The organism is Micromonospora antibiotica (genome assembly GCF_017599305.1).
Classification (GTDB): domain Bacteria; phylum Actinomycetota; class Actinomycetes; order Mycobacteriales; family Micromonosporaceae; genus Micromonospora; species Micromonospora antibiotica.
Genome location: NZ_JAGFWR010000003.1, coordinates 114,359 through 169,135, shown reverse-complemented (window position 1 = coordinate 169,135; position 54,777 = coordinate 114,359). Strand labels below are relative to the sequence as shown.

Sequence of the window (54,777 nt, the reverse complement as noted above, 5' to 3'; positions counted from 1 at the left end):
CAGCGCCCGGGCGGGATGCCCCATCAGGTGGGCGAGCAGGTCGAACTCGCGCAGGGTCAACGCCAGGTCGCGACCGTGCAACCGGGCCACCCGGGGACCGGTCAGCACGCTCAACCCGCCGTCGGTGAGCACCTGCGCCGTCGCCGTGACCGGCTCACCGCCGGCCCGGCGCAGCACCGAACGGACCCGCAGCACCAGCTCCCGGGGGGAGAACGGCTTGCTCAGGTAGTCGTCCGCACCCAGTTGCAGGCCGAGGATCCGGTCCGCCTCGTCACCCCGGGCCGTCAACATCACGATGGGTACGCCGTCCGGGCGCTGCCGCAACCGACGGCACACCTCCAACCCGTCCAGCACCGGCAACATCACGTCCAGGACGACCAGCTGCGGAGGCGAGGCAGCCACCGCGGCGAGCGCGGCGGCCCCGTCCCCCACGTGGTCCACCTGGTAGCCGGCGTGCTCCAGATAGCGGCACACCACGTCGCTGACCGTCCGGTCGTCGTCGACCACCAGCACCCGTTGCGCCACCGGCACCTCCCTCTCGTGCCGGCCAGCGTAACGGCGCGACGGGCCGCCGAACCTTGCCAGCTGATTACGGTGCGCCGCTCAGGCCGCCCGGCGGTCCCGGGCCTGCGCGCCGTACGGCTGCACCACGGCCCGGCCTGGCTCGTCCAGCTCGTCGAGACGCAGCCGCCACCGGGACCGGCCGGCACGTCGTCCCTGCGGTGGGTCGCTCGGACGCGGACCGAGCCGGTACAACAGCACCGTGATCAGGTAACCGCCGACCAGGAACCCGTGGCTGACCAGCCGGGGCACCGCCACCTGCGCGGTGACCAGGTCGTTGACCGACAACAGGACCAGGGTCGCGACGAAGGCGCTCAGCATCGGCAGCAACCCGGCCGGCGGGGTACGGCGCAGCGCGACGAACAGGAAGCCGGCGCCCACCGCGACGTTCCACGCCGCCGACTCGTGCCACAGGTGCTGCCCGGTCGGGTGCAGGTGCTCGGCGTTGACGCCCTGGCCCACCTGGGCCAGCCCGAGGGCGAGCTGGACCGCGCCGAGCAGCCCCAGGGCGACCCGCAGGCCGGCGGTCCACCTGCCACGCCACCGCTCGAACCGTCGTCGCCGCGGTGGCGGCACGGCGGCGAGGATCGACTCGGTCAGGTCGGGCACCGCCGCCACCACCCGGGTACGCGCCCGCCGGGTCACCATGGCGGCGACCTCGTGCCAGGCGCGGCAGTCCGGGCAACCGTCGAGGTGCGCCTGGACCGCGCCCCGCTCCTCGGCGGTCTCCTCCCCGTCGAGCTGGGCCGACAGGATCTCCCGCCAGGACGCGCACCGGTCGCTCATCCCGCCACTCCTCGTCCGTACCGTCGGCCGCTACCACGCAGCGTAGTGAACCGGACGGTCCCTCGTCCGCATGGTACGGACCGGACCCGTCCGCCGGTTCACCCGTCGGCGCAGCGCTCCGAGAGGGCGTAGCGGACCAGCACCACGTCGCCGATCTGGCGTACCTCGGCGACCCGGGCCCGGCGACCCGGGTGCCACGGGAACGCGCCGTCGCCGACGAACCGGGGGGCCCGTCGGTCACCGACGAAGAACGGGGCGACCACCAGGTGCAGCTCGTCGGCGAGCCCGGCGGTGAGGAACTGGGCGTGCACCGTCGCGCCGCCCTCCACCATCAGCCGCTCCACCCCCCGGCCGGCCAGGTCCGCCAGGGCACGGGCCGGGTCCAGCGGGTCACCCGCGTCGACCACGGTGGCCGCCCCGGCGAGCAGCTCGGTGGTCTTGTCCACCGCCGGCCCCGCGCAGTAGACGATCTTCTCGGCGTCACCGACGGTGAAGAACCGGGCCGCCGGGTCCAGCAACCCCCGGGCGGTCATGGTCACCTTCACCGGTGACGGCGACAGGCCGGCGGCCTGCCGGGCGGCCCGCAGCCGCGCCGAGCGGACCACCAGCCGGGGGTCGTCCGCCCGGATCGTGCCCGCGCCGACCAGGATGGCGTCGCAACCGGCCCGGACGGCGTCGATGCGGTCCATGTCCTCCGTGTTGGACAGCAGCAGCCGCTGCTCGGTGGCGTCGTCGATGTAACCGTCGATCGACGTGGCGCAGCTGAGCAGCACGTACGGCCGCCCGGTCGACGCCGGCACGGCGGTGGTCGCCGTCCCCGCCGGTACGACACCCATCAGTTCAACGACGGCAGGTCGACGGCCCGGGCCGCGGCCCGGCTCGCCTTGGCCGCCAGGTAGTCGGCGTTGGCGGGGGACAGGAACACCCCGGTCGGCACCACCTCGGCCACCGCCACGCCCAGCCGGGCCAGCTGCTCGGCCTTGTCCGGGTTGCTGCTCAGCAGCACCAGCTCCGGCACACCGAGCACCGCCAGCATCTGCGCGGCGGCCCGGTAGTCCCGTTCGTCCTCGTCGTGCCCGAGTGCCACGTTCGCCTCGTAGGTGTCCAACCCGGCGTCCTGCAGGGCGTACGCGTCCAGCTTCGGGTAGAGGCCGATGCCGCGTCCCTCCTGACGCAGGTAGAGCAGGAAACCGCCCGCCTCGGTGATCCGCTGCACCGCCTCGCGCAGCTGCGGACCGCAGTCGCAGCGCTGGCTGCCGAAGACGTCCCCGGTCAGGCACTCGCTGTGCGGGCGGACCAGCGGCGCCGCCCCACCCGTCGCGTGCCTGCGCAGCGCGCCCGACCAGTCGCCCAGCCCGAACGCCAGGTGCTCCCGGCCGTCCACCAACCCGTCGAACGAGAAGACCCGGGCCGTGGTGGCGAACCCGTCGGAGAACCGCAGGGGGACCGTGACCTGTGTCCGAACCGTCGCGGCCGGCAGTGCGTCGTACATGTGTCTCCTCTGTCAGGCGCTGCCGGCCAGCCCGGCAGCGGGTACCGGTGAGGAACCACCCTGAGTTCCCACCGTACGGTCACCCGGTCGTTCCCGCAGCGCGGACGGGCGACCCCGCAGCACCAGCACGGCGGCGCCCGGCAGGGCTGCCACCAGCACCAGCGCCCCGTACACCAGGGCGGTCGCCACCCCCTCGGCGGCACCGAGGCCGGCTGCCCCGAACGCCCAGGCGGCCATGCCCTCGCGCGGCCCGAAGCCCGCCATGTTGGCGGGCAGCCCCATCGCCAGCAGCGCGAGCAGCGTCAGCGGCACCAGCACCGACAGCGGCGCGGTGACCCCGGCCACCCGGGCCGCCAGCACGAACGTCGCCAGGTGGCAGCCGACCACCACGGTCGAGGCCAGCAGCACCCCCGGCCCGGTGCGCCGACCCAGCAGCCCGGCCCGCACGTCGGCGACCACGGCGCGCACCGCGCGGGCCCGCCGTGACGGCCCCGACCGGGGTAGCGCCCGGACGAACACCACCAGCACCAGGCCCACCGCGACCGCCACCCCCGTCACCATCGGCAGGTACGGCCGCACCGGCGACGGCAGGGCCAGCAGCAGCACCACCGCGAGCACCACCTGGACCACCTGCCCCGCGGTCCGCTCCCAGACCACCGCCCGCACGGCCCGACCCAGGTCACCGGCCTCCCGGCCGTGGCGGACCGCCCGGTGCACGTCGCCGAGCACCCCGCCGGGCAGTGTCGCGTTGAGGAACACCGCCCGGTAGCAGTCGGCCACCGCCGTGCCCAGCGGCAGCCGGATGCCGAGCGCCTCGGCCACCAGCCGCCACCGCCACGCGCAGCCGACCGTGGCCAGCGCGCCCAACGCCAGCGCGGTGAGCACCGCCGGGGCGTCGATCCGCCGCAGTCCGGCCAGCGCCGGGCCGGTGCCCAACCACCACAGTAGCGCCCCCACCAGGCCCACCCCGGCGAGGTTGCTCAGCCAGGCCCAGGCCGAGGAGCCCCGGGCCGGGGGGGAGGACGGGGTACGGGCGACAGCTGTGCCGGTGGGGTCCGGTGACACGCGGTTCCTCCTCGGGGATCTTGTCCTTTCTCACGTACCGGTTGGCGAACCGGTTCATTCCACCCCGGCGAGCAGGTCGTCGTGGCCGACGGTGACGGTGAGCCGACCGGCCAGCGCCTCGGCCCGTCGCCACCGGACGTAGTCGGCGGTCCGGTCGGCCAGCTCGGGCTGCTGCGCGAGCGCCGCGTCGAGCCAGCCGTCGAACCACTCGACGAGCAGCTCCGCCCGGTCCGGCCCGAGCCGCCACGGGCTCGGCCGCACCGTCACCGGCAGCCCGTGCCGGCCGAACTCCGCGACGGTCGCCGCCGCGGCGTCCGGCCCGAGCAGGTCCCGGCCGTCGACGGTACGCCGCTGGTGGGCGTCGAAGGCGGCCGCGATCTCGGCGTCCAGCGGGTCGGCCGGGTCGAACGCCACCCGACCGACCACGGAGAGCACGAACAGGCTCGGGCAGCCGACGCCCGCGCAGGCGGCCACCACCCGGCTGATCTCGTCGGCGCTGAACATGTCCAGCAGCGCCGACGCGGTGACCAGGTCGGCGTCGGCAAGGTCGGCGGCGGTCAACCGGGTGAGGTCGCCCTGCCGGGTGGTCACCTCGACCGGGCTGCCGTCGGCGGCGGCCGGCACCGCCGCGCCGGCCCGCTCCAGCAACCCCGGGTCCCGGTCGTGCAGCACCCAGCGCTGCGGGCCGGGCAGCAACGGGGCCAGCCAGCGCAGCATCGAACCGGTCCCGCTGCCCAGGTCGTGCACCACCCACGGGCGGTCCCCGCGCAGCGACGTGACGGAACCGACCCCGGTCACCAGCATCCCGGGTCCCCCCTCACCGGCCGGCGACAGGCCCGCCGCACCGCCGGTTGCCGCACCCGGGCCACCGGTGGTGGTCGTCGGCATGCCGGAACCACCGGCACCCGCCGTGCCGGTGCCGGTGAGCCGGGCGCGGAGCAGGTCGACCAGCTCCCCGCTGCGGGCCTCGGCGTCGGCGGGCTCCCGCAGCCGCAGCCAGTCGGCGAACGGTTCGGTGGCGTACGCGGTCATGTCCTCACTCCGTCCAGCACCTGGGAGATCACGGTCGTGGTGGCCGACCAGCCGGGCAGGTCGACCCGCCGGTCCCGGGCCGCCCGGCGGAGGCGGTCCCGCAGATCGGCCGAGTGCAGCCAGCGCCGCAGGGCGCCGGCCAGGGCCACCGGGTCGTCCGGGGGCACCAGCATCCCGGGCGGGGTGCCGTCGCCGGCCCGGCCCAGTGCCTCGGGAACCCCACCGGCGGTGGTGCCCAGCACCGGCAGCCCCCGGGCCAGGGCCTCGACCACCACCATCCCGTACGTCTCGGCCCGCGACGGCAGGACCAGCAGATCCGCCCCCGCGTACGCCGCCGCCAACGCCGGCCCGGTCAGCGGACCGTGCCAGCGCACCCGCCCGGCCAGCCCGCCCCGGTCGACCCGCTGCCGCAGCGCCGCCACGAAGGCCGGATCACGGTCCAGCGCGCCGACGCAGTCCAGGGTCCACGGCCGACCGGCCAGCCCGGTCACGGCGTCGACCAGCACGTCGTGCCCCTTGACCGGGGTGACCGCCGCGACGCAGAGCAGCGCCGTGCCGGCGGCCGTGCCGGCGGCGACGTCCGCCGGGTCGACACCGGGGACGGCCACCGTCACCCGGTCCGGGTCGATCCGGTGCCGGGCCAGCAGCAGCTCCCGGGTCCAGCCGCTGGTGGTGACGAGCGCGTCGGCGTGCGGCAGCCCGCGCGCCTCGGCGTCGTCGCCGAGCGGCATGTGCACCAGCACCACCTGACGCAGCCGGCCGACCTGCGCCGCCAGCAGCTCCGGCACGGCCGAGGCGACCAACCCGTCGTAGAGCACCGTCGTGGCCTCCGGCAGGGCCGCGAGCACCCCGGCCAGCCGGGCCCGCGCCGCCTCGTCGGGGTGCGGCCAGTCCCCGGGTACGCCGTGTTCGCGCACCGTCCAGCCGGCCGCCGCGAGCCCGGCGCAGATCCGCCGGTCGTAGGCGTTGCCGCCGCTGGGGGCGGCCGGATCGTCGATGTCGCCGGGCAGGACGACGTGCACCGCCGGCACGGGTTACAGCGACCGCTCGTAGCTGGCCCAGGCGATGTGCGACTCGTGCAGGGTGACGGTGATCCCGGCCAGCTCCCGGGCGCCCTCGCCCAGCCCACCGGCGTGCACCCGGTCGGCGAGCCGGTCGGCGATGGCCCGGCACAGCACCTCGGTGGTGGTGTTCTGCCCGGCGAACGCCGGCTCGTCGTCCAGGTTGCGGTACGTCAGGTCGGCCAGCACCGCCTTCAGCTCGTCGATCGCCCGGCCGATGTCCACCACGATGCCGTCGGCGTCCAGCTCCGGGCGGCGGAAGGTGGCGTCGACGACGAAGGTCGCCCCGTGCAGCTTCTGGGCCGGCCCGAACACCTCACCCCGGAAGCTGTGGGCGATCATGATGTGGTCCCGTACGGTCACGCTGAACACGGTGTCTCCTCGTCGTAGCTGATCAGATGGCACAGCGCGGGCAGCTCCCCCGAGGCCAGGCGGCCGAGCACCTCGGGCAGCTCCGCGAAGCGGGACCGCCCGGTCAGCAGCGCGTCGAACACCGGGTCGGCGAGCAGCTCCAGGGCGAGCGCCAGCCGGTCGGCGAAGCCGCGCCGGGACGCCCGCGCCGGGGAGACCGTGCCGACCTGGCTGCTGCGCACGGTCAACCGCCCGGCGTGGAACGCCCCACCCAGCGACAGCTCGACCGGCCGGTCGCCGTACCAGCTCAGCTCGACCACGGTGCCCTCCGGGGCGAGCAGGTCCAGGCTGCGCTGCAACCCGGCGGCGGTGGCGCTGGCGTGTACCACCAGGTCCCGCCCCCCGGTCGCCGCCGCCGGCAGGGCGAAGTCGACCCCCAGCGCCGAGGCGACCGCCGCCCGCGCCGGGTCGGCGTCGACCAGCTCCACCCGCACCCCGGGGAAACGGGCCAGCAGGGCCGCCACGCTGCACCCCACCATCCCGCCGCCGACCACGCTGACCCGGTCGCCGACCAGCGGCGCGGCGTCCCACAGGGCGTTGACCGCCGTCTCCACCGTGCCGGCCAGCACCGCGCGGGCCGCCGGCACGTCGTCCGGCACCGGGGTCACCGCCGACGCCGGCACCACGTACGCGCTCTGGTGCGGGTGCAGGCAGAACACCGTCCGCCCGCGCAGCGCCGCCGGGCCGACCTCGACCACGCCTACGCTGAGGTAGCCGTACTTGACGGGGGCGGGGAAGTCGCCCTCCTGGAACGGGGCACGCATCGCCGTGTACTGGCTCTCCGGCACGCCGCCGGTGAAGACCAGCGTCTCGGTGCCGCGGCTCACCCCGGAGTAGCGGCTGCGGACCAGCACGTCGTCGGGGCCGGGCGTGGGCAGGGTCACCGGCCGCAGCTCACCGACGCCGGGGGAGCGGAGCCAGAAGGCCCGGGCATCGCGGATCACGCGGGTTTTCTCCTCTTCTGCCGGCGGAACCGAACGAAACGGCCGCGTCCTGCGTACCCACTGCCGAGGTCGTCGATCATAAACACGGAGGCAGGGTGTCCAGGGTTCGAACCGGTCCGGTGCTCGGCCTGACCGTACAGACCGTCCTGCTGGCCGGGCTGGCCGCGACCGTCGGGCTCGACGTCGCCGGTTGGCTGGCCGGCCTCGGGTACGGCGTGGTCACCTGCGTCGCGTTGCAGCGCGGTCTGCGCCGCCGGGGTGTCGACCGGCTCGGGCCGGCCGACCGGGTGACGCTGACCCGGGGGGTGCTGGTCGGCGGGGTGACCGCCCTGGTCGTCACCGGTTTCTCCGATCCGGCCCCGCTGGCGGTGCTGGTGCCGATGACCGCGGTGGCGTTGGCGCTGGACGCGGTGGACGGCTGGGTGGCCCGGCGCACCGGCACGGTCAGCGCCCTCGGCGCACGTTTCGACATGGAGGTCGACGCGTTCCTCATCCTGGTGCTCAGCGTCCAGGTGGCGCCGGCGGTGGGGCCGTGGGTGCTTACCATCGGCGGCCTGCGGTACGCCTTCGTCGCCGCCGGCTGGTTGCTGCCCTGGATGCGCGGGGCGCTGCCGCCGCGCTTCTGGCGCAAGGTGGTCGCCGCCGCGCAGGGCGTGCTGCTGCTCGTGGTCGCCGCGGAGGTGCTGGCCCGACCGTTGACCGCCGTGCTGGCGGCGGTGGCGCTGGCGTTGCTGGTGGAGTCGTTCGGTCACGACGTGGGCTGGCTCTGGTGGCACCGGTCGACCCGGCCCGTCCTGCCCGTCCTGCCCGTCCGGACCGTCGCGCCGACGGCCGGCACGTCCATCTCCGTCCCGCGGGTGTCGCCGGTCGGGATGCTGCCGTCCGTACCATCGGTGCGGCCCCGGGTGGAGGCCGTCGCCGACCGGCCGCCGTTCGTCGTCCACCAGCCGGTCTGATCCGGACCGTCGATCCGGCCCGGCCCTGCCGCCGGGCTCCCTGCCAGGAAGGACCTTCCGGAGTGTCGTTGTTGTCACGCCTGCGTCGCCCGAGCACGGCAACCGGGCGGGCCCCCGCCCGGGCCGACCGGTCCACCCCGACCGCCGGGCCTGCCGGCGACGCGCCGACCCCGACCCCGCCGGAGGCGGACCCGACGACGCCGCAGGCCCCGGCGGCGGCCGGGCGGGCCCGGTGGCGGACCGTCGCGGTCCGGGTGACCACCGTGCTGGCCGGGATGCTGGTCCTGGCGGTGCTGACCGCACCGGACCGGCTCGACCAGGTCACCCCGGTCGCGTTCCTGCGGGTGCCGATCGAGGGGCTGCTGGCTGCCGCCCTGCTGCTGGCGCTGCCCGGTCGGCCCCGACGGCCGGTCGCCGTGTCGATCGGGGTGGTGCTGGGGCTGGTCGCCATCGTCAAGGTGCTCGACCTGGGCATGTCGGCCAGCCTGGCCCGCCCGTTCGATCTGGTCCTCGACTGGGTGCTGCTCGACGACGGGTACGCCTTCCTCACCGACTCGGTGGGCACCGGCGGCGCGGTCGCCGCCGCCGTGGGGCTGGTCGCCCTGGTGGTCGCGTTGCTGGTGCTCACCAGCTGGTCGGTGCTGCGGTTGACCCGGGTGGCGGCCGGGCACCACCGGGTCGCCACCCGGGTCGTCGCCGGCCTCACCGCGCTGTGGGTGGCCGCCGCGACGCTCGGTGTGCCGGTCGCCGACTCCGGCACGGCGACCCTGGTCGGGCAGCACGTCGGTCAGGTCGGCGCGGGACTGCGGGACCGTCGGGAGTTCACCGACCAGGTGAACCGGGACGCGTTCCGCGACACGCCCGGCGACCAGCTGCTCACCGCGCTGCGCGGCAAGGACGTGGTGCTGGCGTTCGTCGAGAGCTACGGCCGGGACGCGGTCGAGGACCCCGAGTTCGCCGGGCAGGTCGGTGCGGTGCTCGACGGTGGCACCCGGCGACTGGCCGCCGCCGGGTTCACCGCCCGCAGCGGCTTCCTGACCTCACCCACCGCCGGTGGCGGGAGCTGGCTGGCCCACGACACCCTGCTGTCCGGGCTGTGGATCAACAACCAGCAACGGCACGACAGCCTGCTGGCCAGTGACCGGTTGACCCTCAACGGGGCGTTCCGGCGGGCCGGCTGGCAGACGGTCGGGGTGATGCCGGCGGCCACCTCGCCCTGGCCGGAGGGGGCGTTCTTCGGCTACGACCGCTACCACGACGCGGCGGGGCTGGACTACCGGGGCCCGCAGTTCAGCTACGCGCCGATGCCCGACCAGTACACCCTGTCCGCCTTCCAACGCCGGGAGCGGGCCAACCCCGACCACGCGCCGATCATGGCGCAGATTCCGCTGGTCTCCAGCCACTCCCCGTGGGTGGCGATCCCCCGGATGCTGGACTGGGACCACGTCGGGGACGGTTCGATCTACCGCCGGCCGACGTCGGTGGCGTTCAACCCGAAGAACGTGGTGGGGCGGAGCACCACCGAGGTGCGTACCGGTTACCGCCGGGCGATCGAGTATTCGCTGAACAGCCTGATCTCCTACGTCCAGACGTACGGCGACGACGACCTGGTGCTGGTCTTCCTCGGCGACCACCAACCGTCCCCGCTGGTCACCGGCCCGAACGCCAGCCGGGACGTGCCGATCACGGTGGTCACCCGCGACCCGGCGGTGCTGGCCCGGGTGGGTGGCTGGGGCTGGCAGGAGGGGCTGCGTCCCGGCCCGGACGCGCCGGTGTGGCCGATGGACACCTTCCGGGACCGGTTCCTCACCACGTTCGGGCCGCAACCGCCGGCCCACGTCGCCGCGCCCCGCTGACCCCGGCGGTGGCCGAGCGCGACGCCTGTCGGCGGCCCTACGCTGCGCCGGTCGGCGGCACTGCCCTGCGCCGGTCGGCGGCACTGCCCTGCGCCGCCGCCCCGGCACCCGGCTGATCCCCGGCGGCACCGACGCCGGGGATCAGCGCTTCGCCGACAGCCGCAGCGCGTTGCAGACGTCGGCCACGCCGGGCACCCGCCAGGCGACCTCACCGGCGAGCTGCCGGGCCTCGACGTCGGGCACCACGCCACCGAGGATCACCACCCGGTTCTGCACGGTGACGGTGATCCGCCGGGCCCGCAGACCCACCCCGCCCACGATCCGGTACGCCACCTCGGCGGCCAGCCGGACGTCGTCACCCGGTGGACCGGGCGGGTCGGGCTCCGGACGGAACCAGCTGTCGTCGGGCAGCGGCCACGGCATCACCACGCCGCGCTCCTCTCCCGGGGCCGGTCGGCCGTGCCGGCCCGGGACCAGTCCACCGCCTCCTGCCGGGTGTCGAAGACCGGGAAGACCCGGTCGAGCCGCATGGTGTGCAACACGGTACGCACGAACCGGGACGGTCCGGCGAGGCTGAGCCGCCGGCCGCGTTGCCGGGCGTCCTGCCGGGCCCGGACCAGCACCCCCAGGGCGGTGGAGTCGATCAGGTGCACCCGGACCAGGTCGACCACCACGTGCCGGTCGGCGTCGACCGCCTCCGACAACGCGCCGTGCAGGTCGTCGCCGGTGGCGATGTCCAGGTCCCCGGCGGCGGTGACGATCGCCACCTGGTCGGTGTGCTCGACGCCGAGCACACCGGGGGGGTCGGAGCGGCGGGGCGCGCGGGCCGGCACCGGGGCCGGTTCGGGGACCAGCTCGCAGCGGGGGCAGCGGTGCGGGCCGGTGGCGAACGGCGAACCTGTCCAGCCCTGCTCGGCGACGAACGTCCAGACCACCTCGGCGTCGGGCAGGACACAGGCCGGGCCGGTGGCGACCGTCCCGCAGCTGTCACAGATCAGGGTCATCATCGGGTCGTCCGGTACGACGGTCATCGGATCTCCTCCTTGAGGATGGCCGTGGCGGCCCGGTGGTCGCGGCGGCCCGGTGGTCGTGGCCCGGCGCGCGGTGGTCGACCGGAGACCCCGCATGCGCCGGACCACGACCGGTTCCGGTGGGTCAGGGCTCGGTGCGGCCGCCTGCGGTGCCGACGACCAGCGCCACGGCGACCCCGGCCAGGCCGACCTGCACGATCAGCTGCCGCAGCGTGTAGCCGTCGCCGTCGATGCCGACCAGCCGGCTCAGGATGGTGCCGAGCAGCGCGGCGACCAGGCCGACGGCGAGCGTGAGCCAGACCGGGACCTGCTTGCGGCCGGGGATGACGAGCCGGCCCAGCGTGCCGACCACGAGCCCGACGACGACGGCGGCGACGATGCCGGGCACGCTCATCGGCTGTGCTCCCGGACCCGCAGCGGCGCGGGTCGCCGGTGGGCGGCGGACGGGACCAGCCCTTCGCCCACCGGCAGTGCCCTCGGGGTGGTGACCATGGGCAGCACCCGGGACACCCGGGCGGCACTCAGCACGCGCAACGCCCGGGGACTGGGGTCGCGCAGCGTCAGCACGCCGCCGTGGCGGGTCAGCTCCCGGTGCACGTCGAGCAGCAGCCCGACGGCGGCGGCGTCGAGGTGCCGGCATTCGGAGAGGTCCACCACCACGTGGGCCGGGCGCAACGCGACGAGCCGGTCGAAGACCTCCCGGGACGGGGCCAGCGCGGCCAGGTCCAGGTCGTCGGTGACGCACACCTCCACCAGCGGTACGGTGCACTCCGGGCGGGATGCTCCCACGATCGGCCTCCTTCCGGCTCGCTGTCCGGACCCAGCCTGGTGGGCGAGGTTGGCGGGGGCCGCGCGGACGTATGTCAGTTGCGTGACAAATTCCGCGTACGCCGAAGCCGGTTCGTCATCGTCGGCGCGCACCGGGCACGATTTCCCGATGGCGGGCGTACTGGTGATCGAGGACGACGACCGGATCCGTCTGGCGCTGCTGCTGGCCCTGGAGGACGAGGGCTATCTGGCGCGCGGGGCGGCCACGGCGGAGGAGGGGTTGCGGGCGCAGCGGCAGGAGGCGGCCGACTACGTGCTGGTGGACCTGATGCTGCCCGGCCTCGACGGTTTCGAGTGCATCCGGCAGCTGCGCCGCGACGACGACGTGCCGATCGTGGTGGTCAGCGCCCGCGACGACACCCACGACATCGTCGCCGCGTTGGAGGCGGGCGCGGACGACTACCTGGTCAAGCCGGTCGCCATCAAGGAACTCTCGGCCCGGTTGCGGGCGCTGCGCCGCCGGGGGCGTACCGCCGTCGCGCCGTCGGCGGCGGTGCCGGTGCTGGCCTTCGGCCCGTTGGAGATCAGCCCGGAGGCCGGTGAGGTACGCCGGGCGGGACAGCCGGTGCCGGTGACCCGCACCGAGTTCCGGTTGCTCTGCGAGCTGGCCGAGCACGCCGGCCGGGTGCTGTCCCGCCAGCAGCTGCTCAGCCGGGTGTGGGGCTACGAGACCGGTGACGAGCGGCTGGTCGACGTGCACGTGGGGCGGCTGCGGCAGAAGATCGAGGCCGACCCGGCCAACCCCCGGCACCTGGTGACCCTGCGGGGCCTCGGCTACAAGCTGCAACGATGAGGCGGCTCGGCCTGCGGGCCCGGGTCACCGCCGCGTTCGCGATCGGGGCGCTGCTGCTGTCGGCGCTGATGGCGTTGATCTCGTACGAGCTGGTGCGCCGTTCGCTGCTCGACGAGCGGGAGCGCACGGCGCTGCGGGCGGCGTACTTCGACGCGGCGGTGGTGCGGGCCGGCCTGGACACCGACACCCCGGACGTCTACGAGGTGCTGCGCACCCTGGACACCGGTGGCACCCGCCGGGCGCTGGTGCACCGTGACGGCCGCTGGTACGCCCGCACCGCCGACGAGGGCCCGTCGGGGGCGGTGCCGGCGGGGCTGATGGCGATGGTCGCCGACGGTGAGCCGGCGGTGCAGCGGATCCGGGTCGACGGGCAGCCGGCGCTGCTGGTGGGGGTGCCGCTGGCCGACTCGACCGGTTACTACGAGATCACCTCGTTGCGGGAGCTGGAGCAGACCTTCCAGGTGCTGGCGCTGGCGCTGACCGTGGTGGCGGTCACCGTGGCCGGCTCCGGTGCGGCACTGGGCTGGTACGCCACCCGGCACGGGCTGCGCCCGTTGACGGCGGTGGCCGACGCGGCGGAGAAGATCGCGGCGGGGGACGTGACCGCCCGGCTCGCCCCGGGCACCGACCCGGACCTGGCCCGGCTCTCCACCTCGTTCAACCGGATGGCCGACGAGGTGGCGGTCCGCATCGAACGGGACCGCCGGTTCGCCGCCGACGTCGCCCACGAGCTGCGCTCACCCCTGCAGACGTTGTCGGCGGCGGCCAGCGTGCTGTCCCGGCGTCGGGACGGGTTGGACGACCGGACGGCCACCGCCGCCGGCCTGGTCAGCGAGGAGATCACCCGGTTCCAACGGCTGGTCAACGACCTGATCGAGTTGGCCCGCAGTGACCGGCCGGTGCAGCGGGAGGAGGTCGACGTGCTGGCGTTGGCCCGGGGGGTGTGTCGGGGGCGGGGGCTGCCCGAGTCACTGGTCCAGCCCGGCCCACCCGCGCCGGGGCGATGGTCGGTGGACCCCCGGCGGGTGGAGCAGGTGCTGGTCAACCTGTTGGACAACGCGGTCCGCTACGGCGGTGGCCCGGTCGCGGTGCGGCTGTGGGTGTCCGACGGGGTCGGGGTGGTGGAGGTCGACGACGAGGGGCCGGGGGTGCCGGTGGCCGACCGGGAGGTGGTCTTCGACCGGTTCGTCCGGGGTCGGGCCGCGCACGACCGGGCCGGCGGGGACGGTACCGGCCTGGGGTTGGCGCTGGTCGCCCAGCACGCCGCCGCGCACGGTGGCCGGGCCGGTGTCGGTGACCGGCCCGGCGGTGGTGCCCGGTTCCGGGTGGAGCTGCCGGGGGCCCGGCCGTGACCCGCCCGCCGCGTTCCCCGGCCGTGACCCGGCGGTCGCCGTCGCCGTGGCGGTGGTTGCTGCCGGCGGTGGCGGCCCTGCTGCTCGCCGGGTGCGGGGTGCCGGCCGACGATCGGCCCCGGGCCGTCGAGCCGCCGTTCGGGCCGCCGGCCGCGCCGGCGGCGAGCAGTGTGCCGGGTCGGGTGGAACAGGCGTTCTGCCTGGTCCGCGCCGGTCGACTGGTCCGGGTGGTCCGGCAGGTCGACGCGGCCGGCGGGGTGGACGGGCACCTGCGGCGGCTGCTGGCCGGCCCCGACGACGCGGAGCGGGTGGCTGGCCTCGGCACCGCCCTGCCCGGTGCGGTGCACGTGCTGGGCGCCCGGCTGGTCGACGGGCGGGCCCAGGTGGAGGTGGAGCCGCTGGGGGAGGAGTCCGGTCGCAGCGACGAGGTGCTGGCCTACGGTCAGATCGTCTGCACCCTGGACAGCCGACCGGACGTCGCCGGGGTGTCGTTCCTGCGGCGGGGCCGGCCGCTGGAGGTGCCCCGGGCCGACGGTTCGCTGTCGTCGGGCCCGTTGACCGCCGCCGACTACCCCGCCGCCACCGGTCCGGACTGACGACCGCGCCGGGCCCGGGGTACGACCAGCGGGGTGCCGGTCTCCGGGTCCTCGACGATCCGGCAGGGCAGTCCGAACACCTCCTCGACGAGCGCGGCGGTGACCACCTCGCGCGGGTCCCCCTGGGCGACCACCCGACCGTCGCGCATGGCGATCAGGTGGGTGGCGTAGCGGGCGGCGTGGTGCAGGTCGTGCAGCACCGCGACCAGGGTGCGGCCCTGCTCCTCGTGCAGTCGGGCGCACAGGTCGAGCACCTCGATCTGGTGCGCGACGTCCAGGTAGGTGGTGGGTTCGTCGAGCAGCAGCAGGGAGGTCTGCTGGGCCAGCGCCATCGCGATCCAGACCCGCTGCCGCTGCCCGCCGGAGAGTTCGTCGACGGGTCGGTGGGCCAGCTCACCGACGCCGGTGGCGGCCATCGACGCGGTCACCACCTGTTCGTCCTGCGTGGACCACTGGCGCAGCAGGCCCTGGTGGGGGTAGCGGCCCCGGGCGACCAGGTCGGCCACGGTGATGCCCTCCGGGGCGACCGACGACTGGGGGAGCAGGCCGAGGGTGCGGGCCACCTCCCGGGAGCGCAGCGAGTGGATGTCGCGGCCGTCGAGCAGCACCGTGCCGGCGGTCGGTCGCAGCGTGCGGGCCAGGGCCCGCAGCAGGGTGGACTTGCCGCAGGCGTTGGGGCCGATCACCACCGTGAACGACCGGTCGGGCACGGCGACCGACAGGTCCCGGGCCACCACCCGCCGCTCGTAGGCCAGGGTCAGCCCGACCCCACCGAGCCGACTGTCCTCGGTCACCGTGTCCTCCTCAGATCCGAGCCGCGCGTCCCTGCGCGGCGAGCAACCACACCAGGTAGGCCCCGCCGACCAGGCCGGTGACCACCCCGACGGGCAGTTGGTGGCCGTCGATCGCCCGCTGCGCGGCCAGGTCGGCGGCGAGCAGCAGCACCGCCCCGGTCGCGGCGGCGGCGGCCAGGTTGGGGCCGGGCACCCGGGTGAGCCGGCGGGCCAGGTGCGGCGCGACCAGGGCGACGAACGAGACCGGCCCGGCGGCGGCGGCCGCCCCGGCGGCGAGCAGCACCGCCGCCCCGAGCAGCAGTTGCCGCACCAGCGACACCGGCACCCCGAGCGCGGTGGCGGTGTCGTCACCCAGCTCGATCACCGACAGCGCCCGGGCGGTGCCGACCACCACCGGCGTCAGCAGCGCCAGCAGGCCGAGCAGCGGGACAGCCTGCGCCCAGCCCCGCCCGTCGAGGCTGCCGGTGAGCCAGAGCACCGCGCGGGCCGCGTCCATCAGCGGGGCCCGGGTGAGCAGCCAGCCGTTGACGCCGGTGAGGATCGCCGTGGTGCCGATGCCGACCAGCACCAGCCGGTAGCCGTGCAGGCCGTGCCGGCCGGCCACCGCCCACAGCAGCAGGCCGGTGGCGAGGCCGCCGAGCAGCGCCGCGCCGGACAGCAGCAGGGTGCCGCCCCCGGCCACCACCACGATCAGCGCACCGGTGGCCGCACCCTGGGTGACCCCGAGCACGTCGGGGCTGCCCAGCGGGTTGCGGACCAGCGACTGGAGGACCGCGCCGGACAGCGCCAGGGCGGCGCCGACGGCGAGCGCGGTCACCAGTCGGGGCAACCGCAGCTCACCGACGATGAAGTCCTCGGCGGCGCTACCGCCGCCGGTGAGGGTGCGCAGCACGTCGGTGGGGCTCATCGGGTAGTCGCCGCCACCGATGGCGAGCACCCCGAGGACGACGGCCAGGGCGGTGGCCCCGAGTCCGACCACCAGGGACCGGCCGCGCCAGCGCACCGAGCGGGTGCCGATGCGGACCACCCGGGCCGGTGGGCGGGTCGGTGCGGCGGTGGCGCGGGCGCGGCTCATCGGCGGGCCACCAGACGCAGGAACAGCGGCCCGCCGAGTACGGCGGTGACCAGGCCGACCTGGAGTTCACCGGGCCGGCCGAGGACCCGGCCGAGCACGTCGGCGCCGAGCAGCAGCACCGGGGCGAGCACCGCCGCGTAGGGCAGCAGCCAGCGCAGGTCGGGGCCGGTCAGCGCGCGGACCAGGTGGGGGACGAGCAGGCCGACGAAGACGATCGGGCCGCAGGCGGCGGTGGCCGCGCCGCAGAGCAGGGTGACCGCGGTGACGGTGCCGGCCCGGATCAGGGTGGGGCGGGCGCCGAGCGCGCGGGCCGCGTCGTCGCCGAGGGCCAGGGCGTTGAGTGGGCGGGCCCCGGCCAGCCCGACCAGCAGGCCGGCCAGGATGAACGGGGCCACCGTGGCGACGGTGGTGAAGTCGGCGTTGACCAGCGAGCCGACGGTCCAGAACCGCAGCCGGTCCAGCGCTGCCGCGTCGAGCAGCATCACCGCGCTGACATACGAGTAGAGCACCGCGTTGAGGGCGGCCCCGGCCAGCGCCAGCCGCTGCGGGGTGGCCTGCCGGCCGCCGCCGACGGCATGCACCGCCACGGTGACGACGACCGCGCCGAGCAGGGCGAACCAGATCCAACCCCGCACCGTCGCGACGCCGAGCAGCGCGGTGCTGGTGGCCACGGCGGCTGACGCTCCGGCGTTGATGCCGAGCAGACCGGGGTCGGCGAGGGGGTTGCGGGTGAGGGCCTGCATCAGCGCGCCGGCCACTCCGAGGGCGGCCCCGGCGAGCAGCCCGAGCAGGGTACGGGGCAGCCGCATCTGCTGCACCACCGCATGCTCGGGGGAGGTGGGGGAGGTCAGGCCGTGCCACACCTCGACCAGGGTGAGCTGTTTCGCGCCGACGGCGATGCTCAGCACCGCCACCGCGACGAGCAGCAGCAGGCCCGCGCCGAGCCCGGCGGTCCGGACGCCGGTGCGCCGACGGTTCGGCGTCGCTCCCGGCAGGACGGTGGGTGGGGACAGGGTGGCGGACAGTGTCGGCTCCAGGGGGCGAGAGCGGCGCGCGCCGATTGTTGACAGCGATTTAGGTTAGGTTACCCTAACCATGCCGTCGCGGACCGGCGCGGCTCCGGCCTGACCGAAAGACGTCACATGCTGCCTTCCTCGTCCTCACCCCGACTCTCCCGCCGCGGCCTGCTCGCCGCCGGCGGCGGCGCGGCCCTGACCGCCCTCCTCGCCGCCTGCGGCGGGGGCGACGACCCGGCGAAGCCCGCCGCAGGCGGCTCCGCCGGCCCGTGGAGCTTCACCGACGACCGGCAGCGCAAGGTCGACGCACCCGCCGCGCCGACCCGGGTGGTCGCCTTCACCGGGGTGGCCGCCGCACTCGTCGACTTCGGACTCGACTCCCAGCTCGTGGGCGTGTTCGGGGAGACCACCCGGACCGACGGCTCCCGCGAGCCGCAGGCCGGCGACCTCGACGTCGACAAGGTCACCGTGCTCGGCAACGTCTGGGGTGAGTTCAACGTGGAGAAGTACGCCGCGCTGCGCCCCGAGCTGCTGGTCACCCACATGTACGACCCGGACGCCCTGTGGTACGTCCCGGACGAGAGCCGCGACAAGATCCTCAAGCTCGCGCCGAGCGTGGCGATCACCACCGCCCGGACCCCGATGACCCGCCCGATCGAGCGCTACGCCGAGCTGGCCCGCTCGCTCGGCGCGGACCTGTCGGCCACGAAGGTCACCGAGGCCAAGGCCCGCTTCGAGGCCGCCGCCGAGCAGGTGCGGGCGGCGGTCAAGGCCAACCCGGGGATCCGGGTGATGGCCTCCTCGGGCAGCCCCGACCTGTTCTACGTCTCCAACCCGAAGGTCAGCACGGACCTGATGTACTTCGCCGAGCTGGGCGTGGACATCGTGGTGCCGACCAAGCTGGAGGCCGGCGACTACTTCGAGGCGCTGAGCTGGGAGAACGCCGGCAAGTTCCCGGCCGACCTGATCCTGCTGGACAACCGTTCCACCGCGTTGCAGCCCAAGGACCTCGCGGCCAAGCCGACCTGGGCGCAGCTGCCGGCGGTCCGGGCCAACCAGGTCACCCCGTGGGACGCGGTGCCCCGCTTCTCGTACGCGGGCGCGGCCCCGCTGCTGGAGAACCTGGCCACCGCGATCCGTTCCGCCAAGCGTCTCGGCTGACGCCGCCACCGGATCGCCGCAGCGCGCGGCCGGGTCGGCCCGTCGAGACCGGGCGGACCGTCGCCCGGCGCGACCGGTGGCGGGCGGGGTGCCCGCGTGCGGACACCCCGCCACCGGGCGTCACCGTGCCGACCGCTGCACCGGTGGTGTGCCGGTGCGGTCGCCTCCGTCCGCCGCTGCGGTGCGCCAGCCGCCGCAGGTGCGGACAGGACGACGGAAGCCGGTTCAGGCCGCTTCGACGGACCGGGTGCGACGCGCGGCCCGACCGGGCTGCTCCCAGCCGGTGCGCCGGTCGTCGGTGACGCCGGTCGTCGTGTCGCCGGCCATGGTCAGCGCCCGCTGCGCGTTGCACGCGGCGTCGCAGGGCCACTCCTGGTGCTCGCAGAGCAGGTTGTCGCAACGCCCCGCCTGGTCCGGATGGTGTGCGTTGATCACGTCGAGGGCCATCCGCCACAGGAGCGGATCGGTCACCCCGGCGGGCACGGCGGCGCGGGTATGTCGCTGCGGGCGGTCGGTGTCGGGCATGGTCTCCCCCTTTGTCGGTACCGGAGAAGAGTCTCCACCGGGTCGGGTGGCAAAACCAACCGACCTTGGTGGGGATCACCACTCCACCCTTGTTGTGCAACTCGTTGCATAGCAGGATGCCGGGATGGCCCTCGAACACGCGATCCTGGTCTCGCTGCTGGAGCAGCCGGGCTCCGGCTACGAGTTGGCCCACCGGTTCGACCGCTCCATCGGTCGGTTCTGGACCGCCACCCACCAGCAGATCTACCGGGTGCTCGCCCGGATGGGGACCGACGGCTGGATCACCGCCGAACAGGTGGGCCAGTACGGCCGCCCCGACAAGCGGCGCTGGTCGGTCACCGGCACCGGCCACGCCGTGCTCACCGACTGGCTCCGCGAGGAGGTCCAACCGGAGGCGGTGCGCCACGAACTCGCCGTCAAGGTCCGGGGGGCCGCCTTCACCGACCGGGCCGGCCGGGTCGCCCTGCTCGTCGAGGTCGCCCGGTACCGCGCCGACCACGAGGCGGTGCTCGCCCGCTACCTGGCCGGCGAGCGCCGCGACTTCCCCGGGGGCGTCCCCGGCGACGACCGTGCCGCCCTCCAGCACGTCGTGCTGCGCGGCGGCATCGCGTACGAGCGGATGGTGCTGGCCTGGCTCGACGACGTCCTGGCCACCCTGCGCGGCCTGGACCACTGACCACCCGCACGCGCCGACCGCCGACCACCTTCGGAGAAGGGACCACCTCGCGATGACCGACGACAACCTGCTGCTCGACCCGCACCGTTACGACCCCGACCACCTGGACGAGGAGTCCCGCCGGCTGCTGCGGGCCACGGTCGACTTCTTCGAGCGCCGGGGCAAGAAGGCGCTGGTCGACAGCTACAACGACCACACCTGGTACGCCGACTTCCTCGACTTCGTCGCCGCGCAGGGGCTGTTCGCGGCCTTCTGCACCCCGGCCGCCGACGGTGGCGGTGACCCGGCCAAACGCTGGGACACCGCGCGCAACGCCGCGCTCAGCGAGGTGCTCGGCTTCTACGGGCTCGGCTACTGGTACACCTGGCAGGTCACCGTCCTCGGTCTCGGCCCGGTCTGGCAGAGCGACAACGCCGTCGTCCGGGCCCGCGCGGCGGGGCTGCTCGACGACGGGCACGTGATGGCGTTCGGCCTCTCCGAACGGGCCCACGGCGCCGACATCTACTCCACCGACATGCTGCTCACCCCCGACGGCGCGGACGGCTTCCGGGCCACCGGCGGCAAGTACTACATCGGCAACGGCAACGTCGCCGGGCTGGTCTCGGTCTTCGGTCGCCGCGCCGACGTCGAGGGGCCCGACGGCTACGTCTTCTTCGCCGCCGACAGCCGGCACCCGGCGTACCGGCTGGTCCGCAACGTGGTCAACGCGCAGATGTACGTCAGTGAGTTCCGGCTGGAGGACTACCCGGTGCGCGCCGAGGACGTGCTGCACACCGGTCGGGCCGCGTTCGACGCCGCGTTGAACACCGTCAACGTCGGCAAGTTCAACCTCTGCACCGCCAGCATCGGCATCTGCGAACACGCCATGTACGAGGCGGTCACCCACGCCCACCGCCGGGTGCTCTACGGCCGGCGGGTCACCGACTTCCCGCACGTCCGCCGGGAGTTGACCGACGCGTACGCCCGGCTGGTCGCGATGAAGCTGTTCAGCGACCGGGCGGTGGACTACTTCCGCTCGGCCGGCCCCGACGACCGGCGTTACCTGCTGTTCAATCCGATGACCAAGATGAAGGTGACCACCGAGGGCGAACGGGTGATCGATCTGCTCTGGGACGTCATCGCCGCCAAGGGGTTCGAGGCGGACACCTACTTCGACAAGGCCGCCCGGGACATCCGGGGGCTGCCCAAGCTCGAAGGCACCGTGCACGTCAACCTGGCGCTGATCCTGAAGTTCATGGCGAACTACTTCTTCGCCCCGGCCGAGTTTCCCCCGGTGCCCACCCGGCACGACCCGGCCGACGACGGGTTCCTGTTCCGGCAGGGCCCGGCGCGTGGCCTGGGCGCGATCCGGTTCCACGACTGGCGGGCCGCGTACGCCGCCCGGGCCGAGGTGCCGAACGTGGCCCGGTTCACCGCCCAGGCCGACGGGTTGCGCGAGTTGCTCGCCGCCCACCCGCCGGGCGAGGACCAGCAGGGTGACCTCGACTTCCTGCTCGCCCTCGGGCAGCTCTTCGCGTTGGTCGTCTACGGTCAGCTCATCCTGGAGCAGGCCGGGGTGACCGGGCTCGACGTCGACCTGCTCGACCAGATCTTCGACGTCCTGGTCCGCGACTTCGCCGGCCACGCCACCGAACTGCACGGCAAGCCGACCACCACCGACGCCCAGGCCACCTGGGCGCTGACCCAGGTCCGTCGCCCGGTCGCCGACGCGGCCCGCGCCGGCCGGGTCTGGTCCCGGGTCCAGGCCCTGGCCGGTCGCTACGAGATGACCCCCTGATCCCGTCCGTGGTGTCCCGTGGTGGGATGCCGTGCGGGTGTCGGCCCGTCGGCGGGGAGCGGACCCGGGTGTCGTGCCGCTGGTCCGGGCCGGGCGGCGGGCCCGTTCCGGGCGGTCGTCCGGCGGGGAGGGAGGCAGCGGATGCTCCGGGACGTCCTGCTCGGTGTCGCCGTCGCGGCGCTGGCCGCCTGGGTGGCGTTGCTGGTCGGCCTGCTGGTCGTGCGGCCCCGGGGTGCGCTGCTCACGGAGGCGCTGCGGCTGCTGCCGGACCTGCTGCGGCTGCTGCGCCGGCTGGCCGGTGACGCCACCCTGCCGCGCGGGGTACGGGTGCGTCTCGGCCTGCTGATGGCCTACCTGGCGGTCCCGATCGACCTGATCCCGGACTTCGTCCCGGTCATCGGGTACGCCGACGACGCGATCATCGTGGCTGCGGTGCTGCGCGCGGTGGTCCGCCGGGCGGGTGTCGACGCGGTACGCCGGCACTGGCCGGGCACCGAGGACGGCTTCGCCGCGCTGTGCCGGCTGACCGGCATCCGCCTGCCCGACGGCATCCGCCCGCCCGACGGCGACCGGCCGGCAGCGGGTTGACGCCGCAGCCGCGCGTCGCACCGGTCGGGGCCGACCCGGCGGCTCAACCACCACCCCGACCCGGGAGCCGCACCGCCCGGAGCCGACCTGCCGGCTCAGCCACCCCCGACCGGCTCAGCCACCCCCCGACCCGGCGAACCGCACCGCCCCGGTCGACCTGCCGGCTCAGCCACCCCCGGACCCGGGGAGCCGCACCGCCCGGGGCGTGCGGCCCGGGGTGGCGCGGCTGGGGGAGGATGCGGGCATGCTGTTGATCGTCCCCGCCGACCCGCTGCGCCCCCGTCGAGCGGACCCGCACTTCGCGCCGGAGGCGCAGGCCGCCCGCGAGGCCGGCCACCGGGTGGCCGTCGTCGACCACGACGCGCTCGCGGCGGGCCGCGACCCGGGGCGGGCGGTCGCCGGGGTCCCCGCCGACGACGACGCGGTCTACCGGGGCTGGATGCTGCCCGCCACCGGGTACGCCGGATTCGCCGAGGCGCTCCGCGCCCGGCAGGTGACCCTACGCACCGACCCCGACCAGTACCGCCGCGCCCACGAGCTGCCCGGGTGGTACGCCACCGCGGCGACGCTCACCCCCGAGTCCCGCTGGACGGTCGGCGTCGACCGGGCCGACTTCGACCGGGCGCGCACCGGGCTGGGCACCGGCCCGGCCGTGCTGCGTGACTGGACGAAGTCCGCCAAGCACCACTGGCACGAGGCGTGCTTCGTCCCCGAGCTGGCCGACGCGGAGGCCGCCTGGCGGATCGCGACCCGGCTGCGCGAACTGCGCGACGACGACTTCACCGGTGGTTTCGTGCTGCGCCGGTTCGAGCCGCTGTCCGGTGTCGAGGTGCGCACCTGGTGGGTCGCCGGCCGGTGCGTGCTCACCGGCCCGCATCCGGACACCCCGGGGGAGCTTCCCGACGCCCCGGTGGACACCGGGCCGCTGGCCCCCGTGCTGTCCGCGCTCGGTCTGCCGTTCGTCACCGCCGACCTGGCCCGGCATGCCGACGGTCGGTGGCGGCTGGTGGAGATCGGCGACGGCCAGGTCAGCGACCGCCCGTCCACCATGGCCCCGCAAGCCCTGGTCGCCGCCCTCACCTGACGGCGGTCGGTGCCGGGCGACCCGCCCAGCCGGTGGTGATCAGCAGCAGCGCGGCCAGGTAGGTGGTCATGACCCACAGCCCGTGGCCGGGCAGTCGGACACCCGTCGCCTCGACCCCGATCAGCAGGTCGGACAGGAGGAACAGCGCACCTCCGGCGGCCACCCGCCGGGACACCCCCCAGCCGGCGGCGGCCATCAGGCTCAGCGCCAGGCTGTAGCCGAGCACCGGCAGCCGCAGGTCGCCCAGCCGGCCCCAGAGCAGCGCGTTCCCCGCCGCCCACAGGGTGAGGTATCCGGCGACTGCCCCCGCCGGTGGTCGCCGGTGGCGCAGGAACGCCACCAGGAACGCCGCCTGGGTGCCGAGGAAACACCCCATCCCGATCAGGAACGCGGTGGTGCCGGGGACCAGCAGCGCCACGTCACCCGCCGTCGCGCAGACCAGCCCGGTCGCCACCGGGTCCCACCGCCGCCGTACGGTGAGCAGCCAGCCGAGCAGCAGCGGGGCGAGCAGCGGCTTGGCCGCCCACTGCACCGCTGCCGAGTCGAGCGCGACCCCGGTCAGCTCCACGGCGGTGACCAGCCCGAACGACCCGAGCCACCATCGTCCCGCCGCCCTGGCCGGCCGTGTCTGCTCCGCCGACCCGTTGCGGTGCGGCGCGGGACGCCCGGGTGGGCGGTCGGGTCGGGAGCGGCTCATCGGGCGGGCTGCCAACCGGGGCGGCCGAGGACATGCCCGAGCCGGTGCCGCCACGAGCCGGCCCGCCGGACGTCGGCCCAGATCGCCGCGTACTCGTGGGTGGCCACCCGCAGCGGGTTGTAGGTGCCGATGTTCGTGGTCAGCCCGTACCGGACGGGGGTGCGTTCCGGGGCGAAGCTGCCGAAGAGCCGGTCCCAGACGATCAGGATGCCGCCGTAGTTGCGGTCCAGGTACTCGCGGTTCGCGCCGTGGTGCACCCGGTGGTGCGACGGGGTGTTGAAGACCCACTCGACCGGTCGGGGCAGCCGGTCGATCCGTTCGGTGTGCAGGAAGAACTGGTAGAGCAGGCTCACCGACTGCTGAAGGAAGATCATCCAGGGTGGGATGCCGAGCAACGCCAGCGGCAGCCAGAACGGCAGCGAGGTCATCGGCGTCCAGCTCTGCCGCAGCGCGGTGGACAGGTTGAAGTGGGTGCTGGAGTGGTGCACCACGTGGCTGGCCCAGAACAGGCGTACCTCGTGGTGGGTGCGGTGGAACCAGTAGTAGGCCAGGTCGTCGGCGAGGAACAGCAGCACCCAGGTCCCGACGCTGGTGGGGGAGAGCTGCACCGGGGCGACGGTCCACAGCGCGACGTAGAGACCGACGGTGAGCAGTTTCCACGGGAAGCCGATCAGTTGGCTGCCGGCGCCCATGGTGAGGCTGGTGGCGGTGTCCCGCCGCTCGTAGCCGCGTTCGTCGTCGTCCGGCGCGAACCGGTACGACCACGCCTCGACGGCGATGAGCAGCAGGAACGCCGGTACGGCGTAGAGCACGGCGGGGATCATGCGCGACGTTCCCTTCCGGGGGGACGGGCGGCGGGGGTGGACGCCCGGGACGGGTCGGCGGGTGGGGGTGGGTAGCGGTCGGCGGGTGGGTGGCGGTCAGCCGGTGGGGGCGGTGAGGGACGCGGTGAGCAGGGTGTGGGCCTCGGTGGCGGCGTCGTCGCCCCGGCCGTCGGCGATCGCGGCGGCCAGCCGGCGGTGCCCGGCGACGTCCAGCAACTCGGCCGCGCGTCGCTGTGGCGGCACCTCCCCGACGGCCAGCGCCCCGGCCACCAGGCTGTTGAAGGAGAGCAGGTAGGCGGTGTTGCCGCTGCCGGTGACGATGTGCCGCCACAGCGCGATGTTCGCCTCGGCCATCGCGGCCAGGTCGGGCGCGAGCGCGGCGAACCGTTCCACGGTGTCGACCACGACCTGCCCTACCGTCCCGCCGGCCCGGACGGCGCAGCGCCGGGCCGCGTCGACCCCGACGCAGGCGCGCATCTCCAGCATGTCCCGGACCAGGTGCTCCACCGGCAGCACGTCGCCGGACTGGACGAGGGACAGGGCCAGGTCGAGGCCGGCGTGCACCCGCCAGTCCAGCACCCGGGTGACGCCGCCCTGGCTGACCCGCAGCAGCCCGAGCTGTTGGAGCCGGCGCAGCGCCTCCCGCACGGCGTGCCGGTTGACGGCGAACGCGGCGGCGAGTTCGCGTTCACCGGGCAGCGGGTCGCCCGGGGAGTGCCGCCCGCTGACGATGGCGTCGCGGAGCTGGGCGAAGACGTGGTCGGAGACGGAGCTGCGGGGCACGGGGACGAAGGCCACGGCAGCAGTGTGCCGGCGTACCCATCAACCCGTCAACTGGTTGGACCAGTCGTACCGAAAGAAACGGCGGCCGGGTCGGGTGACCCGGCCGCCGTCCCGACGGACCTCACCGGTGACCGTTGCCGGGTGCCCGGCAACGGCCGCGCGGACCTCAGGCCCGACCGCGCTCCCGGCGGTAGCGGCTGATCAGCGCCGCCGTGGAGGAGTCCACGTCGGACAGGTCCGGCGCGTCACCGGTCAGCTTCGGCGCGAGCTGGTTGGCCATCACCTTGCCCAGCTCCACCCCCCACTGGTCGAACGGGTTGATGTTCCACACCGCGCCGCAGGTGAACACGATGTGCTCGTAGAGCGCGATGAGCTGGCCCAGCGTCGACGGGGTGAGCTTTGGCGCGATGATCGAGGTGGTCGGGTGGTTGCCCGGCATCACCCGGTGCGGCACCACCTCGGCGGGGGTGCCCTCCGCCTCGACCTGCTCCGCCGTCCGGCCGAAGGCCAACGCGGCGGTCTGCGCGAAGAAGTTCGACATGAACAGGTCGTGCATCTCGCCCAGGTCGTGGTTGGGCTGGCTGAACGCGATGAAGTCCGCCGGGATCAGCACGGTGCCCTGGTGGATGAGCTGATAGAAGGCGTGCTGGCCGTTGGTGCCCGGCTCGCCCCAGAAGATCTCCCCGGTCGGGTGGTCGACCGGCGTGCCGTCCAGGGTCACCGACTTGCCGTTGCTCTCCATGGTCAGCTGTTGCAGGTACGCCGGGAACCGGTGCAGGTACTGCGAGTACGGCAGCACGGCGTGGGTCTGCGCGCCGAGGAAGTCGACGTACCAGACGTTGAGCAGGCCCAGCAGCGCCGGCAGGTTCCGCTCCACCGGCGCGGTACGGAAGTGCTCGTCGACGGCGTGGTAGCCGGCCAGCAACTCGCGGAACCGGTCCGGCCCGACCGCCAGCATCACCGACAGCCCGACCGCCGACGGCAGCGAGTAGCGGCCACCCACCCAGTCCCAGAAGCCGAACATGTTCTCCGGGTCGATGCCGAAGTCGGCCACCCGCCCCGCGTTGGTGCTCACCGCCACGAAGTGCTTCGCGATCGCCGCGTCGTCGTCGGCGTCCAGGCCCGACAGCAGCCACGTCTTGGCCTGCTCGGCGTTGGCCAGCGTCTCCTGCGTGGAGAAGGTCTTCGACACCACCACGAACAGGGTGCTCGCCGGGTCGAGGTCGTGGGTCTTGTCGTGGATGTCGGTCGGGTCGATGTTGGAGACGAACCGGCAGGTGATCCCGCCGTCCCGGTACGCCTTGAGCGCCTCGTACGCCATCACCGGGCCGAGGTCGGAGCCGCCGATGCCGATGTTGACCACCGTGCTGATCCGCTCGCCGGTGTGCCCGCGCCACTGCCCGGAGCGGACCCGCTCGCTGAACGCGGCCATCCGGTCCAGCACCCGGTGCACGTCGGCGACCACGTCCTGACCGTCCACCGTCAGCGCGGCGTCGCGCGGCAGCCGCAGCGCGGTGTGCAGCACGGCCCGGTCCTCGGTGGAGTTGATGTGCTCCCCGGCGAACATCGCGGCGATCCGGTCGGTCAGCCCGACCCGCCCGGCCAGCGCGGTGAGCAGCCCGATCGTCTCGTCGGTGACGAGGTGCTTGCTGTAGTCGACGTGCAGGTCGGCGACCTCACCGGTGAGCCGCTCACCCCGTTGCCGGTCGGCCGCGAACAGCTCCCGCAGGTGGGTGCCGCGCATCGTCTCGGCGTGCTTGCGCAGCGCCTGCCATTCGTCGGTGGTGGTCACACTCGCAGCCATCGGGTCGATCTTCTCCTTCACGACGGTCGTCGGCGCGTGGTGCCGCCGACGGTTCGCGTCCCAGCCTGCCACCCGGGGCGCGGCCACGCGACGCGACCCGGCGCAGCCGCCGCCCCGGGGTGGCCGGCGACACGCCAATGCGACAGGTGTACGACACGCCGAGCACGGGGCGACACCGGATCGTCGCCGACAGTAGGCTCGCCGTGCCCTGCCCCCTTCGGCCCGGGAGGACCCATGGCGACGGTGATCGGCCCCCGCCGTTCGACCCCCACGGACGAGCCCGCGGCGGAGGCCGGGTCGGCGGAGGCCGGGTCGGCGGAGGCCGGGCTGGATCTGCCGGAATTGGCGGACGGCGGATGGATGCACCACGCCACCGAGTTCGCGCACACCAGCTTCCGGTCGGTGGCCCGCCGGCTGCCCCGACTGGTGCGCGAGGCCATCGCGTTGGCCTGGGCGACCAACCGTCGCGACACCCTCGCCGCGATCGGTCTGAACCTCGCCGCCGGGGTGATGACCACCCTCGGTCTGCTCGCCACCACCGGGGTGCTGCGCGAGTTGTTCGCCGCCGGTCCGACGCCCGACCGGGTCCGGGCCGCGCTGCCCGCGCTGGTCCTGGCCGCCGCGGCGGTGGCCGTGAAGGGCACGTTGACCGTCACCGCCGGCTGGGCGCAGGCCCGGCTGATTCCACAGATCAACTACGCGGTGGAGCTGCGGCTGTTCGAGACCACCACGGCGGTCGAGCTGGCCGCCTTCGACGACGCCGGTTTCGCCGAGGAGATGGACCGGGTCCGTGACCGGGGGATGGCCGAGGCGGCGTCGATCGTCGACCACACCGTCAACCTGATCACCGGGGTGGTGGGCGTGCTCGCCACCGCCGCCGCGGTGACCGTGATCCAACCGGTGCTGCTGCCCTGCCTGCTGCTGGCTGCCGTGCCGGAGGCGGTCACCGCGGTGCGGATGGCCCGCCGGCAGTACCTGGACATGCTGGCCCGGATCAACCGCCGCCGCCGGATGTGGATGCTCGCCCACCTGATGGCCAACCGGCACACCGCCGCCGAGGTGCGCGCCTACCAGATGCGGGACTTCCTGCTCGCCGAGTTCCGCCGGATGATGACCGTCGAGACGGCCGCGCTGCTGCGGCTGGCCCGGGCGCAGAGCCGGACCAGGGCCGTCGGGATGTCCGTCGGCGGGATCGCGGCCTTCGCGGTCTACGCCGTGCTCGGCGGGCTGCTGCTCACCGGCGTGGTCGCGCTCGCCGCGGCGGCGACCGCCCTGCTCGCCCTCCAGTCGGCGCGCAGCAGCCTCGCGCTCGCCGTCTACGCCACCAACAACCTCTACGAGGACGCCCTCTACTACCAGGACTACCGGGACTTCCTCGACCGGGCCGACAGCCGCACCGCCGCCGGGCAGGGGCGGCCCACCGCCGGCTTCGAGCACATCGAGCTGGACCGGGTCAGCCTGCGCTACCCGGACACCGACGCCCCGGCGGTGGACGAGGTCAGCCTGACCATCCGGCGGGGCGAGGTGATCGCCCTGGTCGGTGAGAACGGCTCCGGCAAGACCACCCTGGCCAAGCTGATCGCCGGCCTCTACCGGCCCACCGGCGGGGTGATCCGGTGGGACGGCGTCGACGTCGCCGAGTTGGACCCGGCGGCGACGGCGGCCCAGGTGGCGGTGATGACCCAGGAGTGGTGGAAGTTCCCGTTCACCGCCGCGCAGAACATCCGCATCGGCCGGCACGACCGGCCCCCGGACGCGGCCGGCCCGACCGTCGAGGACGCCGCCCGGTCGGCCGCCGCGCACGACATGATCGCCGGGCTGCCGTTCGGCTACGACACCCTGCTGGCCCGGGAGTTCAAGAACGGCCACGACCTCTCCGGCGGGCAGTGGCAGCGGCTGGTGGCCGCCCGGGGCCTCTACCGCGACGCCCGGTTGCTGATCTGCGACGAGCCGTCGGCCGCCCTCGACGCCCGCGCCGAGCACGCGCTCTTCGAGCACCTGCGGCGGCGGCCCGACCGGACGGTCGTGTTGATCACCCACCGGTTGGCCAACGTCCGGCACGCCGACCAGATTTTCGTGATGGACCACGGTCGGCTGGTGCAGCAGGGCGACCACGACACGCTGATGGCCGCCGACGGGCCCTACCGGGAGCTGTTCGAGCTGCAGGCGAGCGGCTACCTCGCCGCCACCGAGTGACGGCGGCTTAGGCATCGACGTTCGTTGAACTCTGGGAGATGTTTCGATAGCGTCACCGGGTAACCCCTCGACCTCGGCGGTGGCGGCTGAGCGACGGCACAGGCGGGCGTGGCCTCCGGGCGACCACCCCGCCTCCCGGGCCGGCCACCGCACTCGGGCGAAAGGTCGGGACGGTGCACCCCTCACCGTCTTGAAAGGCCTCTGCCATGAACCATGTGTCCGCCCGCAGCAGCGGGCGTCGGACCACACCACCGCGGCTGCGTGCCGCACTGGTCTCGATCGTTACCGGCGTGGTCGCCGTCGGCACCACCGTCGCCCTCGCCTCCAGTGCCAGCGCCGGCACCACCCTCGGTGCCGCCGCCGCCGAGACGGGCCGCTACTTCGGCGCCGCGGTGGCGGTGAACAGGCTCTCCGACTCCGTCTACGTCGGCATCCTGAACCGTGAGTTCACCTCGGTGACCGCCGAGAACGAGATGAAGTGGGACGCCACCGAGCCCAGCCCGAACCAGTTCACCTACGCCAGCGGCGACAAGCTGGTCAGCCACGCCGAGGCCAACGGGATGCGGGTCCGCGGTCACACGCTGGCCTGGCACCAGCAGCAACCGCGCTGGACGGCGGTCCTGTCCGGCACCGCCCTGCGCAACGCCATGCTCAACCACGTCACCCAGGTCGCCACCCACTACCGTGGCAAGATCCACGCGTGGAACGTGGTGAACGAGGCGTTCGCCGACGGTGGCAGCGGTGCGCGTCGGGACTCCAACCTGCAGCGCACCGGTGACGACTGGATCGAGGCGGCGTTCCGGGCCGCCCGCGCCGCCGACCCGGGCGCGAAGCTCTGCTACAACGACTACTACACCGACGGGCAGAACCCGAAGAGCAACGGCGTGTACGCCATGGTCCGGGACTTCAGGGCCCGGGGCGTGCCGATCGACTGCGTCGGCTTCCAGTCCCACTTCACCGCCCAGTCGCCGGTGCCGTCGGACTACCAGGCCAACCTCCAGCGTTTCGTCGACCTCGGCGTCGAGGTGCAGATCACCGAGCTGGACATCGAGGGCTCCGGCAGTTCCCAGGCCGACAGCTACTCCCGCGTGGTCAGCGCCTGCCTGGCGGTCTCCCGCTGCACCGGCATCACCGTCTCCGGCATCCGGGACACCGACTCGTGGCGGTCCAGCGCCACCCCGCTGCTCTTCGACGGCAACGGTGCCAAGAAGGCCGCGTACACCTCCACGTTGGACGCGCTCAACGCGGGCGGCACCACCGTCCCGCCGACCACACCGCCGCCGACGACTCCGCCGCCGCCCGGTGACGGTGCCTGCACCGCGGCGGTGTCGGTGAACTCCTGGCCCGGCGGCTTCGTGACCACCGTCAAGGTCACCGCCGGCCCGGCCGGGCTCGACGGTTGGGTGGTCAACCTGCCCCTGCCGTCGGACGCCACCGTCACCAACGCGTGGAACGCGCAGCACACCGGCACCTCCGGTGCGGTCAGCTTCCGCAACGTCAGCTACAACGGCACCGTCGGTGCGGGAGCCGGCACCGAGTTCGGTTTCCAGGGCACCGGCAACGGTCCCACCGGCACGGCGACCTGCGCCCGCGCCTGACCCCGGTCTGATCCCGGCCCCCACCCGGCGCGACGGCGACGACCGTCGCGCCGGGACGGCCGGCCGCTCGTGGCACCCGGCCGCCCATGGCACCCGGGCGGTCGACCCGATCCACGCGGCAGAGGGCCCGTCGCCCGTCAACACCGGACACCCACCGGCCGGCGGATGCCGGGTAGTCCTGCGGTCGGCGGTCCCGCCGGGTGGCGGTCCAGCCGGGCGACGGGCGGCTCACACCGCCGTCACCGGATGCCGGACCACCCCGTCGAAGAGGTACCCGAGGTCGTTGCCCGGGGCCCGGTCGGGCTGACCCCGACCGGTCACGTCCACCGCGCGGGCCCGCAGCGTCCACCGGCCGGCGGTCGGCGGACACCACCGCGTCGACCACCGTTGCCAGGGCCCGCCCCGGTCCGCCCCGACCAGCGTGGCGGGCTGCCACCCGTCGCCCGTGTCGACCTCGACCCGGTCGATCGGACCGGCCCCGGACCACGACCGGCCGGTCAGCGTGGTCTCGACACCGGCCGCCAGCCGGGCGTCCCAGGGCAGCTCGAACGCGCTCTTGACCGACTGCGTGTCGACCGGCCCACCGTCGACCGGCCGGCCGGGTCCGAACATCCGGTAGAGGCTGGTGTTCCACGGGGAGAACAGCGCGACGGTGGAGACCTCGATCGCACCGACCCACTTGATCGAGGAGATCCCGATCCAGCCGGGCACCACCACCCGGACCGGGAAGCCGTGGTCGGGTGGCAGCGGCGCACCGTTCATCTCGTACGCCAGCAGCACGTCGTCGAGGGCCTTGCCGATCGGCAGCGGACGGCGTACCCGGCCGAGGTCGACACCCCCGCTGACGTACGGCGGGTCCAGGCCCTCCGGCATCACGTCCACCGCGTCGGGGGTCAGCCCGGCGTGCCGTAGCACGGTGGCCAGCGGCACCCCGCGCCAGCGGGCCACCCCGACACCGCCGAGCCGCCACTGCACCCCGGAGGCCGGGGTGTCCTGCTGGCTGGCGAAGAAGTGCCGCCCGTTGCCGGCGCACTCGACCAGGGCGGGTAGCTCGACGGCGGGTAGCGCCCGCAGGTCGGCGTAGCCGAACTCGACCGGGGCGTCCCGGGTCGGTGTGTCGCGCAGGCCGTCGCCGTACAGCCGCAGTCGCCAGGTGTCGGCGTCGATGCGGGGGGTGTGGGTGTGGTTGCGGACGAAGAACCGGTCGTTCGGCACCACGTACCCCTGGCCGGACATCGCCTCCCACCGCATCTCGGCGTTGCCGTCGCGGGGCGTGAGCTGCGCGGGGTCGAGCGGTTTGACGATGCCCGGGGCCACCCCGACCGGCCCGGCGGCGGGCGTGACCGGATCCCGGGTGTCGGTGGCGGCGGCGAGGGCGCTCATCGCCGTGCCCACCGCGATCAGCTCGGCGCGGGACACCCCGGGGTCCCGGGCCTGACCGGCCAGCCACTGCCGGGCCCGGCAGGCATCGTGGTCTGCCTCGTCGTACGACACAACGGTGGACACCGGGGCTCCTTCGGCTCGGCGACGGTAACTCCTATTGAATCAGTAGGAGTTACCCGCCGGGCAGGACCACTGGCCGACCACGGCCGGGGCCATTCGGTCAGATCGCGGCGGCCAGCGTCACCACCCCCGCCGCGACCAGCACCCCGGCCCAGAGCCGGTCCACGTTGAACCAGGCCCGGCGCAGCACCCCGACCCCCAGCACCTCGTACACCACCAGCGCGACGGTCGATGCGACGCCCAGCATGACCAGGGTGTGCACCCCGGCCGCGACCAGTCCCGGCAGCGCGCCGGCCGGTGCCGCCGCCAGGTGCCCGGCGTGCCCGCCGGCCGGCTGCGGGTCGGCCAGCAGCACCGGCAGCAGCATCAGCCCGGCGCCGTGCGCCGACGACATCAGGAACGACCAACCGGCCATCTGCGCCGCCGACAGCCGCATCCCGGCCCAGCGGAAATGCCGCTGCGACAACAGCCGCCACAGCCCGAAACCGACCAGCACCGCCCCGCCGGTCACCGTCAGCGCGGTGCTGGCCGTGACCGAGCGGGTGGCGGTGACCAGCGCGGCGACCATCGCCACCGAGGCCAGGTGACCCGCCGCGACCGGGGGCAGCGCGGCCAGCAGCGCCGCCCGGCGACGCTCCTGCAACCCCCGGGCGACCGCGAGGAGCCACCCCATCGCCGGGTTCAACCCGTGGAACGCGCCGAGCGCCACCAACGCCAGCAGGGTCCGCCCGGTCACGGGAAGCAGTACGAGTCGGAGCTGGCGTCGCCGCCCTGCAACCGGGTCTGGTGCACCCGCAGCCCCCGGAACTCCGCGCCGCGCGGGAAGAACCGCACGTCCGGGGTGAGCCCGCCGCGTTCCGGGTCGACGTCCAGCTTGGCCAGCCAGGCGCCCACCCCGTCGGGATAGAACTGGTCGTCCCAGGAACCGTAGAGCGAGTTGCTGACGTAGACCCGCCGGCCGTCCCGGCTGATCTCCACCATCTGCGGGCCACCGGCCAGGGGCTCGTCCGGCGCGGCCGGGTGGGCGGTGCGGGCCGCGATGCCGCCGAGCCGTACCGAGCCGACCAGCACCGGGTGGAACGGGTCGCTGACGTCGTACTGGCGCAGCTCCCCGGTGCCCCAGCAGGAGACGTAGAGGAACCGGTCGTCCACCGACAGGTCGATGTCGGTGACCAGCGGTGGCACCGCCCCGAACGGCTTGAGCAGGTCCGGCAGGTCGGCCGGATCGGCGGGTTCCGCCGGGATGTCGATCACCCGGGTCACCGTCCACGGGGCGTCCGCACCCGCGCCGTCGCGGTGCCACAACCAGACCGACGCGGACAGGTCCTCGACGCTGATCACCACCCCCACGAAGCCGTACGACCGGGTCGGGTCGTGCGCGGGGCGCAGTTCGAGCGCCATCTGGTACTGGTCGCCGAGGTCGACCCGCTGCACGTGCCGGCGCTTGGCGAGGTCCCAGAAGTGGATCGCGTGCCCGTATTTCCGCCCCAGCAGCAGCTCGCCGACGATGCCGTCCTCGATCATCGACGGGGTGCCCCACTCGCTGGTGACCAGGACGTCCTGGGTGAGGTGCCACCACACGTCGTACGCCAGGAACTGCGGGCCCCGGTCGGCCTCCCAGGCGCCCCGGACGGCGAACGTGGTGTGGTCGAGCACGGCGATGCCGCCGGGACCCTCGGCACCGTCGACGCCGCCGAGCGCCGACAGGTAGATGCCGTCGGGGCCGCAGTGCACGGTGTGCGGGCGGGAGTAGCCGGACTTCTCGGCCAGCTCCTGTGCGCCGATCACCTTCACCAGCTGCGGGGTGCGCGGGTCCGGCCGGGTGTCGAACACGTGGATGCGCGACGACCGCAGCCCCGGCACGATCAGGTAGCGCCGCTCGACGTGCGGGTGCGGTGCGGTGGGGCAGAGCGCGCTGCTGCACGCGTTCCACCCGAAGTGGTGCAGCTCGTCGCCGGTGTGCGGCAGGTCGGTCCAGCCGACCACCCGGCCGTAGTCGGCGGATTCCGGGTCGGTGTCGAGCACGACGATCGCGTCCGGCCGCTGCGCCGCACGGTCGAACGCGGCGACGTAGGCCAGCTTCTCGGCGGGTGCGGTGGCCGCCTCGCGGGGGGAGGGGTAGAAACTCGGGTCGGGTGTCCAGCGGGTCATGGTCGGCTCCGGGGGTCAGGCGGCGGGTACGCCGAGGCGGTCGAGTAGCCGGCGACGCAACGCGCCGAAGGCGGGCTGGTCGGGGGAGCGGGCCGGTCGGTCGGCGGACCGGCCGGCGGGGTCCAGGTCGACGGGGATCTCCTCGGCGATGACGCCCCCGTCGAGCAGCAGGATGCGGTCGGCGAGCAGCAGCGCCTCCTCGACGTCGTGGGTGACCAGCAGGGCGGCGAAGCCGTGCTCGGCGCGTAGCCGCCGCAGCAGGGACTGCATCCGCAGTCGGGTCAGCGCGTCGAGTGCCCCGAACGGCTCGTCGAGCAGCAGCAGGTCCGGCTCCCGGACCAGGGCCCGGGCCACCGCGACGCGTTGCGCCTGACCGCCGGAGAGTTCCGCCGGCCAGGCCCGGTGCCGGTCGGCCAGACCCACCTCGGTCAGCGCCCGGTCCACCCGGGAGCGCACGTGGGGGCCGGTCAACCCCAGCGCGACGTTGTCGCCGACCCGTTTCCAGGGCAGCAACCGGTGTTCCTGGAAGACCACGGCGGCGGTGCCGCGCACCCGGGTCCGGCCGGTGGCCTCGGCGTCCAGGCCGGCGAGGACCCGCAGCAGGGTGCTCTTGCCGGACCCGCTGCCGCCGAGCAGCGCCACCACCTCACCGGCGGCGATGGTCAGGTCGATCCCGGCGAGCACCGGCCGGCCGTCGAAGGCCCGCCGCACCCCGTGGGCGGTCAGCACCGCCGCCCCACCGGTCACCCTGCCCACGGCCGTGCCGGTCACCCCGGCCTCCGCCCCGCCGGTCATCCCACCCACCCCGCCGGTCAGCCCGGCCGTGCCGCCGGGTGGACCGGTCAGGTCGCGCGCAGGCCGCGTCGCCATGTCAGGGTCCTCCTCTCCAGGATCCGTAGGGCGAGGTCGGACAGCAGGCCGAGCAGCGCGTAGACGACCAGGCCGAGCACCACCACGTCGGTCTGGCTGAACTCCCGGGCCTCCATCATCAGAAAGCCGATGCCGGTCTGGGCGTTGACCTGTTCCCCGACGACGAGGCTGAGCCAGGCCGCCCCGATCGCCAGTCGCAGCCCGAGGAACAGCGACGGCAGCGCCCCGGGCAGCACCACGTGCCGTAGCCGGGCGGCGGGCCCGAGGCCGCAGGTGCGGGCTGCCTCGACGAGCCGTTCGTCGATGTGCCGGATGCCAGCGTAGGTGTTGAAGTAGATCGGGAAGAACACCCCGAGCGCGACCAGGGTTACCTTCAGCGACTCGCCGATCCCCACCCAGATGATCAGCAGCGGGACGAGTCCCAGGTGGGGCAGCATCCGGGCCATCTGCACCGGCGGGTCGACCAGGTCGTCGCCGAGGCGGAGCAGCCCGGCGGCGACGCCGAGGACCAGCGCCAGCAGCCCGCCGAGGAGCAACCCGACGCCGGCCCGGGTGAGGGAGTCGAGCAGGTGGACGCCGAGGGTCCCGTCGCCGGCCAGTCGTACGCCGGTGGCGAGCACCCGGCTCGGCGCGGGCAGTTTCTCCGGGGCGAGCAGTCCGGCGTGGGCGGCGGCCTCCCACCCGGCGACGAGCACGACCGGGCTGACCAGTCGCCGCCAGCGCAGGCCGGCACGTCGTCGCGGGCCGGCGTCGGGTGGTGCCGCGACGGCGGTCGGTGGCGCGGTGACCAGCACGGTGCTGCTCACTGGAACACCGCGCTGAACCGGTCGTCCACCCGGCCGGCGATGTCGACCGGGCCGGGGACGAGTTCGAGGGTGGTGAAGCCGTCCGCGATGGCCTGGAGTTCGGTGCCGACGGCAGGGGTGACCGGGGCCAGCGGGCGGGCGCTGCGGGCCAGGGCCCGGGTGGTGACGTCCAGCGGGATCTTCAGCTCGGGGGCGAGCACCGTGGCGCGTTCGGCCGGGTTGGCGATCCCCCAGTCGGTGACCTTCCGGTACGTGGTGAGGAAGGCGCGGACGTCGTCGGTGCGGTCCCGGACCACCTCGGGTGAGGCCAGCACGTACTCCCGGTTGCTGGCCAGGCCGGTGGCGTCGGCGAGGACCTTCACCCCGGGCTGCTCGGCGAGGGCGAAGTACGGGTCCCAGATGATCCAGGCGTCGATCTGGCCGTTGTCGAACGCGGGCCGTCCCTCGGCCGGCTTGAGGTACCTGACGGTGATGTCCTTCAGCGTCATGTTGTTGGCCGCCAGCAGCCGGACCAGCAGCCAGTGCACGTTGCTGCCCTTGTTCAGCGCCACCGTCCGGCCGCGCAGGTCGGCGAAGGTCTTCAGGCCGCTGCTCTCCTTGACCAGCACCGCCTCGCCCTGGGGGATCGGGGCGGAGGTGCCGACCACCGAGAAGGGGATCTTCGCGGCGGCGGCGAAGATCGGGGGTGCCTCGCCGACCTGTCCGATGTCGATCGCGCCGGCCTTGAGCGCCTCGGTCAGGGCGGGGCCGCTCTCGAACAGCGACCACTGCGCGTCCGGGGCGGCGTTGCGGGCCTTGACCAGGCTCAGCCCGCCGAAGCGCTGGTAGCCGATGCGCAGCGGGCCGCTGCCGGCCTGGGCGTCGGCGCCGTCGGCGCAGCCGCTGACCCCGCCGACGGCGACCAGGGACAGTGCGGTGAACAGGGCGGTGGCCAGCCGGCGCAGGTTCCTCGGCGGGGTGGACATGTCGGCTCCTCGGGAGTGGACGATGTGCTCGCGACGCCGGAGGTCGGCGGCGGGCAGTAACCTACCAAACCGATAGGTTTTATGGGTAGCCTGTCCTGGTCGTCGTCCCATCCCTCAGGAGGACCCCCGATGCCGCTGACCTTCCACTGGTTCCTGCCCACCTACGGCGACAGCCGCGACATCGTCGGCGGTGGTCACGGCGTCGCGGTCGGCACCGCCGGTGGGGCCCGCCCCGCCACCGTCGCCTACCTCGGGCAGATCGCCCGCAGCGCCGAGCAACTCGGCTTCGTCGGCGCGCTCACCCCGACCGGGGCCTGGTGCGAGGACGCCTGGCTGGCCACCGCGATGCTCGCCGAGGTCACCGAACGGCTGAAGTTCCTGGTCGCGTTCCGCCCTGGCCTGCTCTCACCCACCCTCGCCGCCCAGATGGCCGCCACGTTCCAGCGCCTGTCCGGCGGCCGGCTGCTGCTCAACGTGGTCACCGGCGGGGAGTCCGCCGAGCAACGCGCCTACGGCGACTTCCTCGACAAGGACGCCCGGTACGCCCGCACCGACGAATTCCTGCACGTCGTGCGGTCACTGTGGCGGGGGGAGACCGTCGACCACGTCGGGGAACACCTGCGCGTCGAGGGCGCCCGGCTGGCCCGGCTGCCCGACCCGGTGCCCCCCGTCTACTTCGGTGGCTCGTCCGCCGCCGCCGGCCCGGTCGCCGCCCGGCACAGCGACGTCTACCTGACCTGGGGTGAGCCGCCCGCCCAGGTGGCCGGCAAGCTTGACCACATCCGCGCCCTGGCGGTCGCCGCCGGCCGGTCGCCGCGCTTCGGTATCCGGCTGCACGTCATCGCCCGGGACACCGCCGAGGCGGCCTGGGCGCAGGCCGGCCGGCTGCTCGACGGCATCGACGAGGCTGACATCCGGGCCGCCCAGGAGGGGCTGCGGCGCAGCGAGTCCGAGGGGCAGCGCCGGATGCTGGCCCTGCACGGCGGCAGCCGCGACGGGCTGGAGGTCGCCCCGAACCTCTGGGCCGGGGTGGGGCTGGTCCGGGGCGGGGCCGGCACCGCCCTGGTGGGCAGCCACACCGAGGTCGCCGACCGGATCGCCGAGTACCACGCGCTCGGCATCGACGAGTTCATCCTCTCCGGCCACCCGCACCTGGAGGAGGCGTACTGGTTCGGTGAGGGGGTGCTGCCGATCCTGCGGGCCCGGGGCCTGTGGCGGCATCCGGCGGGCGACCCGGTGGCCGAGGCGACGGCGAGCGTCCCGTTCGCCCCGCAACCGGCCCGGGTCTGATCCGGTCCTCCGGCCGGCCGGAGGCGGGGTGCGGTGGGCTGGTGTCGGCCGGCGGCGCGGTGGGTCGGTGCCGGCCGGCGCGGAAGGGGCGTGCCGTTTCGTGCCGGTCAGGATCCGGTCGTCGCGGCATGCTCGGGGTTGGCGCGGATCTCGTCGTGGTGGTCGGCGGTCCAGCCGCCGCCTCAGGTGCTGGCCAGGAAGTCGGCCAGCACCCGGGTGTGGGTCGAGAAGGCCAGCTCGACCGGCTCGGTGAGGACCAGCCACTCGGTGGCCTCCTCGGTCGGCGTCGACGGGGGCAGCTGCGCGGCCGGCCGCTCCGGCAGCACCCCGAAGATCATCATGGTGCCGCCGTGCGGGGCGCCGTGCACCGCGAACAGCCGGGCCCGCTGCGCCTCGTCGACCAGCCCCGTCTCCTCCCGCAGCTCCCGGACCAGCGCCTCGGACCACTCCTCGCCGTACTCGACGAACCCGCCGGGCAGGGCGAGCTGGCCCCGGGCCGGTTCGATGTCCCGGCGCACCACCACCAGGCCGAGCCCGGCGTCGGTCCGTACCGGCAGCAGCGCCACCGCGACCGGGGTGGGGTTGCGCCACACCGTCTGGCCGCAGGCCGGGCAGAGCCGGGGCCAGCCGGCGTCCGGCGGGTAGGCCGCCCCGCAGTAGTGGCAGTGTGCGTACGGCAGGACGGTCATGCCGCCGCACGTTACCGCCCCCGGGCCACCCCGCTCAGGGCAGGTCCGCCGTCGGCCCGGGGTCGGTCGGCCGGTCGTCGCGCAGGATCTCCCGGGCTTCCATCAGGGCGAACCCGAGCAGGTTGAGCCCACGCCAGCGGGCCGGGTCCTCGGCGCGCGGGTCGTCGGGGGCCAGCCCGACCCCCCACACCCGGTCGACCGGGCTGGCCTCCACCAGCACCCGGTCCCCGGTGCCCAGCAGGTACGCCCGCAGGTCGGCGTGCTGGCCGAACTTGGCCAGGCTGCCGGCCAGCACGACGGCGTACCGCTCGGCCTCCCACACCGCCTGGTCGAACCCGCGGACCTGGCGGCCGACCCCCTTGGCCTGCTGCGGGTGGCCGGCGGCGAGCACCCGCTCGCCGGCCTCGGCGTCGTCGAAGAGCAGCGCCTTGCGCCACATCATCCAGTGCTCGGCGGTGGCGAAGCGCCGCCCGTCGACGGTGAACGCCGCCGGCCACCACTGGCTCAGGCAGCCGCGGCCGACGGCGCCGTCCCGCTGCGGCTGGTGCCCCCAGAAGCAGAGATAGCGCACCCGCTGCCCGGCGCGGTGCAGGGCGAGGACGTCTTCGGCGCGGCGCATCGACATGCCGCACAGTGTCCCTGCCGGCACCGACAACCCGCGCCCGGGTTTCGCCCGGACCCGGTGCGGGCCCCGGGGTCAGGCCGGCGGCGTGCCGGTGTACGCGGCGATGGTCCGGGCGGCGGCGGCCCGGGCGGCCTGCGGTTCGGTGCCGCCGGCGATGTCGGCCTCGGCCCACGCCTCGCCGCTGAGCGTCATGAAGCGTCGCCCGTCCGCCGAGCCGATCCATTCGGCGGCCTGGTCGGGGGTGACGCCTCCACCGTCGGCGTCGAGGTGGCTGGCGAGGCCGAGCAGGCCGGAGTCCCAGCCGACGCCGACCGCGCCGGGGCCGTACTCGGTCCACCGGACGTCGTCGACGTGGGCGACGTGTTCCAGGGTGAACCGGGTCCGCTCGTCGCCCTCCGGGGTCAGGTGGACCTCGATCCAGCTGGTCTCGTCGCCCATCTCCCAGGTGGCGGCGAAGCTCTTCGGCGGGTCGCAGCGCTGCACCACGCCACCGGCGTTGCCCTCGAACTGGTAGCGGCCGTGCAACCGCAGGTCGCCTGAGATCGGCAGGAACCAGCGCGGGATGCGCTCGGCGTTGGTGCAGGCGTCCCAGAGGTCGTCCAGCGTCGTCGGGTACGTCTGGCTGATGGTCAGCACCCGTGCCTCACCCGCCTCCAGGGTGCGGCTGCCCACGGTGCGTCGTACGGCGCTGATCTGGTGGCTGGTCTCGATCATGAGGTGCTCCGGTGCTCGGTCGGGTCGTCGGTCGTGGTGTGCGCCCGCCGTTCGCGCCGACCCCGGGCGATCTCGGTGGCCAGGGCGTCCAGGGCCGGCGTCCAGAACCGGCGGAATCCCTCCAGCCACCTGTCGACCTCCCGCAGCGGGGCGGGGTCGACCGCGTAGAGCCGGCGGGCGCCCTGCGGGCGGACCGTGGCGAACCCGTTGTCCCGCAACACCTTGAGGTGCTGCGAGACGGCGGGCTGGGTGATCCCGAACTCCTCCTGGATGACCGCGCAGACCCCACCGGCGCTCCGTTCGCCCTGCGCGAGCAGTTCGAGGATGCGCCGGCGTACCGGGTCGCCGAGGACGTCGAAGGCGTGCACGGTCCCCTTTGTATCAGGCATAGCTTATATAAGCAATCAACCCAGTCGAGCGGCGACGGCGGAGCGCAGTTCGGGCAACCGGTCGTGCAGCAGACCCGGGCACTGGGTGCTGGCGAAGTCCTTGTGGCCGTAGATCTGGCTCGCCGGGATGGCGTACTGCTGGCAGGTGAACGCGCAGAACACCACCAGGCTGTCCCAGAGCGCCTGCGGCGGCTGCACGTCGACGTAGATCCCGTCGTTCTCGATGCCGATGGCCTGGCTGTTCTGCCCCACGCAGTGCGCGCCCTGCACCATGGTCTGCCCGTGCATCAGCGCGTACAGGCTGCCGTGCCGGCCCTCGGTGAGCTGACCGCCCCGGCTGTTGGTGAAGTGCTGCCCGGAGTCCAGCCAGCCGTTGCCGTCCATGTGCAGGTCCTGGATCTCCCGCGAGTTGGCGTACGCGTGGGCCAGGCTGTAGTCCGTCGAGTTCGGGAACGCCGTGTGATGCACGATGATCTTGTTGGGCCGGCTGCCGACCACGCTCACCGGCGACGACGGCGGCCGGGCCCCCCAGGTCGCGCAGTTGGCGATCACCGGCTGGTCGACCCGACCGAGGACGACCCGGCCGTCGGCCGACGTGCTGCCGGTGGTCAGGGCGCTGCCGTGGGTCAGGGCGCTGCCGGTGGGCAGGGCGCTGGCGGTGGTCAGGGTCGGGTCGACGGCGGAGTGGCCCACGGCGGCGGCGCTCACGGCGGATCCGCCGAACGGGGTCGGCGCGAGCGCCCCGGCGGTGCCGAGCAGGACCGCGCCGCGCAGCACGCTGCGCCGGGACACGGGTACGGACATGGCGGGCTCCTCAGGGGGTGGGGGAGGTGCCGGCTGGTCGACCATTGCGACGACTCCGGGGTGGCCGGGGGGCGTCGCCGGGCCGACCGGGCGGCTGCGGCGCTCCGGTCGGGTCAGCAGGGGCCGTTGCAGGCCAGCACCCGGAGCCGGTCGAGGGTGCCGTTCCAGACGTTCTGGTCGCCCGGGAAGGTGCCCGACGACGCCCACTGCCAGAAGGAGTACGTGGCCCAGCCGGCCGGCAGGGTGCCCACCGTGCCGGCGTACCGGGCGAGCCAGAGCGGGCTGGTGGCGGCGAAGCCGCTGTAGTTGCCGGTGCAGGTGGTCCACCAGTCGGTGGTGGTGTAGATCGTCGCCCAGCGCCCGGTGCGGGCGTAGTACTGGTTGACGAACGACGCGATCCAGTTGCGCATCGCGCTCTGGCTCAGCCCGTAACAGGTCGCGCCGTAGGGGTTGTACTCGATGTCGAGCGCGCCGGGCAGCGTCCGGCCGTCCTTCGACCAGCCGCCACCGTGGTCGACGAAGTAGTTGGCCTGGGTCGCGCCGGTCGTGGTGTCCGGCCGGGCGAAATGGTACGAACCCCGGATCATCCCGACGGTGTACGACCCGTTGTACTGCTGGGCGAAGTACGGGTTGGTGTAGTACGTGCCCTCGGTGGCCTTCACGTAGGCGAACCGGGCACCGTTGTTCCAGGCGGCGGACCAGTTGACGTTGCCCTGGTAGCTGGAGACGTCCATGCCGGGCAGGCCGGCCGGGGCGGCGGTGGCCGGGGTGACGACGCCGAGGGTGGCGGCGGCGACCGTGGTGACGGCCGCCAGTAGCGCGCCCGTGACCGCACGGAGACGGTTCATCTTTCCTCCCTGGGGGATGCCGCGTGGTTACGGCGGGAGCGACGAAAGGAACTGTCAGGTATTAGGTCACGGCCGGAGATAGTTTTCAATAGACTGAATCAAGATTATCTATTTCTGCACGTGGCGCTACCGTCCACCCGCCCGACGGTCACGGTGCGAGCGGATCCGCCGGCCCCGGGTCGCGGTCTGCCCGACGGTCGAGATGTGGGCGGGTCGAGTGGTCCCGGGTCGCGCGGTCTGCCCGACGGTCGAGGTGTGGGCGGATCTACCGGCCACGGGTCAGGCGGCGTAGTGGGCGAGGACCTCGGCCGCCGCCCGTTCGCCGGCCAGCACCGCGCCCTCGAGGTAGCCGGCCCACCGGGTCGCCGTCTCGGTGCCCGCCCAGTACACCCGCCCCACCGGCCGGCGCAGCTCGGGACCGTGGTCCCGCCACGAGCCGGGGGTCAGCGCCCCGCAGAAGCAGCCCCGGGTCCACTCGTCGGCCGACCAGTCGTACTCGACGAGGTCGTCAGGCTCGGCGGCGGCCGGACCGACCAGCCCCACCAGCGCGGCCAGCACCGCCGCCCGTCGTGGGTCCGGCGACAGCCGGCGCAGCTCCCGGGCCTGCCGGCCGTAGCTGAACGCGGTCAGCACCCCACGCGTCGAACCCGGCGTCGAGTTGTCCACCGTCTCGGTCAGCGGCCCGTCGGTCGACGTGGTCACCCCGGAACACCCGTCGGCCCGCCAGAACGGCGTCGGGTAGACCGCGTGCAGCTTCAGCGCCGACCCCATCGGCATCCGCTGGGTCAACGCGTCGCGCAGGGCCGGCAGCGCCGGTGAGTACGCGATCCGGCCCGCCAGCGCCGGGGCCACCGCCACCACCACCGCCCCAGCCGGGTACGCCCCGTCATCGGTGTACGCCACCACCGTGTGCCCGTCCTGGTGGATCGCCCGCACCGGTGCCCCGGACCGTACCGTCCCCGGGGGCAGCGCCGCCGCCATCCGCTCCGCCAGCAGGGCCGGACCGCCCACGATCCGATCCTGCTGGGCACCCCCGGCCATCCCCAGCAGCAACCCGCTCCCACCGCCGCTGCGCAGGTAGAACAGCACCTGCAACAGCGACACCTCGTCCGGGTCCGCCGCCAGCAACCCACCGGCGATCAGCCGACCCACGTACCGGGCCGTCACCGGATCGGGCGCGACCGTGGCCAACCAGCCGCCGAGGGTGAGCCGGTCCCACTCGTCCGCCCGGGCCGCCCGCCACGGGGCCGCCGGGTCCACCTCGGCGGCGAAGTCGTCGAGCAGGTTGACCGTCTGCCGGACCGACTCCGGCGGTGTCTCCCGCAGCCGCCCGTCCCAGCGCACCACCGGCCTCCCGTACGCGGCCGACGGGAACGTGGTCAGTCCGTGCTCGGCCACCAGGGCGGCCATCCGTTCCTGGGTCGGGCCGATCCACTGCGCGCCCAGGTCCAGCGCCGTGCCGTCGTCCAGCCGCCGGGTCGCCACCCGCCCCCCGACCCGTTCCCGCGCCTCCAGCACCAGCACCCGTGCCCCACCCCGGCACAACACCGCCGCAGCGGCGAGCCCCGAGAAACCCCCACCGACCACCACCACCCGCACCGCCCGCGCATACCCCACCCACCCGCCGCTACGCCCACCCACCCGCCCCCGCGTCCCGCTGCCCCGATGATCAGAGTGCCGAAAAGCAGACGACACGCCGGGGAAAGTGCTCGTAATTGCAATCTGATCTTGAGTTCGCCTGGTAGCCCGACCAGGGATGCCTTGGTTCGTTAGCAGATCCCGTTGACGAGTGGGGTGTTGTCCACAGCGGTGGTGGGTGTCCACAGGGCGGTAGCGGAGTGTCGCCGCGGTACGCCTACCGGAGGCAGCCTTCGGACATGCATCCGGTGTTGCGAGCGTTGGTGGAGCGGGACGGTGGGGTGGTGACGCGCCGGGTGGTGGTGCAGGTGGTGCCGGCCTGGGTGCTCACCCACGCCCATCGCGTGGGCCAACTCCGGCGGGTCCTGCCCGGCGTCTACGTTGACGCCGCCCTCATCATCCCCACCACCTCCACTGTCTCCGTTGCCCCCGCCTCTTCCGCGTCCACCTCCTCCGCCTCGGGCTCTGCCGCGTCCGGCTCTGCCACGGCTGGCTCTTTCGCCTCCGGCTCGTCCACCTCCGGCTCCCTGGCCGCCGTTGACCTCTGTACTTCCGCCGCCGCCCGCGCGGCCTCCGCTGCCGACAGTGCCGGCGTCGCCGGACATACCGCTGTCTCCGCCGCTGCGTCGCGGTGCGCTTCGGTCACCTTCGGCCGTGCCGCGCCGGGTGCCGTTGCCGGGGTGGGAGCCGTCGGACCCGATGGCGACGAGGCGTTTCGGCTGCTGGACGTCACCCGCCGCCACCGGGCGGCGCTCGCCTGGGCCGACGGGCGTGCGGCGCTGGGCAGCGTCACCGCCCTCGCCGTCTGGGGAGTACGCGGGCAGCCGGACGGGGAGCCGGTGCGCCTGGACGTGAGGGCGGGTTGCGGGCTCAGGAGCCGGTCGCACCTCGTGGTCCACCGCCGGGATGACCTCTCCCTCGCCCCACCCGGGGTGCTGATCCGGCGTGGTCTTACGGTGGTGCGGTTGGAACGGGCCCTGGTCGACGCCTGGCCGTTGCTGCCCCCGCAGGATCGCCCCGCTCCGGTGATCAAAGCCGTCAACGACCGGCTCACCACCCCGGAGCGGATCGCCTCGGCGCTCACCGCCGTGCCGAGGCTGACCGGGCGGGCCGGGTTGAGTACCCTGCTCGACCGGCTCGCCGGAGGATGTCGTAGCCCGCTGGAGATCTGGGGACACGACCACGTCTTCACCGGTGCGGGAATGCCCGTCTTCCGCAGGCAGGCCCGGATCGTCGTCGGTCGGCGCACCATCTACCTCGACGTGTACGCCGAGCGGGAGCGCGTCGACTTCGAACTCGACGGCGCGACGACCCATGGTGATCCCCGCGAGCGGGAGATCGACCTACGTCGGGACGCGCTGCTCGCCACCGTCGGCATCCTGGTGGTGCGCTTCGCCCGCCATCGCCTGCTCCACGAGCCCGACGCGGTCCGCCGAGAGGTGCACGCGATCCTCACCAGCCGACGGGCAGGCATGTCGGTCGGTCGAGACACCGCCTTCCCACCGCCATGAAAACATGCCGAGCCGACACGCGCGGCACGCACCGCGTGGGTAGTGCGGCGCAGCGTGGGACAGCACGGTGCGGGTGTGGTGCGGCCCTGCGCGGGCCGGGTGGGGCACACGCTGCGGGGCAGCACGGCACGCTGTCCGTGCGGCGCTGTATGAGCAGTGTGGGACCGGTGTGGTGTGGCGCTGCACGGGCAGCGTGCGGCCGGTGTGTTGTGGCGCTGCACGGGCACATGGCCCCGGTGCGGCGCTGCGCTGCACGGGTTGCGTGGTGTGGGGTGATGCGACACGCGGGCCGGTGTGGCTGTCGAGGTGCCACCGGGTCGGGGTGGGATCAGTCGCGCAGGGTGCGCAGGATGCGGGTGAGGTCGGCGTGGTCGGTGGGGGAGAGGTGGCCGAAGAAGCGCTCCGCTTCGGTAGCGCGGGCCGTCCGGATGGCCGCGCCTACCCGCGTACCGTCGTCGGTCGGCGCGACCAGGGTCGCCCGCCGGTCGGCCGGGTCGGGGCGGCGCGCGACGAGCCCGCGTTCCTCCAGGCCGTCGACGACCTCGGTGGTGGAGCGGGGGGCGATGTGCAGGTGCTCGGCGAGGGCGCTGAGCCGCATCGTCCCGTGCCGGGTGAGCACCGCGAGGGCGCGGGCGTGACCGGGGTTGACGTCCCAGGGTTCGAGGGTACGTCGGGACTGGTGACGCAGCCGACGGGCCACCGCCCAGAACAACTCGGCGAGGCTCTCCTCTGCCGGGTCGGTCGGTGGCCCGGCGCAGCGTGCGGCCGGATCGGTTGGCGGGTCGGATGTCGCGCCGGTCACCGGAATACGGTAGCAGGAGTCGCTGTTGTTGCCTCATGATGAGGTAACCTCAGTAAAAATCCCCCGAACGGAAGAAGGACCCCCTTGGACACCACCCAGACTCACCGGGAGGGCCGCGGCGGCGCCCCCCGGACCGCCAGTGCCGCCGAGAAGACCCAGGCCCGTGCCGTCTCGCTGCGCCGCATCGGCCGGCTGTTCACCGCGTACCGTGGTCAACTGGCCGTGGTCACCGCGATCATCGTGGTGTCGTCGATGGTCGCGATGGCCTCGCCCTTCCTGCTGCGGGCGGTGATCGACCGGGCGCTGCCCGAGCGCGACCTGACCCTGCTGGTCTGGCTGGTCGTCGGCATGATCGCCGTGGCGGCGGTGACCGCCGTGCTCGGCGTGGCGCAGACCTGGATCTCCACCCGGGTCGGGCAGCTGGTGATGCACCGGCTGCGCACCGACGTCTTCGCCCATCTGCACCGGCAGTCGATCGCGTTCTTCACCCGCACCCGCACCGGCGAGGTGCAGTCGCGGATCACCAACGACATCGGCGGCATGCAGACGGTGGTCACCTCCACCGCCACCTCGATCGCGTCCAACCTGACCACGGTGGTCGCCACCCTGGTCGCCATGGTGGCGCTGTCCTGGCGGCTCACCCTGGTCTCATTGGTGGTGCTGCCGCCGGCCATCTGGCTGACCCGCCGGGTCGCCGCGATGCGCCGCGAGATCACCGCCCAGCGTCAGCAGGAGCTGGCCGACCTCAACGTCACCATCGAGGAGGGGCTGTCGATCAGCGGCGTGCAGCTCAGCAAGACCCTCGGCGCGGGTGACGCACTGATCGACCGGTTCACCAGCAGCTCGGCCCGCCTGGTCGACCTGGAGTTGCGCTCGGAGCTGGCCGGCCGCTGGCGGATGGCCACCATGACGATCATCTTCGCCGCCATCCCGGCGGTGATCTACCTCGGCGCGGGGCTGCCCGGCACCGCCGGCACGCTCAGCATCGGCACCCTGGTCGCCTTCACCGCCCTGCAGGGCGGGCTGTTCCGGCCGCTGATGGGCCTGCTCAACGTGGGTGTCACGCTGACCGCCTCGCTGGCGCTGTTCGCCCGGATCTTCGAGTACCTCGACCTGCCGGTGGAGGTGGACGACCCGGCCCGGCCGGTGACCATCGACCCGACCCGGGTGCGTGGGCACCTGCGCGTCGAGGACGTCACCTTCAGCTACCCGGGCAGCGACACCGCCGCCGTCGCCGGCATCAGCCTGGACGTCCCGGCGGGCACCAGCCTCGCCCTGGTCGGCGAGACCGGCTCCGGCAAGAGCACCCTCGCCGCCCTGGTCAGCCGGCTGCACGACCCGGACGCCGGCCGGATCACCATCGACGGTGTCGACCTGCGTGACCTGCGGCTGACCGACCTGGCCGCCGTCGTGGGCGTGGTCAGCCAGGAGACCTACCTGCTGCACACCACCATCCGGGAAAATCTGCGGTACGCGCGCCCCGACGCCACCGACGCCCAGTTGGAGGACGCCGCCCGCGCCGCGCAGATCCACGACCTGATCGCCGCCCTGCCCGACGGGTACGACACGGTCGTCGGTTCCCGGGGCCACCGCTTCTCCGGTGGCGAGAAGCAGCGTCTGGCCATCGCCCGTACGCTGCTGCGCGACCCCCGGGTGTTGGTGCTCGACGAGGCGACCAGCGCGTTGGACACCGAGACCGAACGCGCCGTCCAACGGGCCTTCGACACCCTTGCCGAGGGACGCACGGTGATCACCATCGCGCACCGGCTGTCCACGGTGCGCCACGCCGACCAGATCGCGGTGCTCGACCACGGCCGGATCGTCGAGTCCGGCACCCACGAGACGCTGCTGGCCCGCGCCGGCCGGTACGCCACCCTGGCCGGCTGACCCCGGCGAGCCCTCTGACCGTGGCGACCCCACTGATCGGGGCGAGCCCCTGACCCGGGCGTGCCCTGTGACCGAGGCGAGCCCTGTGACCGGGGCGAGCCCACTGACCCGGCGCGTCCCCCGGACCGGGGCGAGTCCCACAGCCAGGGCGGCCCCGTCGGCGTCCAGGGCCCCGACCGGCCGACGGGCAGGGCCGTGACCAGGGGCGACCCGACGGGTGGAAAAACCCGATCTGCAAGACGTGAGTCGCCGATCATCGGTGACTAGAGTGACGCCGTGCAAAGTGGTGGTGTGCGGTCCCAGGTGCCGGTGCTGTACGTGGCGGACGCCGACGCGGCCCGACGGTTCTACGAGAACTTCGGCTACACCGAGATCCGGGCCGGCGGCGACGGTGGCTCACACTGGTCGTACCTGCGGTGCGGGGAGTTGACGCTACTCCTGGCGGCGGTCACCCCCCGCCTGGTCACCGTCGAGCTGCCCCTGCTCGTCTACCTGTACGTCGACGACCTGACCGTGACCGCCGAGCGGCTCACCGCCGCCGGGCACCCGGTCGAGAAGAGCGGCTACCCGGAGCACGCCCCCGGGGGCGAGTGCCGGGTCACCGACCCCGACGGCAACGTGGTCGCCTTCGGGCAGCGGCAGGCCGTACCGCAGCAGGAGCGTGACCCGCAGGCGGGCGGTGAGGTGCGGTTCTCGCTGATCCGGGAGGCCGCCGAGGCGGCCGGTCGGCGCGGCGGGGCACCCGCCCGCTGCCAGATCGGCGGCCCACGCGGTGAATCGTGCGCCGAACCGGCGGAGGTCAAGCTCGCCGACTCGTGGGGCGACACGGCGTGGGGGTGCATGGCGCACGCCGACGAGACGCTGCTCACCGCGCGCGGCGCGTTCCTGGCCACCGAGGACGGAATGGGCCTCGGCCCGTTCCTGCGCGCCCGCCAACCCCAGCCGGATCGGCAGGTTTCCGAACCCGCGCCGGGTGCCTGACCCGACTCACCGCCGCACCCTGCCCGGCCCGACCGACGCGTGGCGGGAGCGACCCTCTGTGTGCCGATCCACCTGCGGCGGGGCGGAGACGGGGCGCAGGCCGGCGAGTTGGACGAAGACCTCCCGTTTGGCGGTGGCCTCGCCGCGCCGGTCGAGCACGTAACCGGTCAGCCAGATCCACCCGTCGTAGGTGGGCCGGTCGCACACCGACACCACCCGCAGCCGCAGGGCACGTTCCCCGGCGAACTGCACCGAGGCGGCCCGGTCGACGACCAGCAGGTCACCGGGGCGGGGCCGGACGTTCACCAGTGCCCGCCGTTCGTGGGCGGGCAGTCCCGCGCATGCCGGCTCTGCCAGTCGCGCAGGGCCCGCCGGAGCCGGTCGTGCTCCTGGGCGAGGGCGCGGATCTCCTGGTGCAGGGCGGCCAACTCGTCGGCGAGCCGGGTCTGGAACCGGCGTACCTCGACGGGGTCGACGCCGCGTCGGCGCGGTGGGAACTCGTGGGTGCGTACCTCGTGGGGGGTCAGTAGGGCGGGGCGACCGGTCCCGTAGGGCTGGCCACCGCGATACACCTGGGCCACGGGGGTCCTTTCCCGTGCTGGGGGAGGGTGGAGGGGTCCTTTCGGTGGTGCTGGAGGGCGGGTCGTCCGCCGCCGGCTGCGGACGACCCGCCGGCCCGGCCGTCGCAGCCCACATCGGCGGTACGACAGCAGAGCAGCCGGCCGGGGTCGGGACGGGCAAACACACCCGCCCCGACCAGGGGAAAGCCCTCTTCCTTGTTGCCACGCAAGGGGAGGAGCAGCACCAAACTTAGCTGTCCCAGTCATCTGAGTCAAACATAGAGTTGTTGGAGGGTGTCCTTGCGTGATCGAATTGGCGTGCCGCGCAGGGGGAGTCATGCCGATCACCGCCGACTACATCCGGATCGCCGATGAGATCGTCGCCGACGTCAGGGCCAAGAAGCTGACGCCGGGGGACAAGCTGCCCTCGATCACGGAACTTGCCGCGCTGCACCAGGTCAGCCCGTCGACCGTCAAGCAGGTCTACGTCCGGCTGGAGGCGCTGCGAGTGATCTGGCGGCACCAGGGCAAGGGCGTCTTCGTCAACGACCCGAAGCTCTGGATGCGCGAACCCTGACCCGCCCACCCGCAACACCCCACCCACCCCGACTCCACCCGACTCCACCTCGCCCCCACCCATCCCGCCCCCATGCGGCGATCTACCCGATGATCAAGAGGTTTACGTCAACTTTGATCTCCCCGATGACGCAAACTCCTTGATCACCAGGCGCGTGGCAGGCTCCGCGTCCCTGCGTCTCCGCTCCGCCTCGTCCGGTCCCACACGCCGAGCGTTATGCCCCGGTGATCAAGAGGTTTAGGTCATTCAGAAGATCAAACTTGACGTAAACCTCTTGATCACCGGGGCGGGGCGGGGCGGGGCGGGACCGGGGCGTGGTGGGGGCGGGGAGCGGAGCGGACGAGGTGGGGTGGGGTGGGGGCGGGGCGGGGCGGGGTGGGAGCGGGGGTGGGGAAAGTGGGGGGAGCCGTGGGGGGTCTGGGTGCGTCCAAGGGGTATGACGAGTTTTCGAGGCATGTGGGTGGTGGTTGTTCCGGTGCTCCTGCTCACGGCGGCGTGTGCGGGGCAGGACGGGGCGGGTGTGGCGCCCGATGCGGTCCCATCCGCTCTTCCCGCTGATGTGCCGGTGCTGCGGATCGACTACACGGGTGGCTTCGTGCGGCCCGAGACCAATGTGACCCGGCTGCCGGCCGTCAGCGTCTACGGCGACGGTCGGGTGATCACCGAGGGGCCGACCATCCTGAGTTATCCCGGGCCGGCGCTGCCCAACATCCAGGTTCGCACGATCAGCAAGGCCGAGGTGGCGAAGCTGGTCGAGCAGGCCCGCGCCGCCGGGGTGGGCAGCTCCGTCGACGTGGGCACCCCGTCGATCACTGACGTGGCCACCACCCGGTTCACCATCCGGGGGCCGGTCGGCACCGAGCGGTTGGAGGTCTACGCCCTGGGTGAGGCGACCGGCCCGGAGGCCGGCCTGACCGCCGCGCAGCAGGCCGCCCGGGAGAAACTGCGGACCTTCACCGACAAGGTGACCGATCCGGCGGGGGCGGCGACGCAGCCGTACCAGCCGACCGCCATCGCGGCGGTGGCTGGGCCGTGGGTCGCCACACCGGAGACCGCGAAACAGCCCAGGGTGGAGTGGCCCGGCCCGGCGCTGCCCGGCACCAGTCTCGGTGAGGGGCTCCAACTGGGTTGCGTGACGGTCACCGGGGCCGCCGTGCAGCAGGTGATCGCCGCCGCCGACAAGGCCAACGCGGCTACCCCGTGGACCTCCGGCGGGAAACGCTGGTCGATCACCCTCCGGCCGCTGCTGCCCGACGAGACCGACTGCGCCAGCCTGTCCACCGACCGCTGAGGCGGCGGCGTGCGGTCGACCCGGTGGCCGGGTCGACCGCGCGCCGGCAGGGTGACGCCGACCGGGGTGGGGCTCGACGCCGGGGTTGCGCCGGCGACCATCGCCGTACGCGGTGGGGCACTTGTTTCCATAGGCAACCATCACTACATTGGGGTCCGGGTGCCGCCCTGTTGCCGGGCGGCGGTGTGGCCTGAGCCGGGCTGTTGTCCACGTGCCGAGAGGCATGTCGACGCGCGAGCGATGTCGATGCTCCCGCGCCGTCGGTGTTTCCCCGACGGCCAGCCGGAAGGACCCCTGTGAGGATTTCCCGTACCCGTATCACCGCCGCCGTGGCTGCCACCGTCACAGCGGCGGCGGCCGTCACCACCGTGCTCGCCGGCACCGCCTCGGCGGCCCAGGGCTGCCGGGTCGACTACCAGCCCAACGAGTGGACCGGCGGCTTCACCGCCAACGTCCGGGTCTCCCCGGGCGACACCGCCCTGAGCAGTTGGACCGTCACCTGGTCCTACCCGGGCGGCCAACGGATCACCGGTGGCTGGAACGCCCAGGTCAGCCAGGCCGGCAGCACGGTCACCGCCCGCAACGCCGCCTGGAACGGCAGTGTCCCGGCCGGCGGCTCGACCGAGTTCGGCGTCCAGGGCACCAGCACCTCGGGTTCCGCCGCGCCGACCGGGTTCGCGCTCAACGGCGTACCGTGCAACGGCGCTCCGCCGCCGACCACCACGCCGCCGCCCACGACCCCGCCCCCGACGACGCCGCCGCCCACCACGCCGCCCCCGACGACCCCGCCGCCGACCACGCCTCCGCCGACGACCCCGCCGCCCACGACGCCTCCGCCGACGACGCCCCCGCCCACGACCCCGCCGCCGACCACCCCGCCGCCGGCCGGGTGCGCCGGTGCGGTGCTCTGCGACGGATTCGAGAACCAGACCGGCTCGACGCCGGCCGGCGACTGGAGCGTGGTCAACCCGGACTGCTCCGGGGCGGGCCGGGCGGCGGTGGACACGACCACCACGCACAGCGGTAGCCGTTCGCTGCGCATCGACGGCGCGGCCGGTTACTGCAACCACGTTTTCGTCCGGTCCAACAAGGACCTCAGCGCCGTGGGCACCGTCCGGTACGGCCGGATCTGGCTGCGCCACACCACCGCCCTGCCGACCCAGCACGTCACCATGACGGCGATGACCGACGCCGCCGACGGCAACAAGGACCTGCGGATGGGCGGCCAGAACGGCGCGTTGCAGTGGAACCGGGCCTCCGACGACGCGACCCTGCCCGAGCAGAGCCCGGCCGGGGTGGCGTTGAGCGTGCCGCTGCCCACCGGGCGCTGGACGTGCCTGGAGTTCATGGTCGACGGCAACCAGGGTCAGCTGCGTACCTGGCTCGACGGCACCGCCATCACCGGGCTGACCGCCGACGGGGTGCCCACCCACGACGTCGACGGCCAGTGGCTCAACCGCACCTGGCGGCCCCGGCTGACCGACCTGAAGCTGGGCTGGGAGAGCTACGGCGAGGGCGCGGACACCATCTGGTACGACGACGTGGCCCTGGGCAGCAGCCGGATCGGCTGCTGACCCCCGCCGGGACCGGGTGGCCGACGGGGCTGCCCGGTCCCGGCCGTGCCGCCCGAGCATTTCAGTCGGCGGTGACGTGCCGATCATGGTGCGTTCATCCACGGTTGCCAGGCTGACCTCTGGTCGGCGGGGTTCGCCTCCCGCCAGAATGTGGCTGACCGGGATAACCATCCCGATCGATACGTTCCTGTCGGCCCCCGCGACCCGGAGGACCCGTTGCGCACTCCCGCGAACCCCGTCACCCCCGTCACCGCCCCGACCGCCGCCGCCCCGCACCCCGCCGCCCCGCACCCCGTTACCCGACCGCACCGGCTGCTGGGCACCCTCGCGCTGCTGACCGCCATGATCGCGGCGGTGCTGGTCGGGCCGTCCGTGGTGACCCCGAGGCTGACCGACTCCGCGTCGGCGGCGGTCTACGGCTCCTGCACGATGTCCCGCTGCGCGGACGCCCGTACCGCCCGATCCGGCTGGTCGGCCAAGAGCTTCCCCACCAGCCGGGGCTGGTACGCCTGGAGCGGCGGCCTGTCGAACTTCGCCGGCGGCCAGTTCCACAACTACGAGGGGCAGCTCCCCGGCGGCGCCACCTACTACGAGTACGACGTCTACCCGCGGGTCTCCGGCGCGGCGCGGGACGCGTACCGCATCGTGGTGAACAGGAGCACCGGGGCGACCTGGTTCTCGCCCGACCACTACGCGAACTTCTACCGGATCTGAGCCAGGAACCATCGGGGTGGGCCGGTCGGCCGGCCCACCCCGGGTGAGCAGGAGGATGCACGATGACCGGACAGCGCCAGCCGGGCTGGCTGCGGGTGACCGACGAGCCGTCGCCGTCGGGGCATCCCACGCCGTCGCTCACCGTGGCCGGCGCGGCGGCCCGCACCCGTCCCGCGTTGTTCGACGCCCTCGCCGTCGCACTCGACCTGCCCGGACACTTCGGCCG

The 54,777-nt window shown here is 74.0% G+C and carries 59 protein-coding genes (2 of these 59 only partly in view); 21 read left to right on the top strand and 38 right to left on the bottom strand.

Features of this window, described 5'->3' with window-relative positions:
- From JQN83_RS09040 to JQN83_RS08995, 9 genes are all read right to left on the bottom strand, one after another.
- On the bottom strand, positions 1–525 hold the 5' portion of the coding sequence (locus JQN83_RS09040) for a response regulator transcription factor (RefSeq protein ID WP_208566612.1). The gene continues 171 nt to the left of window position 1, outside the view; the window shows 525 of its 696 coding nt (coding positions 1–525); it begins with the start codon at positions 523–525; its stop codon lies beyond the left edge, outside the window.
- Positions 526–603: 78 nt separating this feature from the next.
- Positions 604–1,347, bottom strand: a complete 744-nt coding sequence (locus JQN83_RS09035; RefSeq protein WP_208566611.1) for a zf-HC2 domain-containing protein — start codon at positions 1,345–1,347, stop codon at positions 604–606.
- Between the two features lie 98 nt (positions 1,348–1,445).
- A complete protein-coding gene (locus JQN83_RS09030; RefSeq protein WP_208566610.1) occupies positions 1,446–2,183 on the bottom strand; it encodes a RibD family protein in 738 nt (245 codons plus the stop codon).
- On the bottom strand, positions 2,183–2,839 hold the full coding sequence (locus JQN83_RS09025) for a GTP cyclohydrolase II (RefSeq protein ID WP_208566609.1): 657 nt from the start codon (positions 2,837–2,839) through the stop codon (positions 2,183–2,185). The genes JQN83_RS09030 and JQN83_RS09025 overlap by 1 nt, the downstream gene beginning before the upstream one ends.
- 12 nt (positions 2,840–2,851) lie before the next feature.
- Positions 2,852–3,904 carry a lysylphosphatidylglycerol synthase domain-containing protein gene (locus tag JQN83_RS09020; RefSeq protein WP_208566607.1) on the bottom strand — a complete coding sequence of 351 codons (1,053 nt, stop codon included), beginning with the start codon at positions 3,902–3,904 and terminating at the stop codon, positions 2,852–2,854.
- A gap of 54 nt (positions 3,905–3,958) precedes the next feature.
- A complete protein-coding gene (locus tag JQN83_RS09015; protein WP_244252059.1) occupies positions 3,959–4,936 on the bottom strand; it encodes a class I SAM-dependent methyltransferase in 978 nt (325 codons plus the stop codon).
- Entirely contained in the window at positions 4,933–5,967 is a 1,035-nt protein-coding gene (locus JQN83_RS09005) for a glycosyltransferase family 4 protein (protein WP_208566606.1), read from the bottom strand. The genes JQN83_RS09015 and JQN83_RS09005 overlap by 4 nt, the downstream gene beginning before the upstream one ends.
- A gap of 3 nt (positions 5,968–5,970) precedes the next feature.
- The gene (locus tag JQN83_RS09000) at positions 5,971–6,369 is read right to left on the bottom strand and encodes a 6-pyruvoyl trahydropterin synthase family protein (protein WP_208566605.1); all 399 of its coding nucleotides are present in this window, start codon (positions 6,367–6,369) and stop codon (positions 5,971–5,973) included.
- Positions 6,357–7,352: a zinc-dependent alcohol dehydrogenase gene (locus JQN83_RS08995; protein ID WP_208566604.1), complete on the bottom strand. Its 996-nt coding sequence runs from the start codon at positions 7,350–7,352 to the stop codon at positions 6,357–6,359. The genes JQN83_RS09000 and JQN83_RS08995 overlap by 13 nt, the downstream gene beginning before the upstream one ends.
- Before the next feature lie 95 nt (positions 7,353–7,447).
- On the opposite strand from JQN83_RS08995, the gene JQN83_RS08990 reads away from it, so the two are divergent.
- Positions 7,448–8,308 (top strand): CDP-alcohol phosphatidyltransferase family protein, encoded by an 861-nt coding sequence (locus JQN83_RS08990; protein ID WP_208566603.1) that lies wholly within the window; start codon positions 7,448–7,450, stop codon positions 8,306–8,308.
- A gap of 62 nt (positions 8,309–8,370) precedes the next feature.
- Positions 8,371–10,164: a sulfatase-like hydrolase/transferase gene (locus tag JQN83_RS08985; protein ID WP_208566602.1), complete on the top strand. Its 1,794-nt coding sequence runs from the start codon at positions 8,371–8,373 to the stop codon at positions 10,162–10,164.
- Between the two features lie 141 nt (positions 10,165–10,305).
- Here JQN83_RS08985 and JQN83_RS08980 read toward each other — a convergent pair whose 3' ends face one another.
- The 4 genes from JQN83_RS08980 to JQN83_RS08965 form a co-directional block, all read right to left on the bottom strand.
- Positions 10,306–10,593, bottom strand: a complete 288-nt coding sequence (locus tag JQN83_RS08980) for a BON domain-containing protein (protein WP_208566601.1) — start codon at positions 10,591–10,593, stop codon at positions 10,306–10,308.
- Positions 10,587–11,195: an STAS domain-containing protein gene (locus tag JQN83_RS08975; protein ID WP_208566600.1), complete on the bottom strand. Its 609-nt coding sequence runs from the start codon at positions 11,193–11,195 to the stop codon at positions 10,587–10,589. The genes JQN83_RS08980 and JQN83_RS08975 overlap by 7 nt, the downstream gene beginning before the upstream one ends.
- Before the next feature lie 124 nt (positions 11,196–11,319).
- Positions 11,320–11,589: a GlsB/YeaQ/YmgE family stress response membrane protein gene (locus JQN83_RS08970; RefSeq protein ID WP_208566599.1), complete on the bottom strand. Its 270-nt coding sequence runs from the start codon at positions 11,587–11,589 to the stop codon at positions 11,320–11,322.
- On the bottom strand, positions 11,586–11,984 hold the full coding sequence (locus tag JQN83_RS08965; protein ID WP_307799110.1) for an STAS domain-containing protein: 399 nt from the start codon (positions 11,982–11,984) through the stop codon (positions 11,586–11,588). The genes JQN83_RS08970 and JQN83_RS08965 overlap by 4 nt, the downstream gene beginning before the upstream one ends.
- A 148-nt stretch (positions 11,985–12,132) precedes the next feature.
- Between JQN83_RS08965 and JQN83_RS08960 the strand changes: the two genes are divergently transcribed.
- Genes JQN83_RS08960 through JQN83_RS08950 form a run of 3 tightly spaced genes read left to right on the top strand, consistent with a single transcriptional unit; the run spans position 12,133 to position 14,764 of the window.
- Positions 12,133–12,816, top strand: a complete 684-nt coding sequence (locus JQN83_RS08960; RefSeq protein WP_208566598.1) for a response regulator transcription factor — start codon at positions 12,133–12,135, stop codon at positions 12,814–12,816.
- Positions 12,813–14,168: a sensor histidine kinase gene (locus tag JQN83_RS08955; protein WP_208566597.1), complete on the top strand. Its 1,356-nt coding sequence runs from the start codon at positions 12,813–12,815 to the stop codon at positions 14,166–14,168. Before JQN83_RS08960 ends, JQN83_RS08955 begins: the two co-directional genes overlap by 4 nt.
- A 23-nt stretch (positions 14,169–14,191) precedes the next feature.
- The gene (locus JQN83_RS08950; protein ID WP_307799109.1) at positions 14,192–14,764 is read left to right on the top strand and encodes a GerMN domain-containing protein; all 573 of its coding nucleotides are present in this window, start codon (positions 14,192–14,194) and stop codon (positions 14,762–14,764) included.
- Here JQN83_RS08950 and JQN83_RS08945 read toward each other — a convergent pair.
- Genes JQN83_RS08945 through JQN83_RS08935 form a run of 3 tightly spaced genes read right to left on the bottom strand, consistent with a single transcriptional unit; the run spans position 14,737 to position 17,703 of the window.
- Positions 14,737–15,525: an ABC transporter ATP-binding protein gene (locus JQN83_RS08945; protein ID WP_208566826.1), complete on the bottom strand. Its 789-nt coding sequence runs from the start codon at positions 15,523–15,525 to the stop codon at positions 14,737–14,739. The two genes, JQN83_RS08950 and JQN83_RS08945, sit on opposite strands and share 28 nt — an antisense overlap.
- 43 nt (positions 15,526–15,568) lie before the next feature.
- The gene (locus JQN83_RS08940; protein WP_208566596.1) at positions 15,569–16,633 is read right to left on the bottom strand and encodes a FecCD family ABC transporter permease; all 1,065 of its coding nucleotides are present in this window, start codon (positions 16,631–16,633) and stop codon (positions 15,569–15,571) included.
- Complete coding sequence (locus JQN83_RS08935) at positions 16,630–17,703, bottom strand: FecCD family ABC transporter permease (RefSeq protein WP_208566825.1); 1,074 nt, start codon at positions 17,701–17,703, stop codon at positions 16,630–16,632. The genes JQN83_RS08940 and JQN83_RS08935 overlap by 4 nt, the downstream gene beginning before the upstream one ends.
- Before the next feature lie 72 nt (positions 17,704–17,775).
- Here JQN83_RS08935 and JQN83_RS08930 point away from each other — a divergent pair, with 72 nt between their 5' ends.
- Positions 17,776–18,810, top strand: a complete 1,035-nt coding sequence (locus JQN83_RS08930; protein WP_208566595.1) for an ABC transporter substrate-binding protein — start codon at positions 17,776–17,778, stop codon at positions 18,808–18,810.
- Positions 18,811–19,035: 225 nt separating this feature from the next.
- Here the strand turns inward: JQN83_RS08930 and JQN83_RS08925 are convergent, their stop codons facing one another.
- Positions 19,036–19,335, bottom strand: coding sequence for a hypothetical protein (locus JQN83_RS08925; protein ID WP_208566594.1), 300 nt, complete (start codon positions 19,333–19,335; stop codon positions 19,036–19,038).
- 124 nt (positions 19,336–19,459) lie between these two features.
- On the opposite strand from JQN83_RS08925, the gene JQN83_RS08920 reads away from it, so the two are divergent.
- The 4 genes from JQN83_RS08920 to JQN83_RS08905 all read left to right on the top strand — a co-directional run bounded on the left by JQN83_RS08920 (position 19,460) and on the right by JQN83_RS08905 (position 23,460).
- Positions 19,460–20,011 carry a PadR family transcriptional regulator gene (locus JQN83_RS08920; RefSeq protein ID WP_208566592.1) on the top strand — a complete coding sequence of 184 codons (552 nt, stop codon included), beginning with the start codon at positions 19,460–19,462 and terminating at the stop codon, positions 20,009–20,011.
- A gap of 52 nt (positions 20,012–20,063) precedes the next feature.
- Positions 20,064–21,788 (top strand): acyl-CoA dehydrogenase family protein, encoded by a 1,725-nt coding sequence (locus JQN83_RS08915; RefSeq protein ID WP_208566591.1) that lies wholly within the window; start codon positions 20,064–20,066, stop codon positions 21,786–21,788.
- Between the two features lie 141 nt (positions 21,789–21,929).
- Positions 21,930–22,376 carry a YkvA family protein gene (locus tag JQN83_RS08910; RefSeq protein WP_208566589.1) on the top strand — a complete coding sequence of 149 codons (447 nt, stop codon included), beginning with the start codon at positions 21,930–21,932 and terminating at the stop codon, positions 22,374–22,376.
- A 244-nt stretch (positions 22,377–22,620) separates the two neighbouring features.
- Positions 22,621–23,460, top strand: a complete 840-nt coding sequence (locus JQN83_RS08905; RefSeq protein ID WP_208566588.1) for an ATP-grasp domain-containing protein — start codon at positions 22,621–22,623, stop codon at positions 23,458–23,460.
- On the opposite strand, the gene JQN83_RS08900 is transcribed toward JQN83_RS08905, so the two are convergent.
- From JQN83_RS08900 to pgi, 4 genes are all read right to left on the bottom strand, one after another.
- The gene (locus JQN83_RS08900; protein ID WP_208566587.1) at positions 23,453–24,157 is read right to left on the bottom strand and encodes a lysoplasmalogenase; all 705 of its coding nucleotides are present in this window, start codon (positions 24,155–24,157) and stop codon (positions 23,453–23,455) included. The genes JQN83_RS08905 and JQN83_RS08900 overlap by 8 nt on opposite strands.
- Positions 24,154–24,981 (bottom strand): sterol desaturase family protein, encoded by an 828-nt coding sequence (locus JQN83_RS08895; protein ID WP_208566586.1) that lies wholly within the window; start codon positions 24,979–24,981, stop codon positions 24,154–24,156. The genes JQN83_RS08900 and JQN83_RS08895 overlap by 4 nt, the downstream gene beginning before the upstream one ends.
- A 96-nt stretch (positions 24,982–25,077) precedes the next feature.
- Positions 25,078–25,779: a FadR/GntR family transcriptional regulator gene (locus tag JQN83_RS34070; protein WP_208566585.1), complete on the bottom strand. Its 702-nt coding sequence runs from the start codon at positions 25,777–25,779 to the stop codon at positions 25,078–25,080.
- 151 nt (positions 25,780–25,930) lie between these two features.
- Positions 25,931–27,568 carry a glucose-6-phosphate isomerase gene (gene pgi / locus JQN83_RS08885; RefSeq protein ID WP_208566584.1) on the bottom strand — a complete coding sequence of 546 codons (1,638 nt, stop codon included), beginning with the start codon at positions 27,566–27,568 and terminating at the stop codon, positions 25,931–25,933.
- 234 nt (positions 27,569–27,802) lie between these two features.
- Here pgi and JQN83_RS08880 point away from each other — a divergent pair, with 234 nt between their 5' ends.
- Together JQN83_RS08880 and JQN83_RS08875 are read left to right on the top strand one after the other, a co-directional pair.
- Entirely contained in the window at positions 27,803–29,764 is a 1,962-nt protein-coding gene (locus JQN83_RS08880) for an ABC transporter ATP-binding protein (RefSeq protein ID WP_208566583.1), read from the top strand.
- Positions 29,765–29,970: 206 nt separating this feature from the next.
- Positions 29,971–31,362, top strand: a complete 1,392-nt coding sequence (locus JQN83_RS08875) for a glycoside hydrolase family 10 protein (RefSeq protein ID WP_208566582.1) — start codon at positions 29,971–29,973, stop codon at positions 31,360–31,362.
- Between the two features lie 228 nt (positions 31,363–31,590).
- Here the strand turns inward: JQN83_RS08875 and JQN83_RS08870 are convergent, their stop codons facing one another.
- The 6 genes from JQN83_RS08870 to JQN83_RS08845 form a co-directional block, all read right to left on the bottom strand.
- On the bottom strand, positions 31,591–32,868 hold the full coding sequence (locus tag JQN83_RS08870; protein ID WP_208566581.1) for a sulfite oxidase: 1,278 nt from the start codon (positions 32,866–32,868) through the stop codon (positions 31,591–31,593).
- Between the two features lie 97 nt (positions 32,869–32,965).
- Positions 32,966–33,601 (bottom strand): hypothetical protein, encoded by a 636-nt coding sequence (locus JQN83_RS08865; RefSeq protein ID WP_208566580.1) that lies wholly within the window; start codon positions 33,599–33,601, stop codon positions 32,966–32,968.
- Entirely contained in the window at positions 33,598–35,016 is a 1,419-nt protein-coding gene (locus JQN83_RS08860; protein ID WP_208566579.1) for a selenium-binding family protein, read from the bottom strand. Before JQN83_RS08860 ends, JQN83_RS08865 begins: the two co-directional genes overlap by 4 nt.
- Before the next feature lie 15 nt (positions 35,017–35,031).
- Positions 35,032–35,886, bottom strand: a complete 855-nt coding sequence (locus JQN83_RS08855) for an ABC transporter ATP-binding protein (RefSeq protein ID WP_244252058.1) — start codon at positions 35,884–35,886, stop codon at positions 35,032–35,034.
- Entirely contained in the window at positions 35,859–36,692 is an 834-nt protein-coding gene (locus JQN83_RS08850; RefSeq protein ID WP_208566578.1) for an ABC transporter permease, read from the bottom strand. The genes JQN83_RS08855 and JQN83_RS08850 overlap by 28 nt, the downstream gene beginning before the upstream one ends.
- Positions 36,689–37,657, bottom strand: a complete 969-nt coding sequence (locus tag JQN83_RS08845) for an aliphatic sulfonate ABC transporter substrate-binding protein (protein WP_208566577.1) — start codon at positions 37,655–37,657, stop codon at positions 36,689–36,691. Before JQN83_RS08845 ends, JQN83_RS08850 begins: the two co-directional genes overlap by 4 nt.
- A 129-nt stretch (positions 37,658–37,786) precedes the next feature.
- Between JQN83_RS08845 and JQN83_RS08840 the strand changes: the two genes are divergently transcribed.
- A complete protein-coding gene (locus JQN83_RS08840) occupies positions 37,787–38,947 on the top strand; it encodes an LLM class flavin-dependent oxidoreductase (protein ID WP_208566576.1) in 1,161 nt (386 codons plus the stop codon).
- Positions 38,948–39,129: 182 nt separating this feature from the next.
- Here JQN83_RS08840 and JQN83_RS08835 read toward each other — a convergent pair whose 3' ends face one another.
- The 8 genes from JQN83_RS08835 to JQN83_RS08800 all read right to left on the bottom strand — a co-directional run bounded on the left by JQN83_RS08835 (position 39,130) and on the right by JQN83_RS08800 (position 45,171).
- Complete coding sequence (locus tag JQN83_RS08835; protein WP_208566575.1) at positions 39,130–39,636, bottom strand: NUDIX domain-containing protein; 507 nt, start codon at positions 39,634–39,636, stop codon at positions 39,130–39,132.
- Between the two features lie 34 nt (positions 39,637–39,670).
- On the bottom strand, positions 39,671–40,261 hold the full coding sequence (ybiA, locus tag JQN83_RS08830) for a riboflavin biosynthesis intermediates N-glycosidase (RefSeq protein ID WP_208566574.1): 591 nt from the start codon (positions 40,259–40,261) through the stop codon (positions 39,671–39,673).
- A gap of 72 nt (positions 40,262–40,333) precedes the next feature.
- Positions 40,334–40,975: an SRPBCC family protein gene (locus tag JQN83_RS08825; protein WP_208566573.1), complete on the bottom strand. Its 642-nt coding sequence runs from the start codon at positions 40,973–40,975 to the stop codon at positions 40,334–40,336.
- Positions 40,972–41,343 (bottom strand): ArsR/SmtB family transcription factor, encoded by a 372-nt coding sequence (locus tag JQN83_RS08820; protein WP_204922997.1) that lies wholly within the window; start codon positions 41,341–41,343, stop codon positions 40,972–40,974. Before JQN83_RS08820 ends, JQN83_RS08825 begins: the two co-directional genes overlap by 4 nt.
- 36 nt (positions 41,344–41,379) lie before the next feature.
- Positions 41,380–42,168: a peptidoglycan recognition protein family protein gene (locus JQN83_RS08815; protein WP_208566572.1), complete on the bottom strand. Its 789-nt coding sequence runs from the start codon at positions 42,166–42,168 to the stop codon at positions 41,380–41,382.
- Positions 42,169–42,281: 113 nt separating this feature from the next.
- Positions 42,282–43,016: a lysozyme gene (locus JQN83_RS08810; RefSeq protein WP_208566571.1), complete on the bottom strand. Its 735-nt coding sequence runs from the start codon at positions 43,014–43,016 to the stop codon at positions 42,282–42,284.
- A 279-nt stretch (positions 43,017–43,295) separates the two neighbouring features.
- Positions 43,296–44,633, bottom strand: coding sequence for a flavin monoamine oxidase family protein (locus tag JQN83_RS08805; protein ID WP_307799106.1), 1,338 nt, complete (start codon positions 44,631–44,633; stop codon positions 43,296–43,298).
- Between the two features lie 397 nt (positions 44,634–45,030).
- Positions 45,031–45,171: a hypothetical protein gene (locus tag JQN83_RS08800; protein WP_208566853.1), complete on the bottom strand. Its 141-nt coding sequence runs from the start codon at positions 45,169–45,171 to the stop codon at positions 45,031–45,033.
- Positions 45,172–45,334: 163 nt separating this feature from the next.
- Here JQN83_RS08800 and JQN83_RS08795 point away from each other — a divergent pair, with 163 nt between their 5' ends.
- Positions 45,335–46,165 (top strand): DUF559 domain-containing protein, encoded by an 831-nt coding sequence (locus JQN83_RS08795; RefSeq protein WP_307799104.1) that lies wholly within the window; start codon positions 45,335–45,337, stop codon positions 46,163–46,165.
- A 328-nt stretch (positions 46,166–46,493) separates the two neighbouring features.
- Here the strand turns inward: JQN83_RS08795 and JQN83_RS08790 are convergent, their stop codons facing one another.
- On the bottom strand, positions 46,494–46,877 hold the full coding sequence (locus JQN83_RS08790; RefSeq protein ID WP_244252109.1) for a MarR family winged helix-turn-helix transcriptional regulator: 384 nt from the start codon (positions 46,875–46,877) through the stop codon (positions 46,494–46,496).
- Between the two features lie 174 nt (positions 46,878–47,051).
- Between JQN83_RS08790 and JQN83_RS08785 the strand changes: the two genes are divergently transcribed.
- Positions 47,052–48,854 carry an ABC transporter ATP-binding protein gene (locus JQN83_RS08785; protein WP_208566569.1) on the top strand — a complete coding sequence of 601 codons (1,803 nt, stop codon included), beginning with the start codon at positions 47,052–47,054 and terminating at the stop codon, positions 48,852–48,854.
- Positions 48,855–49,145: 291 nt separating this feature from the next.
- Positions 49,146–49,835 (top strand): VOC family protein, encoded by a 690-nt coding sequence (locus tag JQN83_RS08780; RefSeq protein WP_307799103.1) that lies wholly within the window; start codon positions 49,146–49,148, stop codon positions 49,833–49,835.
- A 6-nt stretch (positions 49,836–49,841) separates the two neighbouring features.
- Here the strand turns inward: JQN83_RS08780 and JQN83_RS08775 are convergent, their stop codons facing one another.
- Together JQN83_RS08775 and JQN83_RS32890 are read right to left on the bottom strand one after the other, a co-directional pair.
- Positions 49,842–50,141 (bottom strand): hypothetical protein, encoded by a 300-nt coding sequence (locus tag JQN83_RS08775; RefSeq protein WP_307799101.1) that lies wholly within the window; start codon positions 50,139–50,141, stop codon positions 49,842–49,844.
- The gene (locus JQN83_RS32890; protein ID WP_307799100.1) at positions 50,138–50,416 is read right to left on the bottom strand and encodes a DivIVA domain-containing protein; all 279 of its coding nucleotides are present in this window, start codon (positions 50,414–50,416) and stop codon (positions 50,138–50,140) included. Before JQN83_RS32890 ends, JQN83_RS08775 begins: the two co-directional genes overlap by 4 nt.
- A gap of 316 nt (positions 50,417–50,732) precedes the next feature.
- Here JQN83_RS32890 and JQN83_RS08765 point away from each other — a divergent pair, with 316 nt between their 5' ends.
- From JQN83_RS08765 to JQN83_RS08745, 5 genes are all read left to right on the top strand, one after another.
- A complete protein-coding gene (locus JQN83_RS08765; protein ID WP_208566566.1) occupies positions 50,733–50,972 on the top strand; it encodes a winged helix-turn-helix domain-containing protein in 240 nt (79 codons plus the stop codon).
- Positions 50,973–51,408: 436 nt separating this feature from the next.
- A complete protein-coding gene (locus JQN83_RS08760) occupies positions 51,409–52,263 on the top strand; it encodes a hypothetical protein (RefSeq protein WP_208566565.1) in 855 nt (284 codons plus the stop codon).
- A gap of 329 nt (positions 52,264–52,592) precedes the next feature.
- Positions 52,593–53,837 carry a cellulose-binding domain-containing protein gene (locus JQN83_RS08755; RefSeq protein WP_307799098.1) on the top strand — a complete coding sequence of 415 codons (1,245 nt, stop codon included), beginning with the start codon at positions 52,593–52,595 and terminating at the stop codon, positions 53,835–53,837.
- 342 nt (positions 53,838–54,179) lie between these two features.
- Positions 54,180–54,551, top strand: a complete 372-nt coding sequence (locus tag JQN83_RS08750) for a ribonuclease domain-containing protein (RefSeq protein ID WP_208566820.1) — start codon at positions 54,180–54,182, stop codon at positions 54,549–54,551.
- Positions 54,552–54,613: 62 nt separating this feature from the next.
- Positions 54,614–54,777, top strand: partial view of a barstar family protein gene (locus tag JQN83_RS08745; protein WP_208566564.1) — the 5' end (the start) only. Its footprint extends 277 nt past the window's final position; 164 of the gene's 441 nt are visible here — the first part of the coding sequence; it begins with the start codon at positions 54,614–54,616; its stop codon lies off the right edge, out of view.

Excerpts from the sequence above, each read along its gene's own strand:
- JQN83_RS09035 (WP_208566611.1), bottom strand. The coding sequence starts at position 1,347 with ATGAGCGACCGGTGCGCGTCCTGGCGGGAGATCCTGTCGGCCCAGCTC.
- JQN83_RS09030 (WP_208566610.1), bottom strand. The coding sequence starts at position 2,183 with ATGGGTGTCGTACCGGCGGGGACGGCGACCACCGCCGTGCCGGCGTCG.
- JQN83_RS09025 (WP_208566609.1), bottom strand. The coding sequence starts at position 2,839 with ATGTACGACGCACTGCCGGCCGCGACGGTTCGGACACAGGTCACGGTC.
- JQN83_RS09015 (WP_244252059.1), bottom strand. The coding sequence starts at position 4,936 with ATGACCGCGTACGCCACCGAACCGTTCGCCGACTGGCTGCGGCTGCGG.
- JQN83_RS08975 (WP_208566600.1), bottom strand. The coding sequence starts at position 11,195 with ATGACCGTCGTACCGGACGACCCGATGATGACCCTGATCTGTGACAGC.
- JQN83_RS08970 (WP_208566599.1), bottom strand. The coding sequence starts at position 11,589 with ATGAGCGTGCCCGGCATCGTCGCCGCCGTCGTCGTCGGGCTCGTGGTC.
- JQN83_RS08960 (WP_208566598.1), top strand. The coding sequence starts at position 12,133 with ATGGCGGGCGTACTGGTGATCGAGGACGACGACCGGATCCGTCTGGCG.
- JQN83_RS08955 (WP_208566597.1), top strand. The coding sequence starts at position 12,813 with ATGAGGCGGCTCGGCCTGCGGGCCCGGGTCACCGCCGCGTTCGCGATC.
- JQN83_RS08940 (WP_208566596.1), bottom strand. The coding sequence starts at position 16,633 with ATGAGCCGCGCCCGCGCCACCGCCGCACCGACCCGCCCACCGGCCCGG.
- JQN83_RS08930 (WP_208566595.1), top strand. The coding sequence starts at position 17,776 with ATGCTGCCTTCCTCGTCCTCACCCCGACTCTCCCGCCGCGGCCTGCTC.
- JQN83_RS08925 (WP_208566594.1), bottom strand. The coding sequence starts at position 19,335 with ATGCCCGACACCGACCGCCCGCAGCGACATACCCGCGCCGCCGTGCCC.
- JQN83_RS08920 (WP_208566592.1), top strand. The coding sequence starts at position 19,460 with ATGGCCCTCGAACACGCGATCCTGGTCTCGCTGCTGGAGCAGCCGGGC.
- JQN83_RS08915 (WP_208566591.1), top strand. The coding sequence starts at position 20,064 with ATGACCGACGACAACCTGCTGCTCGACCCGCACCGTTACGACCCCGAC.
- JQN83_RS08910 (WP_208566589.1), top strand. The coding sequence starts at position 21,930 with ATGCTCCGGGACGTCCTGCTCGGTGTCGCCGTCGCGGCGCTGGCCGCC.
- JQN83_RS08905 (WP_208566588.1), top strand. The coding sequence starts at position 22,621 with ATGCTGTTGATCGTCCCCGCCGACCCGCTGCGCCCCCGTCGAGCGGAC.
- JQN83_RS08900 (WP_208566587.1), bottom strand. The coding sequence starts at position 24,157 with ATGAGCCGCTCCCGACCCGACCGCCCACCCGGGCGTCCCGCGCCGCAC.
- JQN83_RS08895 (WP_208566586.1), bottom strand. The coding sequence starts at position 24,981 with ATGATCCCCGCCGTGCTCTACGCCGTACCGGCGTTCCTGCTGCTCATC.
- pgi (WP_208566584.1), bottom strand. The coding sequence starts at position 27,568 with ATGGCTGCGAGTGTGACCACCACCGACGAATGGCAGGCGCTGCGCAAG.
- JQN83_RS08880 (WP_208566583.1), top strand. The coding sequence starts at position 27,803 with ATGGCGACGGTGATCGGCCCCCGCCGTTCGACCCCCACGGACGAGCCC.
- JQN83_RS08875 (WP_208566582.1), top strand. The coding sequence starts at position 29,971 with ATGAACCATGTGTCCGCCCGCAGCAGCGGGCGTCGGACCACACCACCG.
- JQN83_RS08860 (WP_208566579.1), bottom strand. The coding sequence starts at position 35,016 with ATGACCCGCTGGACACCCGACCCGAGTTTCTACCCCTCCCCCCGCGAG.
- JQN83_RS08855 (WP_244252058.1), bottom strand. The coding sequence starts at position 35,886 with ATGGCGACGCGGCCTGCGCGCGACCTGACCGGTCCACCCGGCGGCACG.
- JQN83_RS08845 (WP_208566577.1), bottom strand. The coding sequence starts at position 37,657 with ATGTCCACCCCGCCGAGGAACCTGCGCCGGCTGGCCACCGCCCTGTTC.
- JQN83_RS08840 (WP_208566576.1), top strand. The coding sequence starts at position 37,787 with ATGCCGCTGACCTTCCACTGGTTCCTGCCCACCTACGGCGACAGCCGC.
- JQN83_RS08835 (WP_208566575.1), bottom strand. The coding sequence starts at position 39,636 with ATGACCGTCCTGCCGTACGCACACTGCCACTACTGCGGGGCGGCCTAC.
- ybiA (WP_208566574.1), bottom strand. The coding sequence starts at position 40,261 with ATGTCGATGCGCCGCGCCGAAGACGTCCTCGCCCTGCACCGCGCCGGG.
- JQN83_RS08825 (WP_208566573.1), bottom strand. The coding sequence starts at position 40,975 with ATGATCGAGACCAGCCACCAGATCAGCGCCGTACGACGCACCGTGGGC.
- JQN83_RS08815 (WP_208566572.1), bottom strand. The coding sequence starts at position 42,168 with ATGTCCGTACCCGTGTCCCGGCGCAGCGTGCTGCGCGGCGCGGTCCTG.
- JQN83_RS08810 (WP_208566571.1), bottom strand. The coding sequence starts at position 43,016 with ATGAACCGTCTCCGTGCGGTCACGGGCGCGCTACTGGCGGCCGTCACC.
- JQN83_RS08765 (WP_208566566.1), top strand. The coding sequence starts at position 50,733 with ATGCCGATCACCGCCGACTACATCCGGATCGCCGATGAGATCGTCGCC.
- JQN83_RS08760 (WP_208566565.1), top strand. The coding sequence starts at position 51,409 with ATGACGAGTTTTCGAGGCATGTGGGTGGTGGTTGTTCCGGTGCTCCTG.
- JQN83_RS08750 (WP_208566820.1), top strand. The coding sequence starts at position 54,180 with ATGATCGCGGCGGTGCTGGTCGGGCCGTCCGTGGTGACCCCGAGGCTG.